Origin of the sequence: Phytomonospora sp. NPDC050363, from assembly GCF_040655735.1 — a bacterium.
Classification (GTDB): Bacteria; Actinomycetota; Actinomycetes; order Mycobacteriales; family Micromonosporaceae; genus Phytomonospora.
The window spans coordinates 1-57,545 of the sequence record NZ_JBFAKK010000021.1 but is presented as its reverse complement, the minus strand read 5'-3'; the positions used below and the strand labels follow the sequence as shown (position 1 = coordinate 57,545).

Sequence of the window (57,545 nt, the reverse complement as noted above, 5' to 3'; positions counted from 1 at the left end):
GGTCGAAGGCGAGCTGGAAGAGCTTCACCGGTTCGCCTTCGGAGTGGCGGGTGGTCAGGTAGTCGCCCGACGGCGGCGCGGCCGTGGCACCACCGGGGGAGTCCGTGCGTGCTTCGGTGACCATGGCGAGGAACTCCTCGACGATCAGCGCCCGGATGTGGGTGCGAAACTCCGGCGGTGTCCCGTCGCCGTTGGCGGCGACATAGATCGCCAGGTCCTTTCCGGGGACCAGCGCGAACTGCGTGTGCGCGCCGCCGTCACCGCCGTAGCCGGTGACGATGCCCGGCCCGACGCGGCCGAGCTGCCAGGTCCCGTAGCCTGCGCCGTCGAGCGCCGGATGGTTTCCGGCCTGCCTCGCCAGCATCGTGTCCACACTGGACGGTTGAAGCACCCGGACCCCGCCCGACTCGCCGCCGTCGAGCAGCATGCGCAGGAAGCGGCCCATGTCGGTGACCGTCGTGTGCCCGGTCGAGCCCTCGGGCCCGCCCTGCGGGTAGCGCTCGGGCATGATCACGCCGGGGCCGGTGCCGTAGTAGACCGAGACGGAGAAGCGCTCGGCGGCCTTCGAGTGCTGCACGAAACCGCTGTTCGTCATGCCGAGGGGAGCGAACAGCCGCTGCTCCATGTAGGACTCGAATGGCACGCCGGAGACGACCTCGACCAGATAGCCCGCCAGCTGGAGGCCGTAGTTGGAGTAGTTGACGAACTCGCCCGGCGCGTGGATGCGGTCCGGCTGGTGTGCGGGCAGGAAGTCCTTCAACGGCGTTACCTCGGTGGGGCTGACGGCCAGATCGCCGCGCCAGAGGTCGGCGAACCCGGCGGTGTGGCTCAGCAGATGATGAAGGGTCACCGGCCGCCCGGGGTAGGTGTCGTCGATGCGGAACCCGTCGGGCAGGTAGGCGTTGACGTCGGTGTGCAGGTCCAGCGCACCGGCCTCCACCTGCTGGAGCACCGCCGCCGCGGTGAATGTCTTGCCGACCGACGCGGTCCGAAACGCCGTCTCATCGGCGACGACCGGCCGGCCCGCGGCCACGTCGGCGAAGCCGTAGCCGCCGGTGAAGACCTCGCCGTCGCCGTCGACCACCGAGACCGCGACGCCCGGAACATTCTGCTCGGCCATCAGCTGCGGGACGCGCGTGTCGAAGAAGTCCCGCAGCACCGCGGGATCCGGTCTGGTCGCGGCAGTGTCCGGCGGATCGGCCGCGGCCGGAGTGCTCGCCCCCAGCACCGCCGCCACCACCATCGTCGCCGTGCCCGCGAAGCGTGCCGCTCCAGCCCACCGTGTCATGTCCATCCTCATCATCGGCGAAACAGTCCACTGCCGACGTTATGGATCTACGGCGCCGGAGTCGGTGGGGCGGACCCACGAAAGCGGGGTATGGAAATCCATACCCGCCGCCCGGAAAGCGCGACGCGCGCGTGGATCTAGGATGTGCCGGTGACCGGTCCCGGTGTGTGGTGGTCGCTCGCCCGCCCTCACCGATGGCTGTCGTCGAGCTGGCCGTGGCGATCGTCGGCCTACCTTCTCGGCGGCATGCTCCTCAACATCGCGGCCCTGCCCGGTCTCCTGTTCGGCCTGCTGCTCGGGGTGGCCACCGCTCCACTGGGTCTCGGTCTGGTCATCCTGACCTGCGTGGCCCTCGTCGGCGTCCCCGCGGCCTCGCTCGAACGCCGTCGGCTGCGGCTCATGACCGCCGAAGCGGTCCCCAGCCCGCACGCTCGGCCGCCCGCCCCGGGACTGCGTCCCTGGCTGCACACACGTCTGCGCGAAGCGGCGACCTGGCGCGAGCTCGGGCACGTCGTGCTCGGCGCGATCCCTTTCCTGCTCATCGATCTGCTCGTCGTCGGCAACCTGCTCTCGGCGGTCATCGTCCTGCTGCTCGCACCGCTGCTCACCCGCGACGACGGCCGCCTGCCCTTCTTCGACGTCACGCTGAGCGGCACCACCCAGGCGTGGCTGGCGTTCGCCGCCGGTGTCGGCCTCACCGTGGTGACCGCCTACCTCCTCACCTTCTACGCGGCCGCCAGGGCCGCGCTCTCACGACTCCTGCTCGCGCCGCGCCCCCGCGAGACGACCGAGGCGATGGCGCGCTTGATCGGTTCGCGGGCGCGACTGGCGCACGCCTTCGACGCCGAGCGCCGCCGCATCGAACGCGACCTGCACGACGGCGCCCAGCAGCAGCTCGCCGGACTCGCCTCGACGATCGGCCTCGCCCGCCTCCAGGCCTCGGCGATCCCCGGCGCCGAAGCGCTCACCGAACGCCTCGACAACGCCGCCGACCAGATCACCGACACCCTCGGTGCGCTGCGCGAGACCGTGCGGGGCATCCATCCCCGCCTCCTCACCGACCGGGGACTGCCCGCTGCGGTCCGCGCCGTCGCCGACCGCAGTCGCCTGCCCGTGACCGTCGACGCCGACCTCCCCGGCCGGCTCGATCCGGCCGTCGAGGCCGCGGCCTACTTCGCGGTGTGCGAACTGCTCGGCAACGCCACCGAACACGCCGGTGCCACCCGCGCCTCGGTCCGGATCGGCTTCGACGGGGAACGGCTCGTCGCGGTCGTGCACGACGACGGGCGCGGCGGCGCCGAGGTCGGCGAACCCGGCCCCGACGCCGAACGCGGCACGGGACTCATCGGCATCACCGACCGGCTCGCCGTCCACGACGGCACGCTCACCGTGTCCAGCCCCATCGGCGGACCGACCGACATCACCCTGGAGATACCGTGCCGGCCGACGAGCCGCTGAAACCGCTGCGGGTCCTGCTCGCCGAGGACGCCGCCCTGACGCGCGGCGGGCTGACCGAGATCCTCCGCGTCGCCGGACACCACGTGGAGGCCGTCGGCGACGGCGACGCGCTGACGGCCCGCATCCGTGCCGGGACCGCCGACCTCGACATCGTCATCACCGACGTGCGCATGCCGCCGACGTCCACCGACGAAGGGCTGCGCGCCGCCCTCTCACTGCGGGCTCTGCGGCCGCCCGTGCCGGTGCTCGTCCTTTCGTCCTATGTGGAGACCGAGTACGCCGCCGAGCTGCTCGCCGATCCCAGTGGCGGGGTCGGCTACCTCCTGAAGGACCGGGTGGCGCGAGTGGAGGACTTCCTCGGCGCCGTGCGCCTGGTCGCCGGCGGGGGCACGGCCGTCGACACGGAGCTGATGAACCGGTTGCTGCGCCGCAACGCTGACGACGACCGGCTGCGGCGGCTGTCCCCGCGGGAGTCGGAGGTGCTGGGACTGCTCGCCGAGGGCCGCAACAACGCCGCCATCGCGCGCTCCCTGGTCATCGGTCTGCCGGCGGTCGAGAAGCACATCGGGAACGTCTTCATGAAGCTCGACCTGCCCGCCGACCTCGACGCCAACCGGCGCGTGCTGGCGGTCCTCGCCTACCTCCAGAGGCGGTAGGCGGCCCGCTAGGCGCCGGCGCCCGTGGTCGCCGAACTGCACGCGACGCCGAGGTACTCGGTGATCGCGCCGCGGTTGCGGGTCAGGAACTCGACCCGCTCGGTCATGCGGTCGCGCTCATGCTCCAGGGCCTTGAGAACCTCCGGCGGGGCGTCCGGGATGTGGATGTCGCGGGGCTTGTTGAGACACGGCAGGACCTGCCGGATGATCCTGGTGGGCAGGCCGGCGGCGAGCAGCCCGCGGATCTGTGCGACCCGGTCCACGTTGCCCGGGTGGTACTCCCGGTAGCCGTTGGGGGAACGCTGGGGCGTGAGGAGCCCCTGCTCCTCGTAATAGCGCAGCAGTCGACGGGGTGTGCCCGTGGCCTCCGAAAGCTCGCCGATGCGCATCATGTGTCCGACCTAACGCTTCGTCCGGTTGACCTTCACATCAATGTGAGCGCCCGACGATACCCGCATGCGAAACATGATCACACTTTCGGTGCCGTCGGCTCGCGTCGCCACCGACTCCTCGCCCGCGAATTCCGAAGCGCCCGCGTCGGGCCTGTCCGCGCTGGCCGCGGCCGTCTTCCTCACCGGTCTCACCCTGACACTGCCCGCCGGGATCCTGCCGGAGATGGGCGACGGGCTCGGCACCGGCGAGTCCGCTGCCGGCCAGACCGTCACCGCCTACGCGATCGGCGCCGCCCTGACCGCGATTCCGCTCGCACCCATGACCGCCCGGTGGCGCCGCAAGCCCCTCCTCATGCTCGCGGTGGCCGGGTTCGCCGTTGCCGGTGCGATCACGGCGGTCTCGCCGAATCACCCCATGGCCCTGGGCGCCCGCCTGGCCGCCGGCGCCGCCGCCGGGCTCGTCTGGGCACTCCTCGCCGGATACACCGCCCGCCCCGGCGGCAGATCCGTCACGATCGCCATGGCGGGCGCCCCCGTGGCGCTGGCCTTGGGACTGCCCGCGGGCGCCCTCCTCGGCGAGGCCGTCGGATGGCGGATCACCTTCGCGACCACGGCCGCCCTCGGTCTCGCGCTCCTGGCCTGGATCACCCTCACGGTCCCCGATTTCCCCGAGCGAGCCGGAACAGCACGCCCGCCGACGCTGACCGCCGTGCGCGTGGCCGGTGTCGCGGCCACGCTGTTCACCGCGCTCGTCCTCGTCTGGACCCACGCGACACTCGACGCCCACGTCGCCTCCGCCCTCGACCGGGTCGGTGCCGGTGGTGCCTCTGACGTCGCCCTCCTCGCCCTCGGTGCCGCCGTCCTGTTCGGTCTCTGGGCCGCCGTCCGCTGGATCAACCGCCGGCTCCGGGCACTTCCCGTCGCGGCGGTACTCGCGGTCACCGCCGTCGCGGCCGCCCTGGCACTGCTCGCCGACGACCCGGCCTCGGTCTACCTGGCGGTCGTCCTGGCGGCACTGGGCTGGGGCGGGCGGCCCCTTCTGCGGCAGGCGGCGGACGGCACGGCGCTCGCCACCTTGTGGGGGACGGTGCTGGCGACCACGGGTGTCTTCGCCGGTGTCCTGCTCGGCCTGTCCACCGTCGGGCCGCTCGCGTGGGCGTTCCTGGTGCTGCTCGTTGCGGCGCTCGCGGTGCCGCTGACCGCCCGCGCGCACGGCTTCGCGGGCGGGCCGCGTGTCGGCGGGGGGTCGTGAACACGCTCAGGCCAGGGGCCGGAACTCCGCGATGTCGATCCCGGGGAACACCTGCGGCATCACCCGCCGGAACGCTTCGGCCTCGTGGGAGCCGGCGGTCTCGGCGCACAGGGTCTGGATCCAGTACCAGTAGCCGCGCGAGACCAGCAGCAGCTCGAACCATTCGGCGAAGGTCCGGCCGGTGTCCTCCACTTCCTCGCCGTAGTAGTGGTAGACGACGGTGTCGCCGTCGGTGAAGGCCGCGCAGGCTTCGGGGACGAAGGCGTCGAAGGGCTTCACGTCGCGGAAGGTCTCGTCGTCGCCGGGGAACCACACGTTCCCCGCCCAGTCGCCGTACACCTCGGTGATCGGGATGATGTTCACGAAGCCCTGGTCGGCGAGGTCGCCTTGCGAAAGCTCGGCCACGGTGTGCCGCCATTCGAGGCTGAAGGAGCCCACCTGGCGGTAGAAGTCCAGGACGCCGGCCGGCGCGAGCCTCTCCACCGACGCGAGGTCGGCCGCGGACGTGGGATCGCCGACCGCTGCCGAGACCACCTCGACGCGGGGATTGTCGCGCAGGCCGGCCACCATCGCCTCCAGCCGCGTCCGGGCGTCGCTCACTTGAACGCACTGGTCTCGTTGGTGATCTCCCACCGGTCTCCGCCCTTGTCCTTGCCGTTCACGTAGATGGTGTACTCGGCCGCGATGCCCTTGGCCATGGTCGGCGTGACCGCTTTGGCGACACCCGGCGGCGCGCCGATCTGCGCGGCGCTCGGATGTCCGGTGTAGTCGGCCTTCACGTTGTATTCCACCACGTGGCCGTGTTCCAGCAGCGCCTTCTTGACGGTCTTCTCCACCTTGCCGTGGTGCTGGCCGTTGGCGCTCCTGGTGAGCGGAGTCAGGTTGCTCATCGTGTTGCCGGGCCCGCCGATGTTGTGGTTGAGCAGGTGGCCCTGCACGAGATGACCCGCGGTCCACGCGCGCGCCGGCGTGCCGGGCGCCGGCCACCAGGGTGGCACGGTGCTGGGCACGGTGCCTTCGGTGACCTTCTTCGGGTGCAGCTCGGCGTGCATCTCGGTGCCGCTGCCGTTCCAGAGCGGGCCGTACTGGACGGAGTGCGTGCCGGTGTAGACGCGCTGCACCGCCAGTGCCTCGTTCACCGCCCGGTTGCCGGCGGTGCGCTGGAGGTCGAGGACCGACCGGGGTGCGGTGGCGGCCATGCGCGGCGCGCGGCGCGGGGCGGGGCCGTCGGGAAGATGCTCGTGTTCGCGCATGGGGTTTCCTGCCTGTCGGCGACAGCTCCATGCCTACCCGATCGAAGTCCACAGTAGACAGATCCGGAGGGCAGCCGCGCGGGCAGGCCCGGTCACGCAACGAGTGCTTATCGGACGGCACCGAAAGAGACATTCCCGGATGGATATCACCGCAAAAGCCACGTGAATAGTAGATATTGGTGACTATGCTCACCAATCGGATGTCGTTGTTCCGTGTTCGGGAGTTCGTGCGCACACAGTGGACGAATGCCCGCGCCAGCCTGCGACGGGCGCTGGGGATCACCCTCGCGGCGCTCACCGCCGCCGCACTCGTGATCGTGCCGGCGTCTCCGGCATGGGCGGCGGTGATCGGGATCGACAAGTCGACGGTGGGCGTTCCCGCCGACGGTCTGGAGCCGGGCGGCTCGTTCAACTACGTCATCCGCGTCGACTGCACCTCGCTGGCCGAGGAGTGCCAGAACGTCACCGTCACCGACACCTTCCCCGAAGAGTTCGACATCGACCTCGTCCCGGGCACCTATACCTGGAGCGGCGGGCCCGACACCGACCCGCCGGGCGGGACGGTCTTCCCCGGCGTCGCGGCGTACACCTACACCTATGACGCCGACACCCGCGAGCTCACCGTGACGGTCCCGAGCGTCCCGGCGGGCAGTTCGACCTCGGTTCAGGTCAGCGCGTCCCTGCCCGCCGACACCGACGTGCCCGACGGGACGATCGTCCCCAACACCGCGTCGGTCGACGCCGACAACGCCGATCCGGACAGCGACGACGCCGCCGTCGAGGTGAACGTCCCGGTCGAGGTCGACACCGGCGCCACGAAGGACTGGGCCGACGGATCGGCCCTGGCGGCCTCCGACGAGGCCACCACCGTCACGCTCGGCATCGCCAACGCCTCAAGCGGCGCCGCCGAGGTCACGAGCATGACGCTCACCGACCAGACCACGGGCACGCCCGACGGGGACCCGTGGAACTACTTCGACCTCACCGACCTCGGCGAGGTCACCTACCCCGAAGGCGCCGACCAGGTGCAGGTCCTCTACTGCACCCTCCCGTACGCCCAGGAGTGCGGTGCCTGGACCGAGGGCGCGGTCCAGACCGGTTCGCCGTTGACTCCCGACGCGGGCATCGACCTGGCACAGGTCACCGGTCTCCAGTTCGTGTTCTCCGGTTCCACCGGCGACCCGATCCCCAACGACGCCAGCGGAAGCGTGGCCTTCGAGCTGACCCTGCGCGACAACGAGCGCGTCGACGGCACGACGCCGATCGAGCCGACCACGACCCAGACGGTCACGAACACCGCGACGCCGTCGGCGACCAACGACGAGGGCACCACCGAGGGCACCCCGGCCAGTGACGACTTCCAGATCGTGCCCAACATCGCCTCGGTCGACGTGAACAAACAGTGGGCCGCGGACGCCGACGGCGACTACGTGCCCGACGCACCGCCCACGCCGCCCGCCCAGCGGCGCTGGCCGGTCTCGGCGATGATCGACGTGGCCAACACCTCGGCGTTCCCGGTCGAGACGCTGACGGTCCGGGAGCCCTCGGTGTCCAACCCGCAGAGCGGGCTGGACTACATGGACGTCACCGAGGTGCGGCTGCGCTTCCCCGACGGAGCCGCGACCGCCCACACGACGATCACCTGCGAGGACGGCTCCACGGTCGAGCTCGACGACACCGCACCGCCGACGACCGTGGTCCACGACCGGCCCGGCGACTTCACCTGCCCCGCCGGCGGGCCCGACGACCCCTCGATGCAGGTCACCTCCATCGAGGTCGTCTACGCCAGCCCTCCCGGCGAGGCGACGATCGCGGTCGACACCAAGGCCGGCCTCGACGTCCACGGAACCCTCACCGGTAACGCCGTGCCCGGCGATTACAGCAACTGCGCCGACGGCTCCGCGGTCAACACCGGCAACGGCTCCACCACGGCCGTCGGCACCGGTTGCGCCATCCTGACCGTCGTCGACAAGCTTCAGCCGTCCGGTCCGGGCACCAAGACCGCCAGCCAGCGCGAGCTGCCCGAGGACACGCCGGTCGAGTACACGCTGACCTTCAACAACGACTCCGGGCAGGACCTGGCCGACTTCCACCTGATCGACCCGGCCTCGACGACCGGTGGCCTCTCCGACGACTCGCAGCCGTTCGCCTCGGTGCGCATCACCGAACTGACCGCCGACTGCGGGCCCAACGCCACGATCAACCTGCTGATCCCCAACGGCTCCGGCGGGTTCACCAGGGTGCCGCTGGACTCGGCGACCGACGCCGACTACGACGCCGCACGCGGGTTCGAGGTCGTCTCCGATCCGCTCCCGGCCGGCACGGTGTGCACGGTCGACGTCGAGGTCGTGCGCCGTGACGGCGTTCCCGACGGCGTGACCATTCCGAACTGCTACATCGTCCTGGCCGGTGGGCAGCCGGTGATCGACGGCGATGTCGACGCCTCGACCTCCTGCGGCCCGGACCTGATCACCAGCCCGCCCAACAGCGCGGCGAGCCTGCAGAAGTTCATCGAGCCGGGCACGGTCGACAAGCCCACCCCGGGCCTCGACCCGGAGCTCGCGGAGGTGAAGCTGCGCGTCGCCAACACCGGCAACACCCACCTGAAGTCGCTCATGGTCACCGACTTCGACGAGGACGGCGCGGGTTCGGACTTCTTCCGGTCCTTCGACTTCGTCGAGTTGGTGGGGGTGTCGTTCCCGCCGGGCTCGGACCTGGTCCAGGTCGACGTGTGCACCGACGGCTGCGCCGACGGTGACTGGATCAACGGGACGCCGACCTCGTCGAACACACCGCCGCTGCCGGGCGGGGTGAGCCCGGGCGACATTCAGGGCATCCGGGTGACCTTCACGTCGTCGGATCCCGCCCACGACGGATACAACCTCACGCCGGGGGAGAACTTCCCGGCCGGCGGGCCGTGCGTCCAGGCCTCGGTCTGCTTCACCGTCACCGCTCGCGAGACCGACCGGGAGACCGGTGAGCCCGTCCTGGGCACCTACACCGACACGGCCGACGCCCACGGGGAGGCACTCGGCAACCTCGGCGGCGGCTTCGACATCCCGCCGGTGGACGCCGACCTGACGGTCGTCGAGGGCACACCGGCCCTCGACGTCGAGAAGACCGTCGTCGGGCCCGCGGCCATCGCGCCGGGCCAGACCGCCTACTTCGACCTGACGATCCGCAACTCCGGCACGGCCGCGCTGCCCGACCTGGAGGTCTCCGACCCGGTCCCGCCGGAGCTGGAGTTCGACGAGACGGGCGTCAACGGCGAGCCCTACGCCATCGAGAGTTTCGACGTCCCCGACGGGACCACCCCGCCCGGGCCGGTGGTCTTCACCCCGGAGACCGACTCCAGCGGGCGAGTGACCCGGCTCGTCTGGGACTTCCCCGGCCGCTTCGAGGTCGGCAGCGTCCTGGTCATCCGCATCGGGATGAAGATGGCACCGGGCGTGGCGGCGGGGACGACCGCGGTCAACCCGATGGGCGCGGGGTCGTCGACGACCGACGACTTCGTCTGCAGTGACGTGCCGCCGGACGGCATCGTCGAGGGCGACCCGTTCCTGCCGGGCCTCAACTGCACCTCCGAGGCCGCGGTGACCACCCTGGCCGGTGCCTCGTTCAACGCCCGCAAGTGGGTCTCGGGCAACCCCGGCCTGGGGCTCTACGACACCGTCCGCGAGGAGTACGTGCCTCTGGACGATCCGATGTGTCCGCACCTCGACCGCGACGGGGTCTCCTACACCCGTTACCCGTGCGTCGCGCTGGTCTATCCGGGCGAGAACTTCAGCTTCCTCGCCCGCCTGACCAACAGCGGCACCTACCGCGCCGAGGACGCCAGACTCATCGACGAGCTTCCCTCTCCCGGCGACACCGGGGTCATCGACCCCGCCGACCGGGGCACGATGTGGGACATCGCGCCAACGCTGGTCGCCCCGCCGGTGGTCGCCGAACCCACCGACGGAAGCACCGCCACGACCACGCTCACCTACACCGAGGACGACGAACCCTGCTCGGATGACCTGCGTCCGCCCGACTCCTGCCCGGCGGGTGCCTGGACGGAACCGTTCGACCCGAACGCCACCGGCTTCCAGATGTACGCCGAGTTCACCGCTCCCGGTCTGGCGCCGGGTGGCACGATCGACGTCACCTGGGAGATGACCTCCCCGGCCGACCCCGGCGAGGCCGCCGACCCGTCGATCGCCTGGAACTCCTTCGGGCACAGCGAACTGATCGACACACCCGGCACCGAGACCCAGCTCGGCGCCGTCGAACCGCAGAAGACCGGCGTCGGACTCGTCTTCGGCAACGTGCGCATCGACAAGAAGGTGACGATCGAGCCGGGAGCCGAGGCGCCCGACGGTGACTACGAGCTCACCTACGAGTGCACGGTCACGCCGGACACCGGCGACCCGGTCGTCGTCCGCTCCGGGACGGCGGACTTCGGTCCCGACGACCCGTGGACGCTCACCGGCATTCCCGCGAACGCCACCTGCGTCATCTACGAGTCCGAGGCCAATGGCGCCGACAGCGACCACCCGGAGGGCGATCCGATCACCGTCGTGGTGCCGTGGAACGCCACGGCCGAACCCGCCGTCGACACCATCACCAACACCTTCCCGGCACCGCCGCCGACCCCGCAGCCGTCGGGCGACCCCACAGCGCCGGGGCCTGATGGGGGCGACGCACTTTCGACGACCGGTGGAAGTCACCCGGTCTCGATCCTGCTGGGCGCGATCGCGCTGCTGACCGGGCTGGCGCTGATCCTCCTCGCCCGGCGCAGGAGCGGCCGCACGGTGACACCGGGAGCATGACGACAGGCCCGGCCCGCCGGCAGATTCGGCGGGCCGGGCCAGTCTCTTTCGCGTGGGGCGGCCGCCGAGCCGGATATCGGGGCGAAAAGCTATGGATGAGCACTGTTCGCCGGGTAGATCCGCATATTCTGCGGGCTTGGGCACCGGCCTTCCGGATCGGTGCGGCGAGAGGAGCGGGACCGATGGGCGAGGCGAACTTCCCCTTCGAGGATGAGCAGGACTTCGCCGACGCGCGCCGCGGCCTCGTGGCGGCGGGCCCCGGCGTGGTCCGCGACGAGTCCGGCGAGGTCGTGTGGGACAACGACTCCTATGCCGCCTTTCTGGAAGGCGAGCGGCCCGATTCGGTGCACCCGAGCCTGTGGCGGCAGTCGAGGCTGGCATCGATCCAGGGCCTGTTCGAGGTCATCGAGGGGATCTATCAGGTCCGCGGCCTCGACCTGTCCAACATCTCCTTCATCGAAGGCGACACCGGCGTCATCGTGGTCGACCCGCTGCTGTCGGTGGAGACGGCCCGCACAGCCCTCCAGCTGTACCGCGAACACCGCGGGGACCGCCCGGTCACCGGGCTGATCTACACGCACAGCCACGTCGACCACTTCGGCGGCGCCAAGGGCGTGGTGTCCCGCGAGGACGTCGACTCCGGGCGCGTGCCCGTCATCGCTCCGGAGGGCTTCCTGGAGCACGCCATCTCCGAGAACGTGTTCGCGGGGACGGCCATGGCGCGCCGTGCCGGGTACATGTACGGAGCCGCCCTGACGCGCGGGATCGAGGGCGGCGTCGGCGCCGGGCTCGGGCAGACGACCTCGACCGGTTCGGTCAGCCTCATCCCGCCGACGGTGGAGATCACCACCACAGGCCAGGAACTGACCGTCGACGGCGTCCGCATGGTGTTCCAGATGGCACCGGGCACCGAGGCACCCGCCGAGATGCACTTCCTGTTCCCCGACCGGCGCGCGGTGTGCATGGCCGAGAACGCCACCCACACCCTCCACAATCTCCTCACCCTGCGCGGGGCACTGGTCCGCGACCCGCACATCTGGGCGCGCTACCTCACCGAGGCCATCGAGCTGTTCGCCGGCGAGGTCGACGTCGTCTTCGCCTCGCACCACTGGCCCACCTGGGGAAGCGAGAACATCCGCGAGTTCCTCGGCCTCCAGCGCGACCTCTACGCCTACCAGCACGACCAGACCCTCCGCCTGCTCAACAAGGGCTACACCGGCGGCGAGATCGCCGAGATGATCGAGCTGCCCCCGGCCCTGCGGAAGGCCTGGCACACCCACGGCTACTACGGGTCCATCAGTCACAACGTCAAAGCCGTCTACCAGCGCTACATGGGCTGGTACGACGGCAACCCGGCCCGGCTCTGGCAGCACCCGCCGCAGGAGGCCGCCGAACGCTACGTCGAGTTCATGGGCGGCGCCGACACCGTCGTTGAAAAGGCGGGGAGGTGCGCCGACGACGGCGACCTGCGCTGGGCCGCGCAGGTACTCGACCACGTCGTCTTCGCCGAACCCGGCCACACCAGGGCGCGGGCGCTGCTCGCCGACGTGCTCGAACGCCTGGGCTTCGGGTCCGAGAACGGCACCTGGCGCAACGTGTACCTGTCCGGGGCCACCGAACTGCGCGAGGGCAACTTCGGCACCCCGACCGTGCCCGCCTCCGGCGACGTGCTCGCCGAGTTGCCGCCGGAGATGTTCTTCGACGCCCTCGCCGTCCAGGTCGACGGACCGGGGTGCTGGGACGTCGATCTCGCCCTGGGCTGGCGTTTCCCCGACCACGACGCCGAGTACCGCACCACGCTTCGCAACGGCGTCTTCACCTATGTCCGCGACGGCGGCGGGGACGTGGCGGTGACCGTCACCGTTCCGCGAGCGGCCCTGGCGCTCCTCGCCACCGGCGACGTCGACGGTGCCGGGAAAGCGGGCCTCGTCCTCGACGGCGATGCCGCCGCGCTCGGGCGGCTGCTGTCGGTCCTCGACCCCGGTGACCCGGCCTTCAACATCATCGAGCCCTGAACCCGCCGGCGGGTCCGGTGGCAGGGCCGCGGCCCACCGTCGCGAACACGTTGAATGATCTTGCGGACACGCTCCGTCGAAAGCGCGCCGACTCCGTCCGGCGGCCGGCGGACTGCAGTAGATTCGACTCGGGCCGCGGACGTACGTCCTCATCGTGGACGCGGCCGCGACACGAAGGTCTCGACGGCTCGACGAAGTACGTCGGCGGGGTCGCCCGGCGTACCGGTAGGCGCCGCATATACTGCCGGACCCCACAGCGAGGTCTATGAGTGCTTCTGACAATCACCCCAGCGGTTCATGCCGACCGGGTGGAGATACGTCTCGAAGGCGAGCTCGATGTCGCCACTTCGAACTGCCTGCACACCCGGCTCGTCGAGCTGACCGAGACGGTGAGTCCGCCCCGGATCGTCCTCGACCTGACGGCACTGGCGTTCTGCGACAGCACCGGTCTGGGCGTGCTGGTCACCGCCGCCCACCGCTGCGCGGCCGCCGACGGTTGGCTCCGGCTCGACCATCCCAACCACGACGTGGCGCACCTGCTCACCATCACCGGGCTCACCGGGCTCACCGGCCTGACCGCCGAAGAGCACGAGCCCAGGTCAACGCAACTGATCCAGCACATCTGACCACCCGGTCAGATCCCCGCCCCCTCAGGGACGATCGACCGGATCACGTCACGCCGGTGCGGTGAACGCATCCGGCCGCATTCCTCATCCCTCTTGAGAGCTCCGTCCGGTACCTGGCGGCTACCGGCGGAGCTCGCGGCCTTTCATCGCGGGGGTGAGGTCGCGGCGACCCCTTCAGTACTGTCTTGCCGCACCGGGCGCAGCGAGTTTCCCGGCGGCGGCTCGGTAGCTTGCGCCCGTGGGTTATATGCCGAACGAACTGCTGAAGAGACTGGTCGGGGCGCGCTTGTACTCCGTGCAGTTCGTCATGGACTACGTGCAGCTCCGCTTCGACCGCGAGCGGTCCGACGAGATGCCGGTGCTCAACTGCTACGTCTTCCCAGCGGTCGTTCGCGGAGGGCGCGCACAACTGCCCGGGGAACTCGGCTGGGCCGACGCACTGGTCGGACTCATTCCGCAGATCGTGACCAGCACGAATGAGGGAACCGGAACGGGGATCGAGCTTTGGCTGGGCGACGATGCCGTTCGGCTTGGACCGCCGCGCGAACAGGCCGACACACCGGAGATGGCGGTCCTGTCCGGCTTCGATGACGGCCAATGGATGGTCTGGCGGGTCGGCGAGGACTCCTTTGAGGACCCCGCCTAGAACTGGCTGCTCTTGCCGTCTCCGCGTAACGGAACTGGACGGCGTAGTGGCGGCCTGCATGAACGTGCAGCTCTGGCATGCCCGCAGGCTGCCACAGCTGGCATGCCGGAGTCTGGCGAGCATCCGCTCAGTACCTAGGGTCTGTCCTGGTGATCATCTCCCGGTGTCCACAATGGTGTTGTGGTGCGTCGTGGTGAGTTGACTGATGCTGCGTGGCAGGGGACGCGAGCCGTTGCTTCCCAGACCGGGGACGTCTCGGGCCAGGTGGCGTTACGACGACGGGCAACCGGTGGAGTGGGTCATCAGCGTCGACTCGACGGTGGTGCGGGCGCATCAGCATGCGGCTGGTGCCCGCAAAAAGGGGGATCTACGGGGTCGTCGCCGCCCGCGCTGAACGGTGAGGCGATCGGCCGGTCGCGTGGCGGGTTGTCCACGAAGATCCACCTCGCGGCCGACGGCTGAGGCAGGCCGTTGTCGATCCTGCTGACACCTGGTCAGGCCGGGGACAACCCGATGCTGTTCCCGCTACTGGAAGCGATCGCCGTCGCCACGGGCAAGCCGGGGTGGCCCCGGCGGCGACCCGATCTGCTCCTGGCTGACAAGGGCTACGCCCACGACTCCACCCGTCGCCGCCTCCGGCGGCGCGGCATCCGCCATGTGATCCCCGAACGAGCCGACACGATCAACCGCCGCGCCGCGAAAGGCTCGCGCGGCGGGCGGCCACCGGTCTTCGACAAGACCGCCTACAAGCAGCGCAACGTCGTCGAACGAGCCTTCAACCGCCTGAAACAGTGGCGCGACCTGGCTACCCGATACGCCAAACGCGCATCCATCTACCAAGCCGGCCTCACCATCGCCGCCATCATGACCTGGCTCCCATGATCACCAGGCCAGACCCTAGTGCCGCCACCCCGCCGACCATTTGCGGGACAGCTCTCAGGCGGCCAGGGGCCCGAATACGAGGGTCCCCGGGGAATCGGCGTTGTCGCCGGCCCAGAACTCGAACCACAGGACGGCGAACTCCGAACGGGAGAGGCGGCCGTCGCCGTCGCCGTCGAGCATCGGGAAGATGGTGTCGGTGTCCGTGCTGACGCCGTTCCAGGCCTCGATCATCTGGCGGTACTCCTCCGCCGAGATCAGGCCGTCGCGGTTCTCGTCGATCGCCTCGAACATGGCGTCGGCGGTCGCGGTCACCGCTTGCGGCATCGCGGGCAGTTCGTCCACGACCATGAGGACCTCGTCGACCGTGACTTTGTTGTCGCGGTCGCGGTCGGAGGTGGTGAGCAGGGTCGTCCACCAGCCGAGCATGATCTCGGTCAGCCGCTCACTGTCGCCCGGACCCCGGATCCGCGACCAGCGCGCGGCCAGCGCGGCGAAGTCGCCCTCTTCGAGGAAACCGTCGCCGTTGGCGTCCATGGAGTTGAACACGCCGATGATTTTGCGTCGCTGCAGATCGCTCGCCATAAGGCAATGCTAGGGCGAATGCCGCAATGCTCCTATCACCCATTCGGGTGCCCAAAAGAGGGTGTGTCGCTACGAACCCGGGGAATGTATAAACAGTTTCACATTCGGCCGGGCGGCCTTTCCCTTTAGGGAACGCGGAGTCGCTTGAAAGGGATTCCCTTTCCTGCCTCCGTCCTAGGGGGTGTTTGCAAAGGGGTGGGATGATGGGTGGGTGATTCGTCGGTATGAGTTGTCGGATGCTGAGTGGGATGTGCTGGTGGGGTTGCTGCCGCCGGTGATGCAGGGTGGCCGGCCGCGGATGGACGACCGGCGGGTGTTGAACGGGATCGTGTGGAAGATCCGGTCGGGTGCGCCGTGGCGGGATGTCCCTGAGCGTTATGGCCCCTGGCGCAGTGTGTATGCGCGTTTCCGCAGGTGGGCGCTGGATGGGACGTTTCAGCGGCTGCTTGCGGGGTTGCAGGCCCGGGCTGATGCGCGTGGTGACCTCGACTGGCTGGTGAGCATCGATTCGACGATCACGCGTGCTCATCAGCACGCGGCTGGCGCTAAAGGGGGCGGAGTGATTCGGGCGAATCGGTTCACGCCATCGGACGATCCCGAGGCGGATTAACCACCAAGATCCACCTCGCCGCCGATGGGAACGGCCGCCTTCTGGCCTTCGTGCTCTCGGCGGGCAACGTCAATGACTGCACCCGCTTCGAGCAGGTCATGGGCGCTATTCGCGTCGCCCGCATCGGACCGGGGCGGCCCCGCACCCGACCCGATCACGTCATCGCCGACAAGGGCTACTCCACCCGCGCCATCCGGCGATACCTGCGCAGGCGCGGCATCGCCCACACCATTCCCGAAAGGCGTGACCAGCAGGCAGGACGCGCCCGCCGCGGCAGCCGCGGAGGCAGACCACCCGCCTTCAACCAGCACACCTACAAACATCGCAACGTCGTCGAACGCTGTTTCAACCGGCTGAAGCAATGGCGTGGCATCGCCACCAGGTACGACAAAACCCACCAGTCCTACCAGGCCGCCATCACCATCGCCGCCATCCACCAATGGCTACCACTCTTTGCAAACACGCCCTAAGGGGACGTGCCGGAGATGTCGGCCGGCGCGCTTGTCCGGGCGGCCGGCCCGAGCGGACGCGGCCGGCGAAAGGGCCGCGGGACGGCGGTCGGGGTGGTGGCGTCGACGGGTTCGCCAGGGCTGCTGGAACGTCATCGAAGTCCACTTCGGAAGAGCCCGCCGACCCGCAACGGCGTGGCGCGGGATGGCCCTGGGTGGCGATACTGCCCGGATGACAGCTGAACCCCACGACGGTACCCATCCCACGGCGCAGCCGGCCGCGCCGCAGAGCCAGACCGGGCCCCAAAGCCCCGCCGCGCCGCAAGCCCCGTTCACCCCTCCTGCCGCGCCGCTCCCGGCGCAGTCCGCTGCGACGGGCGAGTACTCCGCCGCGCCGGGCGCGCCGGCCCCCTATGTCGCCTCGCCTCCGCCGTTGGGGCTGTCGTCGTTGTGGCCGCACACCCTGGCGGTCACCGGCGTCTTCGCGATCCTGGTCGCAGTGTTCGCGCCGTTGGCCTCCAACGGTGACCCCGCCACGAACCTGCGCACGGTCGACCTGCCGTTCCTCACCCCGATCTTCGGGCTGGTGGTGCTGGTGTTCGCCACCGCCGCGATGTGCCACAACCCGCGCTTCCTCGGCTTCGGCCGCGCGACCGCGCCACTGCTGGGGCTGCTGCTGTCAGCGGCCGTCGGCGCGGAGATCTTCCAGTGGGGAGCCCAGGTTCCCAACCCCCAGACCGGGCTGGCCTACATGGTCGACGCGGGCATGTACTTCCTCATCGGCGGGATCCTGCTGCTGTCGTGGTCGGTCCTGCCCATGCGCCCCGCCACCCTCAACCGCTCTGACCAGCCCGCCGGGTAACGCGGCGGCCCCGGTCCGCGTTCGGCGCGTCACGCCCGGGCCGGGGCTCACGGTCCTCGCGATGGTTCCGGCTCGCCTCGAACGGCCTTGAACACGCCGACGGCCGTCCACACGGGAACGGCCGCCGCCACGGCGGTCGCGGCCAGGGCGATCAGCGTGGCGGTCCCGTAGGAGGCCGGATACGCGAGGCTCCAGCCGATGTAGGGCACGGCGAAGGCGGCGGCCGGGACGAGGGCCGCGGCGAGGAGCAGCAGGCCCCCGCGACGCGGCAGCGCGCGTCCTCGAAGGGTGAAGACCCCGTGGACGATGAGGACCGCGACCGTGAAGAACGCCGTCCACACCGGACCCATCGCGAGGGTGAGCCCGGCGACCGGGACCGTCAGGCCGAGCAGCGCCGCGGAAACGACGTTCCAGGCGTGCGCCGACGGCCGCCGGGAACGCGCCGTGACGACCGTGGTCGCGATCAGCACCGCCAGCGTGCCGAGGAGGGCGGCGAAGCCCAGTTCGGTCGACACCGCGCGGCCGAACGCCGCCAAGGGCAGAGGCCCGGCGTGGAAGGTCGACGGTCCGTACTCGCCGCCGAGGGCGTCGACGGCGACGCGGTGCCACGTCCCGTCGGGGGAGCGCACGGCCAGTCCTTCGACGCCGGTGGCGACGATGACCTCGTGGCCCCCGGGGGCCGTGTGCACCAGGATGTCCAACGCGGCCAGCAGATCGGGCCGGCCGTCGCGCGTGTCGAGATGGTGGCGTCGCAGCAGCCACTGCCGGCGTTCCGGCGGGATCTCCCAGGCGGTGCGCCAGGTCGCTCCGCCGTCGAGCGTCTCGTCGACGCCGAGCGCGTCCCCCTCGTGCAGGCGATAGCAGCGATCCGGGCGCCCGGGGACGCAGGCCGTCTCGTTTTGCAGGGCCTCGGCGGCTCCGGACCTCTCGTCCGCCAGCTGCGTCCAGTCCTGCACCCCCGGAAAGCCGCGCGTGACGCCGTAGGTGGTGTGCAGGCTGAGTTCTCCGGATGCCTCTTCGACGGCGAGCACGGCGTCGGGTGGGGGAGGCGCGGAGGTACCGGCGGTGGCCAGGACGGCCAGCGGTAGTGCGACGAACAGCCGCGCCCGCAGTGCCGCCGTTATGGAGACGGGAGGCGCCGAGCGGGCCAGCCGCCAAGCCCACCACGCCAGGCCGAGCGCGGGAAGGGCGAGCAGATCGGTGGGGTCCGCGAGGATCACCGACGGTCCCGACAGCGCACTCCACGACGCCGACGCGGCCGCCGCCCCCGACTCGCTCGCCTTGACCCAGGTGAAGCCGACGCCGGTGGTCACAACGGCGAGGACCGCGAGGAGGCCTGCGGGCAGGCGCGGCGCCAGGAGCCCGAGGGCGAGCGCGAGCAGAGCAGGGGCCGTCGCGAGGCCCGCGAGGTCGCTGAGCTTGCCGGTGACCACGCCCGGGAAGGCGGCCTTGAGGACGTGGTCGTTGACGAGCAGGACGAGGGCCGCGGTGATCGTCAGCGGGTGGGCGACCCAGCGGATGGCGATGCGCGTGGCGGGCATGGTTCGAGGATCGGGGACCGACGTCATCGGCACGTCACGATCGGGTTGCGAACCCGCACGGCCGGGAGGGGTCGCGCTCCTCACGGGCGTGGGAGGCGCGGTGGTCCGAGGCGGAGGGGCATCATCGACGCCATGGGTTTCGACGCGTTGCTGTGGTTGTCGTTCGGTGGACCGGAGGGTCCCGATGAGGTGATGCCGTTCCTGGAGAACGTCACCAGGGGGCGCGGGGTGCCGCGCGAGCGGCTGCTCGAAGTCGCCGAGCACTACCGGCACTTCGGCGGCGTGTCGCCGATCAACGCGCTGAACCGGGACGCGATCGCGGCCGTCGAGAAGCGGCTGGCCGCCGAGGGCGTGGCGCTGCCGGTCGTCTTCGGCAACCGCAACTGGCACCCCTTGGTCGAAGACGCCGTCGCCGGGCTGACCGCCGCCGGCGCGCGGCGGGTGCTGGTCTTCGCGACGAGCGCCTTCGGCGGGTACTCGGCATGCCGGCAGTACGACGAGGACATCGCGCGGGCGCGTGAGTCGATCGGCGGCGGGCCGGAGTTGGTCAAGCTGCGGCAGTTCTTCGACCACCCGCTGTTCGTCGGGGCCGTCGCCGACGCCGTGCGCGCGGCGCACGAGTCACTGGGCGTCGAGGGCGCGCGGACGGTGTTCACCGCGCACTCGGTCCCCGACGCCGCCGATCTCGCCTCCGGTCCGCCCGAGGAGGGCGGGCGCCGCTACTCGCGGCAGATCGCCGAGGCCGCCCGGCTGGTCGCCGCCGAGGCGGGCATCGGCGACTACGACGTGGTGTGGCAGTCGCGGTCGGGGCCGCCGCGCATCCCCTGGCTGGAGCCCGACATCGTCGACCACATCGACGCGCTGCACGAGGACGGCGTGCCGGGCGTTGTCGTCTCGCCGATCGGGTTCGTCTCCGACCACCTCGAAGTCGTGTGGGACCTCGACAACGAGGCCGCCGAGCGTGCCGCCGGGAACGGGATGCCCTTCGCCCGGGCCGCGAGCCCGGACACCGATCCCCGTTTCGCCGAGATGGTCGTGGAACTGGTGCGCGAGCACACCGACGGGGTGCCGGCGCGCAAGCTGTCGGACTTCCCGGCGGCGGGATGCACGGTGAACGGGGCGCCGTGCGCGGTCGGCTGCTGCGAACGGGTGGGGCGGCCGGGCGGGAAGTAGGGCGGGTTCGGACGGAGGCCGGAGGGGGTGTAGCTGTAGAGCACGCGCCCCAGCCCCTCGACAGCCGCCGCTCCGCCCCGCCCGTGCCGCCGGGCATAAGGTCGTCGGTGATCATCGCGGCACCGGCGCTCTCGTCCGGCCGCCGTGAGGTCGCATAGGATCGGCGCACGAGGCGAAGGGGGCGGGCATGGCGACATCGCGAGGAGCACGCCAGCCGACGATCAAGGAGGTCGCGAGCCGCGCGGGCGTGAGCCCGATGACCGCCTCGCGCACGCTGGCCGGCGGCCGTAACGTGCGCCCGGACCTCCAGGAACGCGTGATGGCGGCCGTGCGCGAGCTCGGCTACTACCGCAACGAGAACGCGCGCAGCCTCCGCCCGGGGCAGCCCAGCGGCCTGATCGGCATCGCGATCACCAACCTCGCCAACCCGTACTACGGCAGCTTCGCGCTCGGTGTCGAGGAGGTCGCCGCCGAGCACGGCCGGCGCATCATCCTCGGCAACACCGGTGAGGACGACGCGCGTGAGCGCCAGCTCGTCAGCGACTTCATCGGCCGCCAGGTCGACGGGCTCATCCTCGTCCCGACGGGCGGCGACGCGGCGCACCTGCGGCCGGAGCGGCTGGGCGACGTCCCGCTCGTGCTGGCTTCGCGCCGGGTCGCGGGCCTTGAGGTCGACACGGTGCTCCTCGACGACGTGGGCGGCGCCTACCGGGGCACGATCTCCCTGCTCGACGCCGGCCACACGCGCATCGGCTTCATCGGCAACCGCAGCTCGGTCTTCACCGGCGAGCGCCGCTACCGGGGGTACGAGCGGGCGATGACCGAGCGCGGCGCGCCGATCGACCCGGCGATCGTGGCCCGCGACCAGCAGGACGTGCCCGCGGCGAGTCTGGCCGCGCGGGCGATGCTCGACCTCGCCGACGCCCCGACGGCGATCTTCAGCGCGAACAACCGGAACACCATCGGTGCCCTTCGCGAGATCGGCCGGCGTATACGCGACGGTCTTCCCGGGCCGCACCCCTCGATCGTGAGCTTCGACGACTTCGAGCTCTCCGAGCTCATGCCGGTGCCCGTGACGATCATCAACCACGACGCGCGTCTGCTCGGCCGGGAGGCCGCGACGCTGCTGTTCTCAAGGCTCGACGACGACTCCGCCCGCGAGGCCAGGACCGTCGAGCTGCCCGTCACCATCGAATATCCCTGACGTCCGGACACCCGCCGATCAAGGGGGTTGCCAGCCCCTCCGTCAATTGGTAACGTTACCAATCGGCAAGATCGCCTACATGGAGACGACGCCGCGCGCGACACGGACGAGGAGGGAGACGGCGATGGAACTCTGCATCGACTTCGGTGGATCCGAGATCAAGCTCGGCGTCCTCGACAAGGGCGAGGCACTGCGCACCTCCACGGTTCCCACCGGCCCCGGCGACGTCGAGGAGACCGCCGCCGCCGCGCGCGCCCTGATCGCCGACGTCTCGCCGGCCGTGCCGCTCTCGGCGGGCATCGCGGTGCCCGGCGTCGTGGACCGTGCCGCCGGGCGCCTCGTGAAGGCGCACGACAAGCACCCCCGCCTCGGCGGCCTCGACCTGATCGCCTGGGCGCGGGAGTCGTTCGGCCTGGCCGCCGTCGTCGAGAACGACGCCCGGGCGGCCCTCGTCGGCGAGATCACCACCGGCTCGGCGGCGGGCGAGCGCAACGCCGTCCTGATGACCCTCGGCACCGGCATCGGCACCGCCGCCGTCATAGACGGCACCGTGCTGCGCGGCGCCCACGACCACGCGGGCATCCTCGGCGGCCACCTGACCGTCGACCTCGACGGCGAGCTGTGCAACTGCGGCAACGTCGGCTGCGCCGAGTCGATCGCAGGTGCCTGGGCCATCCGTCGCGACCTCGCGACCAGGGGAGACGCCGTCACCGACGTCAAGGAACTGGTCGCGGCGGCCGAAGCCGGCGACGCCCCCGCCGCCGCCCTCCTCGACCGTGCGGTCCGCGCCTGGGGCGCCACCGCCGTCTCGCTCTGCCACGCCTACGACCCCGACGTCGTCATCCTCTCCGGCGGAATCCTGCGCGCGGGCACAGCGGTCGCCGCGCCGATCGAGGCCTACGTCACCGAGCACCTCTGGACCAGCTCGCACCGCCCGGCCTTCGTCATCCCCGATCGACCCGATCTCTCGGTGCTGCGCGGACTGTCCGTCCTCGCGGCCGCAGACCATCCCAAAAGGAGCGCTCGTGTCCCCCGCTAGTCCATCCTCCAAGGTCCCGGCCGGCCGCTACGTCAAGCAGCCCACGGTGCCCCTTCCGGCCGACGCCCGTGTGCTCCCCGGCATCGAGGCGTGGGTCCGGGCCGCCGAGGTGGCGACCGACCGGGCGGAGGGCGGCACGCCGCTGCTCGCCGTCGACGCGTACCCGGGCGCGGACCTCCCGCTGATCGCCAAGGCGATCGCCGACGCGCTCCCGCGGTGGCGGATCGTCGACGTGGAAGAGGCCGCCGCGCTCCCCATCGCCGATATCGACGCGCTCATCGCCGACAACCTCACCGACGACCGCGTGTTCGGTGTCCTCTCGCACGCCACGGTCGACGCCTTCTACGACGCCGACCGTCTCGCCGCGACCGCCGCCGACGTCGCGTCGGACGACCGGCCGACCGTCCTGCTCGGCTGGGGCGCCGACCTCGTCGCCCGCCGCCTCGCGGCGCCGTACGCGCTCGTCCTGGCCGACATGGCCCGCTGGGAGCTCCAGCTGCGGCAGCGCGCCGGCGCGCCGAACTGGCGCGCGGGGAACCCCGAGGAGGACCGGCTGCGCAAGTACAAGCGCGGCTTCTTCGTGGAGTGGCGCGTCGCCGACCGGCACAAGCGGACCCTCTTCAGCCGGCTCGACTTCGTGCTCGACGCCAACGCCGTCGGGCCCGCCGAGCCGAGCACCCGCGTCGCGGGCATGATCACCGGTGATGCCTTCCGCGCCGCCATCACCGCCGCCGCGCACGCGCCGTTTCGCGTCGTGCCCTTCTTCGACCCCGGTGTGTGGGGCGGGCAGTGGATGAAGAGCAAGCTCGACCTCGACCCGGGGCAGCCGAACTACGCCTGGTGCTTCGACTGCGTGCCGGAGGAGAACTCGCTGCTCCTGGAGGACGCCGAGGGCGCGATCGTCGAGATCCCGTCGCTCGACCTCGTCTTCTCCGAGCCCAAGGCGCTCCTGGGGGAGCGGACCTACGCGCGCTTCGGCGCCGAGTTCCCCATCCGCTTCGACTTCCTCGACACGATGGAGGGCGGCAACCTCTCCCTCCAGGTGCACCCCCTCACCGACTACATCCAGCAGACCTTCGGCATGCACTACACGCAGGACGAGTCGTACTACATGCTCGACGCCGGCGAGGACGCCAAGGTCTACCTCGGATTCAAGGACGGCGTCGACAAGGACGCGATGATGGACGACCTGCGGGTCGCCGCCACCGGTGAGCGCCCCTTCGAGGCCGAGAAGTACGTCAACACCTTCCCCGCCAAGAAGCACGACCACTTCCTGATCCCGGCCGGGACGGTGCACAGCTCGGGCGCGAACTCGATGGTCCTGGAGATCTCGGCGACGCCCTTCATCTTCACCTTCAAGCTGTGGGACTGGGGCCGTCTCGGCCTCGACGGCGTGCCCCGCCCCGTGCACCTCGACCACGGCGAGAAGAACCTCGAGTGGTACCGCGACCGGGCCTGGACCGAGGCGAACCTCGTCGGGCAGGTCGAGGAGATCGCCACCGACGGCGACGTCGTCGAGGAGCGCACCGGGCTGCACGAGCTGGAGTTCATCGAGGTGCGCCGCCACTGGTTCTCCGAGCAGGCCGCGCACGACACCGAGGGCACCGTGAACGTGCTCAACCTCGTCGAGGGAGACGAGGTCGAGATCGTCAGCCCCACCGGTGCCTTCGAGCCCTACGAGATCCACTACGCCGAGACCTTCATCATCCCGGCGGCCGTCGGCCCGTACGTCATCCGGCGGACGGCGCGCTCGCGAAGCGAGCGGTTCGCGACGGTCAAGGCCTCGATCCGCGGCACGCGCGTCGGCGAGGCCTGACGCCGACGGCGGTGAGCGCCGGTCCCCCTGAGCAGACGTAGAACAAAGGAGTTCGAAATGAGATCAAGGAAGACCCTCCTCGGCATCAGCGCCGCCGTTGCCGCCTCCCTGGTGCTCGCAGCGTGCGGTGGCGGGGGCGACGACGACGGCGCGAAGACGGGCACGCTCGACTTCTACACGAACAAGGCAGCCTGGGAGCCCGACTTCGACGAGCTGAACGCGCAGAGCAAGACCGACGTCAGCATCGACCTGAACACCACCGGGTACTCCGACGCCGCCCAGTACGACGCCTTCATCCGGCAGTCCTTCCGCACCGACAAGAGCCCGGGCCTGTTCACCTGGCAGACCGGGACCTCGCTCGGTGAGCTCGTCGACGAGGGCCTGATCGCCGAGACGACCGACATCTGGACGAAGGCGGTCGACGAGGGCTGGATCGCCGAGGACATGAAGGACGCGTACACCTATGACGGCAAGCAGTACTGCGTCCCGATGAACATCGCCTACTGGGTGATGTACTACAACAAGAACATCTTCAAGGAGGAGGGCATCGAGGTGCCCACCACCTGGGCGGACCTCGACGCCGCCGCGGCGAAGCTGAAGGGTGCCGGCGTCACGCCGTACTACCAGACCAGCACGCTGTTCACGTTCCCTTGGTTCCAGCAGCTGGTGGCCGGTACCGACCCCGCGCTGTACAACGGGCTGGCGACCGGTGAGGTGAAGTACACCGACCCGCGGATCGTCGAGATCATGGAGACCTGGCGCGACCAGCAGGAAGCCGGCTGGTTCAGCGACGCGGGCAGCACCGTCGACCCGGCCGTCGGCCTCAAGCAGGGCGACTACGCGATGATCAACTTCGGGTCCTTCTTCAACGGCTCGCTGAACGGCGCCGGCATGGTCTCCGGGGAGGACTACGGGATGTTCGTGATCCCCGCGGTCAACCCGGCGCTCCCCACGACCCCCATCGCCGTCGAGTCCGGTCCGCTTTGCGTTGCCGAGAACTCCTCGCAGAAGACGCTCGGCATGTCCTACTCGGAGTGGTGGATGTCGCCCGAGGCGCAGACGGCGTGGAGCGCCGCGCGCGGTGACGTCGCCTTCAACCCGAAGGCCACCGTCGCCGACCCGATGCTCGAAGAGCTCGGCACCACCGTCTCCGGTGCGGGCTACGAGCGCTACGACCGGTTCTACGAGGCCACCCCGACGCCGATCCTGACCGTCGCGCTCGAACAGTTCGGCGCCTTCATCGCCAACCCGGGCGACCCGCTGCCGTTCCTTGAGGCGATCCAGGCCGAGGCGGACAAATACTGGGCAGACCAGGAGTAGCTCCCGATGACGTCCGACAAGACCCCGACGGTGAAGGCCGCAAGGCGGCGGGACACCTACCGCTGGTCGGCCCGGGGGTTCATCGCGCCCAGCGTGCTGCTGGTGGCGGTGCTCCTCTACCTGCCGCTGCTGTGGACGACGTTCCTCAGCTTCACCGACTACAACGGACTGGGCGATCCCGAGTGGATCGGCCTCGAGAACTACGCGGAGATGTTCGACGACCCGCAGTTCATGGGCTCCGTGCTCAACACGCTGCTGTGGGTCGGCGGCACCCTCCTCATCCCGGTGGGCATCGGGCTCGGGGTCGCCCTGCTCACCTGGAACCTCAAGGGCGGCATCTGGCTGCGGCTCCCGTTCCTCATCCCCTACGCCCTCTCGGGAATCGGGGTGGCGGTCATCTGGTCGTTCATCCTGGGCAGCGACGGCGCCCTCGACCAGGCGCTCGGCGCCTTCGGGATCGCCGACACCCCGCGCTGGCTCGTCGACTCCCCGCTCAACACGGTCGTGATGATCATCGCGATCGCCTGGCAGGGCGTCGGCGTGAACGCCCTGCTGTTCACCATCGGGCTCCAGTCGATCCCGAAGGAACCGCTGGAGGCGGCGAAGCTGGACGGCGCCACCGGACTGCGCCTGTTCCGCAGCATCCTGTGGCCGATGCTGCGGCCACTGACCGCGGTCGTCGTCGGCCTGTCGATCGTCGCGAGCCTGAAGACCTTCGACATCGTGCAGGGCATGACCAAGGGCGGGCCGGGACGCTCGTCCGAGACGCTCGCACTGACGATGTACAAGGAGACCTTCGTGAACAGCGAATACGGTCTCGGTTCGGCGATCGCGGTGTTCCTCACGGTCGTGACGCTCGCGGCCGCGATCCTCTACCTGCGCCAGCAGCTGTCCAGTAAGCACGAGGGCTGACCCATGTCACGAGTCATCCGCACCACCGTCCTCATCGTCCTCGGCCTCGTCTGGCTGCTCCCGGTCTACCTGCTGCTGATCAACGCGTCGAAGGCGCCGGAGGGCTTCACCTCCAAGGAGTCGTGGATCCCCACCGACTTCTCGCTGTTCTCGAACATCGGCGACGCCATGCGCCTGTCCGGGCTCGGCGAGAGCGTGCTGAGCACGCTCGTCTACGCCGTCGTCTCACCGACGATCGCGGTGCTGGTCGGCGCCGCCGCCGGCTTCGCGATCGTCGCGCTGCGGCTGCGCCACGGGTTCGCCTGGTTCGTGCTGATCTTCGGCGGGACGGTCTTCCCGATCCAGATGATCATCCTGCCGCTGTTCGACGCCTACTCCCGGGTCAGCCTCTTCGACACCCGGCTGGGCATGATCATCGTGTACACGGCGATCTCGATCCCCTTCTCGGCCTTCGTGATGCGCAACTTCTTCACCGGCATCGGGCACAACGTGTTCGAGGCGGCAGTACTCGACGGCGCCTCCACCTGGCGCATCTTCACCCGCGTGTACCTGCCCATGGCGTCGAGCGCCCTCGTCGCGATCTTCATCCTGCAGGCCACCTTCATCTGGAACGACCTGCTGCTCGGCCTGACCCTGAGCCAGTCCGACGACGTCCGGCCGATCGTGACCAGCCTCGCCGGCATGCAGAGCACCTACGGCGGCGCCCAGATGGCGACCGTGCTCGCCGGCGGCCTGCTCGTCTCGCTGCCGACGGTCGTCCTCTTCCTCTTCACGCAGAAGTTCTTCGCCCGCGGCCTCGCCCTCGGACAGTGACAGGAGCCCTCATGCAGCTCGTCCCCACCGTCGACGACCTGGCCGCCGACGCGGTCACGCACCACTACGACGACATGATCGCGCCGAGCGGACTCACGAACTTCCTCGGCACCGCCAGGGTCGACCACGACCTCACCGCGATCAGCGTCGTGGAGTTCCCGCCGGTGTCGCAAGGGCTCACCCGCACGGCGGCGTGCTTCGTCGACGGGCGGCTGGTCGAGTCCTACGGCGCCCCGATCACGCACGAATGGCGCCCCGACCGGGTGCGCCGCAGCGTTTCCCTGCCCGGCCTCGAACTGTCCACCCTCACGGTGTGCGCCCCCGGTGAGACTGCCGTGGCGATCGACGTCAGCGTCACCAATACCGGCCAGGAGCCCCGAACGGTGGCGGTGGCGCTGACGCTCGCCGCCGGGGTCACCCGCTCGTCGGAGGCGTGGCTCGACGCGGTGGCACCCGAAGAGCGCAACCGCGCCGCCCTCGGGCCTTCGCGCCTGGCCTTCGCCAACGAGACCCGCACCGCCTGGAGCGTGCAGGGCGTCGACACCGACGCCGACGTGCGCCTCTCCGGCGTCGCACCCGCCGCCGGCGAGCACGAGGTCGGCATCGGCGGCATCGAGCGGGGCGGAGAGGTGACCGTCCACCTCGACGTCGCGCCCGGCGCCACCGCGCGCTTCGGCTACGTCCACGCCATCGGCGCCTCCGAGGTCGAGGCGTCCGGCGTCTTCGACCGCGTCGCCGCCGACGTCCCCCGGACGGTCGCGGCGGCCGAGACACTGTGGAACGCGCAGCTGGAAGCGGCGTTCCGCCCCGGCAACGACGAGTTCTCCGGACACCTGCCCAAACTGGAGACCTCCTCGGCGGCACTGCGCCGCCTGTACTGGTGGGGCGTGCTCGGCGTCATCTGGTTCCGCCGCGACTTCGCCGGCAACGTCCTCGGACGCAGCTACGACACCCTGATGCCCAGCTACTGGGGCACCACGACCTTCATCTGGGACTACAGCCTCAGCTCCATCACCCACGCGCTGCTCGACCCCGAACCCATGAAGCGCCAGCTGAGGCACTGGATCGCCTCCGACATCCACACGCACTTCGGCACCTCCTCGCTCACCGGAGGGCCCGTCGGCCGCTGGTACTCGGTCAACGACTACGCGATGACGCGCCTGGTCAACGACTACGTCCGCTTCACCGGCGACACCGGCCTGCTCGACGAGACGCCGGGCGACCGCCCGGTCACCGAGCACCTGCGCGACTGGGCGCTGGCCTGGCGCTCGCTGCGCGGCTCCTCGCCGCTGGCCGACTACGGCGAGATCGACAACCTCCTGGAGTGCGTCAGCTCCTACACCCACGAGGTCGCCAGCCTCAACGCCGCCAACGTGTGGAACATGCGCACGGTCGCCGGGATCCTCGCCGGCCGCGGCGACGCCGAGGGGGCCGCCGAGCTCAAGGCCGAGGGCGACTCGCTCGTCAAGGCCGTCACCGACCTCTACCTGCCCGGCAAGGGCTACTTCGCCGCCCGGCAGCCCGACGGCACCCGCGTGCCCGTGCGCCACATCTACGACTTCAGCGTCGTCGGCACCACGATCGCCGAGGACCTGAGCGAACAGACGCGCGCCGAAATGGTGGACTTCTACGTCCGCGAGCTGCGGACCGAGACCTGGGTGCGCTCGCTGTCGCCGTGGGACCCCGACGCGAGCTTCAGCGTGCGCCCCGACCACCAGTGGAACGGCGCCTATCCCGCGTGGCCCGCCGACGCGGTGCGCTCGCTGGTCGCGCTCGGCGCGTCCTCCGTGGCCGCCGACTGGCTTCCGGGCCTCGCCCGCTCGGCCAACCAGGGCCCTCCCGGGCAGGGACACTTCACGGAGGAGGCCATGCCCACCGTCGCCGGCGGCGCGCGGAAGGCTCCTCCGCAGCTGCCGTACATCATCGACTGGGCCTGCTCCTCGGCCGGCGCCTACGTCGCCCTGGTGATCGAGTCGTTCTTCGGCGTCGACCCCGAGGTCGGCTCGGATCGGCTGGACACGTCGGGCGCCTGCGTCGCCGAACTCGACCCGAACGCGGTGCTGCGCGGCCTGCGGGTCGGGGATCGCCTGGTCGACGTGCACGCGGACGGCACCGTCACCGACGTGTCATGACGCGACCCTTGCGAAGCGTCCGGATCGAGCGCTCGATGATCCGCGGCGCCGTCGAGGTCGAGGAGACCGAGCGCGGTCTCGTCCCGCACCGGCTTGCGGAGTGGGCCAGGCGGCAGGTGCCGGACCGCTTCATGGTGCAGACGAGCGCGGAGAGCGCCGGCGTCCGGCTGGCGTTGCGCACGGCGGCCGACGTCGTCGAACTCGACGTGCGGGCACGGCGGCTCGCGGCGGACGCCGTCACCCCTCTGCCGCCGAGCGCGTACGAGATCACCGAGGGAGCGCAAGTCGTGGCGTCGGCGGCCGTCCCGGTCGGTTCGCGCTACCTGTTCACCTTCGAGCGGCCGAGCGGCGAGATCGCGCCCGGCCCGGACGGGACGGCGAGGTTCACCGGCCTCGGCACGGGCGCCGAGCGCGACCTGGAGCTGTGGCTGCCGTACCACGACCAGGTGGAGCTGCTGGACCTGCGCGCCGACGCCCCGATCACGCCCGCGCCCGAGCCGGCAGGGCTTCGCTGGCTGCACCACGGCAGCTCGATCAGCCACGGTTACCGGGCCGAGACGACCACCGGCACCTGGCCTGTGGTCGCGGCGCTTCGCGCCGGGGTGAGTCTGACGAACCTCTCGTTCAGCGGCAACGCCATGCTCGATCCGTTCACCGCGCGGACGATCCGCGACAGCCCCGCCGACCTCATCAGCCTCAAGATCGGCATCAACCTCGTCTCCGGTGACGTAATGCGGCTGCGCGTGTTTCGTCCGGCCCTCGAAGGATTCCTCGACACCATCCGCGACGGCCACCCGGACACGCCGGTCGTGCTGGTCTCACCGATCTGGTGCGCGCCCGTCGAGACCTCGGCGGGACCGACCGTCCAGGACCCCGACCGCGTCGAGGAGTGGTCCATCGCGGCGGGCAGCGAGGACGACGTCGAGGCGGGCAAGCTCTCGCTGCGCGTCGTCCGGGCCGCGACCGCCGCGATCGTGGACCGGCGCCGCGACCTCGGCGACCACCGACTGCACTACCAGGACGGACTGTCGCTGTACGGCGAGCGGGACGCCGCGGCCATGCCGCTGCCGGACAACCTGCATCCCGGCCCGGACGTACAGCGCCTGATCGGCGAGCGCTTCGCCGAGCAAGTCCTCGCCGCGTTCACCCCGCGCGGCGAGACACCAGGAGCGGCCCTCGCGGGCGCGCCCCGGATCCTGCAAAGGAGCAGACCATGACCCTCCGATCGATACCGCTGGGCCTCGCCGTCCTCACCGGACTCGCCGCAGCCGCGGTGCCGCTCGCCCCCGCGGTCGCGTCGTCCGGCTCCCGGGTCTCGGCCTCGGTGAACGAGGAACTCACCGAGCGCTTCGGCACCTACGGCGACACGGCGGGCCGCTGGACGGGCGCCGACTCGGCCTACAGCGTTCCGCTGCCCGACGGCACGACGGCGTGGCTGTACTCGGACACGTTCCTCGGCGAGGTCGACGCCGACCACGGCAGGCCGCTCGACTCCCCGTTCGTGCACAACTCGATCATCGTCGACGACGGCGGCGCGCTCACCACGTACACCGGTGGCACCGAGGCGGCGCCCGAGTCGCTGGCGAAGGTCGCCGGCGCCGACGAGACGCAGCGCTGGTACTGGTTCGGCGACGGGACGGTCGAGGGCGACTCCCTGCGCGTGATGCTGCTCGAGTTCGAGAAGACCGGCAGCGGGGTGTTCGACTTCAAGTTCACCGGCAACGCCGTGGCGACCTTCGACACCGACGACATGAGCCTCACCGGGATCACGACGCTGCCCGAGTCGGCGGTGAACTGGGGTTCGGCTGTCTACGAGGACCCCCGCGACGGGTACACCTACGTTTTCGGCGTCGAGGACCTGCAGAGCCAGAAGTTCGCGCACATCGCCCGCGTGCCCAGCGGCTCGCTGACCACGGGCGCCTGGGAGTACCTGGCCGAGGGGCAGTGGCAGGGCGACCCGAGCGCGTCGAGCCGGGTCCTCGAAGGCGTTTCCAACGAGTTCAGCGTCTCCCGCTACCAGGGGAAGTTCACGCTCGTCACCGGCGACGCCACCGAGGCGCTCAGCGCCGAGATCGTGATGTACCGCAGCCCGAACATCGAAGGGCCCTACACGGGCAAGACCGTGCTGTACCAGACGCCCGAGACCAGCGGGAACGTGTTCGCGTACAACGCCAAGGCGCACCCGCAGCTGGGCGACCGCGACCACCTGCTGGTGACCTACAACGTGAACAGCTTCAACACGGATGACCTGTACCAGGAGGTCGACAACTACCGTCCTCGCTACGTCGACGTGCGCGTGAAGATCCGCGACTGCTGATCGCGCGCGTTCGAAGAGCGGTGAGGTGACGCGCCTTCGGCCCGAATCGGGGCCGGGGGCGCGTTTCGGTCTCGTCACATCGGCGGAAGGTGGTGGGCCTCCCACCGCCGCCGATCCGGCCCTCAGGCCCCGACAGCGACTGTGTCGCCATCGGCTTGGACGGCCGACCGCCGGTCGCCGCGCGGGCGCAGGCCGAACCAGACCAGCGCGGCGCCCGTGAGGGTCGCGGCCACGTCGACGCTCAAGGCGAGGTGGATGCCGCCGAGTTCGTCGGTTCGGGTCGCGGCGATCGCCGCGAGGATCGGGATGCCGACGGTGATGGCGACGTTCTGGGTCATCGAGGTGAGGCCGGTGGCGAGACCCTGTTCGCCGTCGGCGAGTCCCGAGGTGCCGGTGACGGTGTAGGCGACGATGGCGGTCACGTGCCCGAAGAACGCGATGAACAGCGCCGGAACCGCCACGGCGAGTCCGACGCGGTCGGTGCCGAGGAAGACCAGGGGCAGTGTGGCCAGACCCTGCACGGCGATTCCGGCGGCGAGAACCCGGCGACTTCCGTGGCGGCCGATGAGACGTCCGGCCATGGGTCCGGCGGCCACGGCCGCCAGCCCCGGTACACCGAAGACGAGGCCGGTGACCAACGGCGAGAAGCCCAGGATCTTCTGCAGGTAGAGCGTCATCAGGAAGATCATGGCGGTGCCCATGCTGAACACCACGAGACCGCCGAGGTTGCCCCACTTCACGGTGGGCCGCCGGAGAATGCGCAGCGGGGCCAGCGGCGCCGGCGAGCGCAGCTCGATCACCCAGAACGCGGCCAGCAGGAGCAGCCCGGCGACGGCGGCGGGAGCGCTCTTCTCGATGATCGCGTACACGACCGCGAGCAGCCCGCCGGTGACGGCGACCGCCCCGGGCAGGTCCAGCCGCACCCGTCCGGTCCGCCGGCTCTCACCGATCAGGATGGGCGTGAGCACCAGGATCGCCACGGTGACCGGGATGTTGATGAGGAAGGCGGCCCGCCAGCTCAGCAGCCCGACGAGTGTGCCGCCGGCGAGGGCCCCGACGGTGAAGCCGCCGGCGAGCAGTGCGCCGTTGAGTCCGAGGACGCGGTCGCGCGTGGCCCCCTCGGTGAAGGTCGTGGTGAGCAGTGACAGGGCGGCGGGGATCGTCATCGCGGTCGCCAGCCCCTGGAGTGCCCGGGCGGTCAGGAGCATTTCGGGGGTGGAGGCGAGGCCGCCGAGCAGTGAGGCCGCGGTGAGCACGGCCATGGCCGTAAGGAAGAGCCGGCGGCGCCCGAACAGGTCCCCGAGGCGTCCGAACAGGAGCGTGAAGCCCGCGGCCGGCAGCGCGAAGGCGGAGGTGATCCACGGAAGTGCGGTGAGCTCCATGCCGACGCCCGCGCCGGCCTCGGGCAGTGCGACGTTGAGGATCGAGAAGTCGACGGAGAGCATGAATCCGGCGCCGAGCAGGACGAGCAGGATCAGCCGCTGCCGGGTGTCGAACCGTGGGGGAGTGGTGGTCATGGGAGGGTTCCTCCGCTTCGGGTGGGCATGGGGCGGCACCGGCCGACGGCGAGGCTGTCGGCCGGGATCGCTTGGGGTCGAGGGTTTCTGTCGCCGGATGGCCGGCGCTCGCACAGCGCGCCGGCCCTCCGGCCCGTGCTCAGGGCACGGTGGGGAGGCCCCGGGCTCTGGACCGCCTGCGCGGGGTCGCGGTGAGAAGTGGTCAGTGCGGTGAGGGACCGCGGACGGTCACGGCCCGGATTCCGGCTCCGGTTCCTCCGCGGAGAGCTTGATCCGGGTCAGGCGCCGGTCCCAGTCGGCCGCGACGGCGGTCATCCACCGGGCCGTCGCGTTCAGCGCGGTCGGCTGCACCGAGTAGCGGATCTCGCGACCGACCCGGCCGCCGGTGACCAGCCCGGCCGAGGCCAGCACGTTGAGATGCTTCACCACGGCCTGGCGCGAGACGGGAAGCCGCTCGGCGAGGATCGTCGCGGTCGCCTCGCCGTGCTCGGCGAGCAGGTCGAGCAGGCGGCGCCGGGTCGGGTCGGCCAGGGCGGTGAGGACGCCGTCGACCGGCTCAACGGAGTCGGGCTGTTCGGTGGTCATGGGCGTCTATTGTTCGGCGCGGTTCTTGAGGGCCCCGAGCTCCAGGGGCCAGCCGCCGCCGTTGTCGCTCAGCGCCCGCCCGCGCAGCTCCGGCGATCCGCTGAGGGAGGCGAAGCCGCTCTCGACCACGTGGAGCCGCGTCCCGGTCCCCTCGGTGCTCAGCGTGAACTCGACGAGGGTGCTGTTGTCGTCGCGGAGTTCCTCGCCGGGGAAGGCGCTCGCCCAGCGGTAGGCGAGATAGGTCGGTGGATCCATCTTCTCGACGCGGACCGGGAACTCGCCGTACTCGGTGTTCTTGGCCAGCATCGTCTCGCCTTCCTTGGCCGCGGTGCCGGGGAGACCGGCCTTGTCGGCGACCCAGAAGCCGGGTTCGGCGACCAGTGTCCAGACCCGTTCGATGGGTGCCTCGATCAGGATGTCGCGCTTGATCTCGTTGTCGTTCACGGGGTGCTCCTTCGTCGTCGGTTCCCAGGTGCAACCCCATAGTTGCACATAGGGAGGCGACGTGCAACTCTTGAGTTGCACCTGGATTCCAGTTGCCGGGCCTCAAGGCGGGTCGGGCCATCGGCCTTGAAACCCAAGGCGATCGGGCGTCCCGGCCTTCATTCGCCCATTCAACTTCCGGTCCGCGCCGGGAAGGATCTCCCCATGGAGTACACCCGCCTCGGCCGCAGCGGCCTGAACGTCTCACGGATCTGCCTGGGAATGATGAGCTTCGGCGCCGCCGTCGCGCGCGACTGGATCCTCGACGAGGAGGCCGCGCGTCCGCTCGTCCGCCGCGCCGTCGAGGGCGGCGTGACGTTCTTCGACACCGCCGACATGTACTCCGGCGGCGTGAGCGAGCGCGTGACCGGCAGGTTGTTGCGCGAGTTCTTCCCGCGCCGCGACGACTATGTGCTGGCCACCAAGGTGTACTACCCGACCGGCGAGGGCCCCAACGACAAGGGCCTGTCGCGCAAGCACGTCCTGGCGGCGATCGACGCGTCCCTCGACCGTCTCGGCGTCGACCACGTCGACCTCTACCAGATCCACCGCTGGGATCCCGAGACTCCGATCGAGGAGACGATGACGGCGCTGCACGAGGTGGTGCGCTCGGGCCGCGCGCGCTACATCGGGGCGTCGAGCATGTTCGCCTGGCAGTTCGCCAAGGCGCAGCACGTCGCCGAGCGGCTCGGGCTGACCGCGTTCACCTCGATGCAGAACCACTACAACCTCGTCTACCGCGAGGAGGAGCGCGAGATGATCCCGCTGTGCGTCGACCAGGGCGTCGGGCTCGTCCCCTGGAGCCCGCTGGCTCGCGGGTTGCTGGCAGGCAGTCGTGAGCGCGGCGGTGTTCGCCGCACGGTCCGCGCCGGCGGCGACCCGATCGCCGACGCGATGTACGACGACGGCGACTTCGACGTGGTCGACGCCGTCAGGGCGGTGGCGGAGCGCCGCGAGCTGCCGATGGCGAGGATCGCCCTGGCGTGGCTGCTCTCCCGTCGCGGTCTGACCGCGCCGATCGTCGGCGCGACACGGATCGGCCACGTCGAGGACGCGCTGGCGGCCGTGGACGTACGGCTCTCGGCCGAGGAAGCGGCCGCGCTGGAGGCGCCGTACCGTCCGCACGCGGTGGCCGGCCACATGTGAGGACCGGCGGTCAGTGCACGGCGCGAACCGGCAGCTCCCGGGCGGGAACCGGTTCGGAGACGACGATCGAGGTCGTCGTCTGCCCGAACAGCAGGAAGCGGTCGAGCACCTCCTCCAGCAGCTCGATCGAGGCGGCGTGCACCTTCGCCAGGAAGCAGTCCTCGCCGGTGATCCGGTAGCACTCCGAGACCTGCGGATTGTCCCGCGCCTCCTGCGCGATCTTCGGCAGCTGCCCGGGGCCGGGCTTGATGCGCACGAAGGCGGTCACCGGCATACCGAGCGCTGCGGGGTCGACGAGCATGCGGAAGCCCTCGATGATCCCGGCGCGCTCCAGGCGCTGGACGCGCTCGGTCACCGCCGGGGCCGACATCGAAACGCGGCGGGCGAGTTCGGACATGGTCAGCCGCGGATCCCGGTGCAGCTCGGTCAGCAGCCGCTCGTTGACCTCGTCGAGGAGTTCGTGCCGGCCGTTGAAGGCGTTTCGGCTGTTCTGCCTTGAATTCACAGGCAACTGGACTCGCCTTCCTTCAGGTGGCCATTGGGTCGACGGGCTGGAGCTTGAAAGATACTGCTCATGACGCGAGCCGTGCCGATCGGCCACCGATCCGCTCTCGACAAGGTGCCCGTCGCCGCGTTCGTCGCGACGAGCGCCGTCTTCCACTACCTCGGGCCGGCGCTGGCCGTGCTCCTGTTCGCCGAACTGCCCGAGCACGGGGTGGCCTGGCTGCGGATCGCCGGCGCCGCCCTGGTCTTCGCGGTCTGGCGCAGGCCGTGGCGGATGCGCCCGACGGCCGGGGAACGGTGGACTCTCATCGGCCTGGGCGCGGTGCTGGCCGCCATGAACGTGGCGTTCTACCTCGCCGTCGCGCGCCTGCCGCTGTCCACTGTGGGCGCCGTCGAGTTCCTCGGCATCCTCGCGCTCGCGGCCGTCGGGCTGCGCACTCGGCGCAACGCGCTGGCCTTCGCCTGCGCGGCGGTCGGAGTACTGGTCCTCGCCGACATCCGCGTCGTCGGTGAACCTCTCGGCTTCGTCTTCGCCGTGGCCAACTGCGGTCTGTTCGTGCTCTACGTGATGCTCGGCCACCGCGCGGCGCGCCTGTCGGGGGCCGGCGGGATCGACACACTCGCCGCGTCCATGGCCGTCGCCGCGCTGATCGTCACGCCCTTCGGGATCGGGGCCGCGTCGGCGGCCTTCACCGATCCCGTCCTGCTGCTCACCGGTTTCGCCGTCGCCGTGTGCTCCTCGGTGATTCCCTACGTGGCCGACCAGCTCGTCATGGCGCGCGTTCGCCGCTCCACCTTCGCGCTGCTGCTGTGCCTGCTGCCGGCGAGCGCCACGGTCGTCGGCGCGCTGGTGCTGGCGCAGCTGCCGACGGTCCAGGATCTCGCGGGTGTGGCGCTGGTCGTCGCCGGTGTCGCGGTCCACCGTCAGAGTGACGCCTGAACACGGCCCGGGCGCCGGCGAGCTCCGCACCCGCCGTTTCGCGCTCGCCGCGTCCGGTGAAATCCGCACCGTCCGTTCACGGCCCGGTCCCTTGACAGGAACTAGAAAGATGCTCTAGAAAATTGGGTGGGGACAGGTATCAGTCATGCCTTTCGCGGCAAAAGACGCGAGAGCGGATCACGTGGACAGGGGCTCGCATGGCCGCGACAGGGCCGCTCGGGGGATGGCACGAACAGCTCTTCTTCGTCCTGATGGTGCTGGAGGACATGGAACTGCGGGATACCGGCTTCCCCTTCGATTACTCCCGTGAGTCCCTCGCCGAGCTGGAGAAGCACCTCGTCGGCGCCCTCGGCGACGCCGGGCAGCTCTCCCTGACCCGGCACCGAGCCCTCGTCGAGGGAACGGTCGCCTACCTGGGCGAGGCCCTGATGCGTGTCGCCGGTGGCGCCTGGGCGTGGTCGGAGACCCCTGTCGAAGGCTTCCCCGGTGGTGCCCCGATCGTCACGGCGGACCCGGCCCTCGGCCTCGAACCGGTCACGCCGGTGCTGTTGCTGCGTCGGGCATTCGAGGTCCGCGACGCCGCTCGCTTCACCGAGGCCCACGACCGCCTGCTTGGCGCCGTCGAGGAGAAGAAGCGCGCCGACCCGTCATGGCGTCCGGCCAAGGAGCCCACCGACGCCGACCAGCCCGACCCGGATTCCGCGCCGCTCGCCCGCTGGCTCGCCGACCGCGCCGCCGCCTTCGGCGACTGGACGGCCGCCTACTCCCCGGACGGGAACTGGGACTTCTCACCCGACTCGCTGACGCGCCTGCAGGAGCTGGTGCGCCGCGAGACCCCCACGAAGGAAGAACTCAAGGACCCGGCCAACCGCGTGTTCCGGGACGGGGCCGCCTGGTACCTCGGCGAGGTCCTGCGCCGCAACGTCGGCGGGCGCTGGAACCTCAACCCCGACCTGGGCGGCGACGACCAGCCATACCTGGAGGCCCTCGGGCCGGCGCGTCACAAGTCGCTGCCCGTGGTCGCTCTCCGCATCTCGCTTCGGCGCGACGGATACCTCAGGCAGCACCTCGACGACCTCACGCGTTGACGCACGACCCATCTGGAAGGCAGACATGAACAGGCATCTGCAACGGCTTTCCGCGACCGCCCTGACGCTTCTCCTGCTGCTGGCCTCGATCGCCTACGTCGTCGTCCCGACGCCGGCGCAGGCCGAACCGGCGCCGACCGGTCCCTACCGGATCGGCACGGGCTTCACACCTCCCGCGAACCAGGTTCCGGACGAGTTCGAGGTGCTCTCCGCCGGATTCTGGCCCAACGAGCTCACCTGGAACAAGGACACCGAGGAGATCAGCTGGGGCACCTTGGTCTACGACTGGGACGAGATCGAGTTCATCTTTCAGCTCATGTCGGCTCAGCCGGCCAACGACTACCTGGTGGGGACCATCGAGCACGTGCTCACCCGCTGGTACAAGTGGCAGGTGATACCCAAGAACGCGGCCGCCTGGGCGGGCATGTCCGCCGGCGCCAGGGCGAAGAAGTGGCGCGGCTGGCTGAACAACTACGCGAGCAACACGTCCAACGCGTATCAGGGCACCGGTTTCGAGATCCTCGTCGGTGAGAAGCAGGGCTACAAAGCGCAGGGCTTCGAGCACGATACGAAAGTGAGCGGCGACAACAAGGTGCGCCCCGACTGGGGGCTGCGCACCGGTGCCGAGAACTACTCCCATCTGGTCGAGGCCAAGTCCGGCAATTGGGACATCGACGAGATCAGGTCCCGCTACGAGCTCGCCGTCGAAACCGGCGCGACGAAACTCGACGTGTACTTCCTGAAACCCCCGACCCAGAAGGGGATCACCGGCCTGGAAGAACTCGCCGCCGAGTACCCGGGCATCGAGTCCAGGTTCTTCGTCTACCCTGCCACCCCCAAGAGGGTCGTCAACCCCAACACTTACAAGGACCCGCCGGACGAATCCGGGAGCGGAGCCGCGCCTCCGAGCGGCCCCGGCCCCACCTCGCCCCCGGGCTCGCTCGTGGCAGGTGGTCAAAACGGCGCGGACAGCCCTTCGACGGACGCCTTCTCGAACTCTCCCGACTCTCCCGAAGAGGCCGCCGAGGCCCAGGAGATGACCGAGCAACTCGCCCGCGACAACGGCTACGCCAGCCCCGAGGACGCCGAGATGACGACCGACCAGCTCGGCGGCGTCGACTTCTCCACCCTGGAACTGCGCTATGTCTCCGACACCTACGACGGCGGCGTGGGCGCCGGCGTCGACTACGCCTACTCGGTGGACGCCGCCGAGGGCGTCGAGACCGCCTACGGAGGCCGCGAGAGCGCCCAGCTGGCCGCCGACGCCTTCTTCACCTGGCTGGCCCTGCCCACCGACACCTTCTGGGTGAATCTCAACCCCGACGAGCCCGACCGCATCATCGACAAGGAGTTCGGCACCACCGACGCCGGCCGGGTGCTCCTCGAAGCCGACCTCGGCATGAAGAAGATCGTCGCCGACTTCATCCATCCCGACACCGAGACCGGCGCGGAGTACTGGGAGAGGCTGCGCGGAGAGACCAAGTGCATCTCGATGCGGCAGTGGATCGTTCCCAAGACCGCTGTCGTCAAGGACGGCGGCGACGAGCTGTTCATCCTCGACGCTCCGCTGGAGGTCAAGATGGAGGGCGAGTACCTCGAATCCAAGGGCGTCGGAGGCACCGCGGGCTGCTCGGGCCAGGCCACCGCCGACACCGAGTTCAACGAGGACGTCTACGCCGACATGATCCTGCCCAAGGTCGAGAAGGCGGTCAACACCGCGCCCGAGTTCGCCGACCTGCGGCGGGTGTACGCCAGCCGCGTCGCCGCCGAGTGGTACCGGCTGCGCAGTGAGACGAAGACGACCGCCTACAGCGACATCATCGGCTCCGGCGACGTCAGCGCCTGGCCCGCCAGGAAGGACTGGGACCCGAAGGACGTGTTCGACGCCTACGTCGAGTCCTACGAGAACGGCGAGTTCAACGTCGAGCGCCGGACCCGGCAGGGCGACTACATCGTGACCACCACCTACATCTACGGCGGGGTCACGTTCTTCGACGTGCCGAGCCGCTCGGTCGACGAGGGACGGTTCGCCGCCGAGCACCCGAACCTGGGCACCGCCGTCGGTGAGTCCATGCTCTCGCCCACCGTCGAGGACGGTGCCGCCGAGGTGTGGCTCGGCGGGCGGTCGACCGAGCGTCCTTTGTGGGACCCACTGCCGATGCCGGCCTCCCCGCTGGGCAACCCGTTCTTCTGGGCACTGTCGACCCTGCCGGTGGCCGCGTGGCTCGCCGTCGGAGTGTTCCTGTGGCGCCGGCCGGCACGCCCGGTGCAGGCTCCGTACGCGGGTGTGACCGGACCGGTGACGCGATGAGCGCCGCCGTCCCGTTCGGGCCACCGCCGCCGCAGCGGCCGCGCGGTGTGTTCGCCGCCGCCTACCTGCTGGCGGGTTCGGGGGCGTTCTGGCTCGCCGCCGCCATCGCGACGCTGTTCGCCATACCCCAGTACGAGCGCCACCACAGCGACCTCGCCCAAGACCCGAGCGCGGGCGTCGGGGTCACCCTGCTTCTCATCCTGTTCGCCACCGGTGCGTTCGCCGCCGCCGGGACGGCCGTCCTGCTGGCCGTGTTCGACGCCAAGGGACGCCCGGCGGCCCGCGTGATGACGTGGATCCTCGGCGGGCTCGCGGTGGGCGTCGCGCTCGCCTTGCTGCTGCTCGACCCGTTCACCGCGACGGCCTGGCATCGCGGCCTCATGATCGGCGCATCGGTGCTCACCCTGGTGTCGACGAGCGTGGTGATCGTCCTACTGGGGTCGCGCTCGTCGGGCGGGTACTTCCGGGGGGTCCGCTGGGCCAGGATGGCGGCGGCGCGGGCCGCCTACGCGGCCCGGTACCGGCCGGTGCCCCAGTACCCACAGGCACCGCCGGGATGGACGGTCCACAACCCGCCACCGGCACCGCCCGTGAACCTGCCGCAGCCGTTCGCCCCCCGTCCGCCCGGGCCCCCGCACCGTCCGCCGAGCGGTCCTCCGCCGACGGAATCCGGATGGGGGCGGCCGGGGTAGGCGCACGGCGGAGCGGTTTCGTCAATGTGCGGCCGGAGAAGGGGCCGGCTCAGTCGAGGTGACCGCTGAAGTAGGTCGTCGCGCGGGACGGGCCGTCGAGACGGATCCGCACACGGAGTGCCGAGCCGGGCGGCGGGGCGACGCAGGTGAAGGACCCGGTCTTCGACGCGCCCGGTGTGAGCGAGCCGGTCATGGTCGGCCGCAGGCCCTCCTGCTCGACCACCTGGTCGGCCGTGCCGTCGTCGAGCAGGCAGTCGAGGTGCGTCGCCGCGAGATCCTCGATGGCGACGGTGGAGCCGTTGTGGACGGTGGCCTCGAAGCGGACGTACCCGCGAATGCGAATGCCCGGTCGTCAGCTTAGGCGCGGGACGGCCCTCCCCGCTGTCCCGCCGACGTCCACTTCGGCCACCGAACGCGGCGACCCGCCCGTCGCCGAAACAAACTGAAGAAAATCGTTGTGCAGGAGCCGTGTTTCGTAGAAAATCTTCATGCATGAGAGCGTTGCGGTTCCTTGCCATTCTCACCGCCCTGGTACTGGCCGCCTCCGGCACCTTCGTCCTGTCGCCGGGGCACGACAGCGCCGCCGCGGCCGACTGCGTCCCCAACCCGGCCACGCCCAAGCGGCAGCTGCGCGCCATGTGGATCTCCAGCGTCGCCAACATCGACTGGCCCAGCGAGCAGGGCCTGACCGTCGCCGAACAGCAGGCGGAGTACCGCGCTCGCCTCGACCAGGCCGTCTCGCGCCGCCTGAACGCGGTGGTCGTCCAGATCAGGCCGACCGCCGACGCGCTGTGGCCCTCACCCCACGAGCCCTGGTCACAGTGGCTGACCGGCACCCAGGGCAAGAATCCCGGCTACGACCCGCTGGCGTTCCTCGTCGCCGAGGCCCACGCCCGCGACCTTGAGTTCCACGCCTGGTTCAACCCCTACCGGGTGGCCATGCACGACGATCCGTCCAAACTGGTCGCCGCCCATCCCGCCCGGCAGCACCCGGACTGGACCTTCGCCTACGGCGGCAAGCTCTACTACAACCCGGGCATTCCCGAGGTCCGCGCGTTCGTACAGACGGCGATGATGGACGCGGTCACCCGCTACGACATCGACGGCGTTCACTGGGACGACTACTTCTACCCCTACCCGGTCAGCGGCGTGCAGATCCCCGACCAGCAGACCTTCCAGCGCTACGGCGCCGGCTTCGGCAACATCCAGGACTGGCGGCGCAACAACGTCAACCTCCTGGTCCAGGAGATGCGGCAGAAGGTCCAGGCCGTCAAGCCGCACGTCAAGTTCGGCGTCAGCCCCTTCGGTATCTGGCGCAACCAGTCGACCGACGCCCTGGGCTCCAAGACCACCGGTCTCCAGTCCTACGACGCCATCTACGCCGACTCGCGGCGATGGGTCAAGCAGAACTGGATCGACTACATCACCCCGCAGATCTACTGGCACATCGGCTACAGCGCCGCCGACTACGGCGTGCTCGTGGCCTGGTGGTCCAGTGTGGTCCAGGGAACCCAGGTGCAGCTCTTCGTCGGGCAGGGCGTCTACAAGCTCGGCGCATCCGGTCAGCCCGCCGAGTGGCAGGACCCCAACGAGCTGAGCGACCATCTGCGGCTCAACCGCACCCATCCGCAGGTGCTCGGCGACATCCACTTCAGCGCCAAGGATCTCAAGGCCGACCGCCTCGGCGGGGTCGGCGTCATGGCGGCCGAGCACTACAGCCGGCCGGCGATCGTGCCGGTCGCCGCGCACCTCGGCGGCGCCGCGCCTCCCACGCCGTCGCTCACGTCGGCGGTGCGAGGCACTTCGGGCGTGACGCTGAGCTGGCGGGCCGCCTCCGGGGCGAGCCCGACCTCCTACGCCGTCTACCGGGTCGCCGGCTCGGGCCCGGCCGGCGCCTGCGACTTCGCCGACGCCGGCAACCTCCTCGCCACCGTGCGCGCGGCGGGGACAACGGGTTCCTATGTGGACAAGACCGCCGCGGCGACCGCGACGTACACCTACTACGTGACGGCGCTCGACCGGCTGCACCACGAGAGCGCCGTCGGTGCCGGCGCGACGGTCCCCGGGAGCGGCACCCCGGCGAGCGTCATCGTCGACAACGCCACCTCGGGCGCGTTCAGCGCCGGCGCCAACTGGGGAGCGTCGTCGTGGAGCGCCCAGAAGTACGGCGCCGACTACCGCTACGCCTCGCCCTACACCGGCGGCAGCGACGTCGCCTGGTTCCGGGCCGGCCTGTCCGCGACGGGCTCCTACCGCGTCGAGGTCTGGTACCCGGCCGACGCGGGCTACAACAGCGCCACCCCCTTCATCGTCGCCACCAGCACCGGCAACCAGTCGGTCACCGTCGACCAGCGCGTCAACGGCGGCCGGTGGCTGACCCTGGGCACCTTCACCCTCAACGCCGGTGACCGCAACATCGTCGGCGTCAGCCGGTGGACGTCCACCACCGGTTACGTCGTCGCCGACGCAGTCCGCCTCACCCGCGTCTGAGACGGCCCTCGCAGTTCCCACCCCCCCTCAAGGAGACCGGATGTCCCCCCAGCCCATCTCTCGCCGCAACCTTTTACGCGGTGCCGTCGTGCTCGGCGCCGCCGGCGCCGGGCTCCTCCCGGCCGCGTCCGCCTTCGCGGCCGTACCCAAGATCTACATCGACCCCGGCCACGGCGGTTCCGACCCCGGCGCGATCGGCAACGGCCTGCAGGAGAAGGCGCTCACCCTCGCCATCTCGCTGCAGACGCGCGACATCCTGAAGGCGAACTGGAGCGTCGACGTGCGGATGTCGCGCACCACCGACGCCACCGTCAGCCTCAGCGGCCGCACCAGCGACGCCAACGCCTGGGGCGCCGACATCTTCGTCAGCATCCACATCAACTCCGGCGGCGGCACCGGTTTCGAGAGCTACCGGTACACCTCGGCCAGCGCCGGCAGCGTCCGCCTCCAGGACAACCTGCACACGAAGATCCTGGCGGCCACACGCGCCGTCGCCGGCGTCACCGACCGCGGCAAGAAGGCCGCGAACTTCCACGTCCTGCGCGAGACCACGATGCCGGCCGTGCTGACCGAGAACCTGTTCATCGACACCGCCTACGACGCCGGCCTGCTCAAGCGCGCCGACTTCATCACCGCCACCGCCAACGGACACGCACAGGGGATCGCCGCCTACTTCGGGCTCGGCGGAGGCGGCGGCGGGAGCTTCTCCACCATCGTCGACAACGCGAGCAGCCGCTTCACCGGCAGCACCGGCTGGGCGGCGTCGACGTGGAGCGCGCAGAAGTACGACGGCGACTACCGCTACGCCACGCCGAACACGACCACCAGCGACGCAGCCTGGTACAAGGTCGCCGTGCCGAGCGCCGGGAACTACTTCGTCGACGTCTGGCACCCCTCCGACGCCGGCTACAACAACGCCACCCCGTACATCGTCGCCACCTCGGGCGGAAACCAGTCCGTCGTCGTCGATCAGCGCACCGGCGGCGGCGCCTGGCGCAACCTCGGTTCGTTCCACCTCAACGCCGGCGACTACAACGCCGTCGGGATCAGCCGCTGGACCACCGGCACCGGCTACGTCGTCGCCGACGCGGTGCGCATCCGCAAGTAGGAGTGTGAGTGAGGCCGCCGCCGTGCGAGATCGGCGGAGGCACAGGGGATCCGGCCGCGGGGCCGGATCCCCGGTGTCCCGACGGGGCCGCCGCGCGGTGTCGCCGAAGACATCATGGTCAGATCTGGTCTCTTCGTCTTCGAGGTCGCCGTGACGAACGCTCGCCTAGCCCCGGCGATAGCCGTGATCGGCTGCGGCCCGGGCGGAACGTCCCTTGTGGAGCGCCTGTGCGCGAACGCGGCCGTTCTCCTGGCCGGCCGCCGACTGCGCGTCCACGTCGTCGATCCCTACCCCGCGGGCGCCGGGCGAGTGTGGCGTACCGGCCAGTCGCCACTGCTGTGGACGAACTCCTTCGCCGCCGACATCACCGTCTTCCCCGACGCGTCGAGCACCTGCGCGGGCCCGGTGCGGCCGGGTCCGAGCCTGTGGGAATGGGCGGCCGAGGCGCGTGAGAGGCCGCTTCCGGACGAGCTCGTCGCCTGCGCGGAGGAGCTGGAACGACTGGAACCGCTGGGTTTCGCCGGCCGGCGGCTGCTCGGCGCGTACCTGACGTGGGCCTTTCGCGCGATCGCCGAGGCCGCCTCGCCCGGCGTCGAGGTGATCGTGCACAAGACTTCGGCCGTCGACCTCACCGACGTTCCCGGCGGCCAGTCGGTCCGGCTCGCGAACGGGCGCAGGCTCCGCGTCGACGCCGTCGTGCTCACCCAGGGCCACCTCGATGTCCGCCCCGGCGAGGAAGAGCGGCGCCTGGCCGCGCATGCGGTAGCCAGCGGGCTCACCTATGTTCCCCGCGCGAACGAGCACGACGTCGAGGGCCTGAAACCGGGGGAGGAGGTCATCGCGCGCGGCATGGGCCTGGCGTTCATCGACCTCGTCACCCGCCTGACCCTCGGTCGCGGCGGAGGCTACGTGCGCGACGGGCACCTGCGCTATGTCGCGTCGGGCCGCGAACCCTTGCTGCTGGCCGGTTCCCGGCGAGGAGTGCCCTACCGGGCGAAGATCGACTACCGGGTGCCGTTGGAGCCGCCGAGGATCGGACGCTTCCTGCGCCCCGAGAAGCTGCCCGAGCGGGAGCTGGAAGTCGACCGCGACCTGCGTCCGCTGATCGCCGCGGAGATGGCGTGGGCCCATTACCGCAGGTTGTTCACCGCGCATCCGGAGCGGGTCGCCGGCGGATGGGACGCCTTCGCGACGGAGTTCGACGCCCTCGCCGAACAGTTCACCGAGGTGGGCCTGCTGGCGCCGGTCCTCGCCCCGCTGGTCGGCGCGTGCGTCCCGGATCCCGTCGACCGCTTCGATCCGGTGCCGCTCGACCGCCCCCTGGACGGCCGGCGGTTCAGCGACGCCGAAGCGTTGCAGGAAGCCGTGCGGGAGCACATCGCGGGTGATGTCGCGCGCCGGGGAGACCCGGGGTTCAGTCCCGACGCGGCGGCGCAGGCCGCGCTGTCGGCGGCGTACGCGGTCGTCGGCGGGATGATCGGCCGGCTGTCGCATCGGTCGAGGTGCGTGGAGCTGCCGGAACTGCACGGCCACTTCAGCTACCTGTCCAGCGGACCGCCTCGCGAGAGGCTCCAACAGCTGGTGGCGCTGTCGAGGGCGGGGATCGTGCGGTTCCTGGGCCCCGAGCTGTCCGTCGACAGCGACGCCGAGGGCTTCCGTGCGTGGAGCCCGGCGGTTCGGGAAAGGGCGCGGTCGAGGGGCTTGGTGGAGACGCGCATGCCGACATCCTCGCCTTCGCGAGCGCTGGACGCCCTGGTGCGCAGCCTTTACGAGCGGGGCGAACTCGCCGAGGCGCTGCCGGGTGGGAGGCCGTCGGGGCTGGTGCGGACCGTCCCCGGAGAGCAGCGGCTCGTCTCGGCGGACGGGACGCCGCACCCCGCGAGGTATGCGGTGGGACCCGGCGTGGACGGGGGAGTCGCCGTGCACGGGTTCGCCAGGCCGGGCGTCGACGCGCACCTGTTCCGGGTGGGGGACGCGGTGGCGCGGACGGTGCTGGCGGCGTTGTGAGGGAGGCTATTCGCGGCCGATCCAGGTGGCGACGCACGCCTCGTTGCCCTCGGGGTCGGCGAGGACCCACCACTTCGGCGCGTGCTCGTCGGTGACCAGCCGGCCGCCGGCCGCGAGGGCCGCGGCGATCCGGTCGGCGGCCCGGTCGTGCGGGACGGCGAGATCCAGGTGGACGCGGTTGCGCTGCGGGCGCGGGGCGTCCATGCGCTGGAAGGAGAAGCCCGGGGCACGGCCCGCGGGGTCGGCGAGGTAGTCGTCGCCGATGCGCCGATAGCCCAGCACCGCTTCCCAGAACGGGAGCACGTCGGCGATGACGAGCGCGTCGATGGCGACGTTGAGGAGTTGCACCTCAGCGGGTTCGGCGGGCAGGCCCAGTCGCGCCGCCACCGCCGAGATCCGGCGGGCGAGCGCGACATCGCGGACCAGGAGGGAAACGGTGACGCCGGTGGGCCGCAGGTCGAGCCTGAGGTGTTCCTCGGCGGAGCCGGCGAGCCGGGCGACCTCGTCGGCGAACGCGGCGCCCGCCGCGAGTGAAGAGGTGCGAAAGCGCGCCGAGACGAGGTGGTAGAGACAGCGCCAGTCGTCGACGCCGTCGGCCTCGTGGAACCGCCCGGCGGAGATGCGTTCGGTCATGGGGCAAGTTAGCACCGGGGAGTCGGCCTCGCTCGCTCGATCATCGGTTCGGAGCGCCCCAAGGAACGCCACCCCTCACCCCACCGTCACCGATCGCAGCGTGCCGTCGTAGACGATGGCCTCCCCGTCGCGGTGGCCGAGGACGCGGCCGCCGCTCCAGCTTCGGGAGGCGCCGGTCTCCAGGTCCACCACGAGCGTCCACGGTGGAGCGTCGGCGAGGACGCCGACGCGGCCGTCGAGGATGAGAACGCCGCCGCCGGCGAAGGTGCCGTGGTGGGTGAAGTCGTCCCATCCGGTGCTCCGCAGGGCCATCCGCCAGCGCTCGGTGCCGGAGGCCAGATCGTGGGCGCGCAGTTCGTTTCCGTGGCGGGCCACGGCGACGCCGGAGGGCAGGTACAGGACATCGTCGCCGGCCAGTGGATCGGAGGTGGTGCCGTCGGCGAGGTCGAGAAGGGCGGTGGCGTCGCGGTCGCAGGCGAGGACGAGCCCGTCGTGGGCGAGCACACCGTCGCCGAAGGCGTTCGTGCAGAGGGAGTACCCCTCGCTGACCCACCGTTCGGCGCCGGTCGCCGGGTTGAGCGCGGTGACGGCCGCGCCGTCCGAGTGCAGCACCTCGTCACCGACGACGTGGTGGCCCCAGAGGTGCTCGGCGTCGGTCCGCCAGGAGCCGACGGTCCGGCCGTCGCGCAGGCCGACAGTGCGCAGCGTGCCCTCTGACGGTCCGGCGTCGGTGGAGAAGTCGGCGAGGAGGAACACGCCGGCGGTGGGGTCGGGCCGTGTGCCGCTCCAGTCGAAGCCGACGGATGTGCGGTGCTGCCACTCCAGGAGCCCTGACGGCGTGATGACGGTCGCGGTGGGCGCCTCGGCACGCCGCCACAGTTCCCGGCCGTCGGCGAGGTCGAATCCGGTCACCTCGCACGCCGAGGTGCCGCAGTCGACCTCCACGAGCGCCGCGCCCGTCACGAAGCCGTAGAAGAAGCCCTCGCCGACGCGTGGGTTCTTCTCCCCGCCGGCGAGCAGCTCGCCGTCGGCGAGGCCGCGCAGTTCCCAGCGCGGTGGGTCGCCGGGAGCGTCGGCGGAGGGACGCAGGACGAACGTGGACCCGGCGATGACGGCGGTGTTCGCGTCGGGAAGGTGGGCGCCGGTGCGTTCGGTGAATGGGTGCCGCCACAGGAGCGCACCGGTGGCGCGGTCGTGTCCCGACAGGCCCCTCCGCGCGGTCACCAGCACCACCTCCTCGCCGACCGCGGCGTGCAGCGCTTCGCCGAGATCCGCGGCGGGCACCGGCCAGGTCGGCGGTGGTTCGACGAGGGTCGCCGTCGGCGGTTCCAAGGATGGTGTGGCCACGACGAGCACGACGGTGGCGACGGCGAGTGTGAGAACGATTGCGGAGACGAGCCGCCGGGGGGCACGGCGTGCGGGTTCGGGCGTGGGCGGTTCGGGCTGATCGAGATCGATGTGAATCTCGCGCATGCCCAATGGTAGGAAAATCCCGGCCCGCCGTGGGGGCACGTGAGGCGGGGCCGACGCGTGCCGGCAGTTCGATCGAGTGCGGGTCGTGCGCTCCGGCGCAGGTCGGGCCTCCGGACAGGCCGGCCGTCCCGATCCGCTTCTGCCACTGTGGACGATCGCCGCGCCTTCGGCCCGCGGGCGCACGGCGAATCCGCCGGGCCGCGACGTCCGCTGTGGACACCGATGTCAGTGGACTTTTCTTCGCGCAGTGCTGGACCCTGGGCAGCTCTGCCCCTACGATTAGGAAACCTTCAAGCAAGTTCCGGCACAGAAGGAGAATCCATGTCGATCCAACGAGGAGTGCGCACCGCATTAGCCGCGGTCGCCGGCCTGACCATGGCCGTCGCGCTCACCTTCGCCAACGCGAGCCCCGCCTCGGCGCACGGCTACACCAACGGCCCGGTCAGCCGGCAGATGCAGTGCTCGACCGGCGCGGTCACCAACTGCGGCCCGATCCAGTACGAGCCGCAGAGCGTCGAGGGCCTCAAGGGCTTCCCGGCGGCAGGCCCGGCCGACGGCCAGATCTGCGCCGGCGGCAACAGCGGTTTCGCGCCGCTGGACAACCCGCGAGGCGGCGCGTGGCCCGCGCAGACCGTGCAGGCCGGCCAGCAGTACACCTTCAGCTGGAAGATCACCGCCGCGCACCGCACCACGAAGTTCGAATACTTCATCACCAACAGCAGCTACAACCCGCTGAACCCGGTGACCAGGGCGACGCTCGAGCCGACGCCCTTCGTCACCGTCAACTACGGCGGCGCGCAGCCGCCGTTCAGCTACAGCCACACCGGCACGCTGCCCACCGGCAAGACCGGCAGGCACCTCATCGTCGCCGTGTGGACCGTCCACGACACCGCCAACGCCTTCTACGCCTGCTCCGACGTGGTCTTCGGCAGCAGCCCCGGTGACCCCGGTCCCGGCGACCCGGACCCCGGCACCTGTGCCGGGCTCCCCGCGTGGAACTCGGGCTCCGCCTACAACGGCGGAGCCGAGGTCGGCCACGGCGGCAGCAAGTGGAGCGCCAGGTGGTGGACGCAGGGCGAGGAGCCCGGCACCACCGGCCAGTGGGGCGTCTGGCAGCAACTGGGCGCCTGTTGACCCTGAGTCGACGATGAGGGCGGTGTCCGGGCTTCCGGGCACCGCCCTCAGTCCGTTGCGGACTGTCGGCTCACTCCGCCCGCAGCGTGGTCGCCTCGACGCCCCAGCCGAGCGGACGCACCGCCTCGACGCGCCAGCCCGCCGCCGTGGCGAGCCGCGCCACGGCCCGCCCGTCGCGCGGGGGCCGGGAGGTGGCGGCCAGTCCGAGCAGGGCGGTCTCCGCGGCGCCGGGGCCGAGGGCGTCGGGCCGCGACGAGTCCACCAGGACCGCCAGCGGCGCCGCACTCCTCAACTCGGTGAGCAGGTCGGCGATCTCGCCGTCGGTGCGGTGGCCGAGTGCCAGCACCGCCACGGCGACGTCGGCCGGCGGCGGGGAAGCCGCCCAGACGACGGCGCCGGGATCGGCGCAGGCAGCGCGCAGGACCGTCGAGGGCACGTCCGCCTCCACGACCGTGATCGCCGGCGTGTGCCCGGCTTCGGTCAGGGCCTCGACAACGGCCACCGAACCGGGGCCGGTCACGATCGCGCGCCTCACCTGTCCCCACAGCGGATCGGCGCACAGTCCGCCGAGGTTGAAGGCGAGGGACTCCGCCGACTCCATCAGCTCGGCGTAGGTCTCGGCGTCCTCCTCGGCGCGGGCCCGCAAGGTCCCGCCCGTGCGGACCTGCCACGCCGGGATGTCGGCGGTGAGCGCGGGCGCGAGTTCGGTGAGCGCGAGCAGCAGGTCGGCGTGGTGCCCCTCGAACTCCTCGCGCAGGTGCTCGTCGTCGATGAGCCTTTCTCCGAACGGGCCCAGGCCCAGGCCGTCCTCGCCGCCGGCGAGGACCCCGTGTCCCAGCAGGGGGTCCAGCATGAGCCGCAGCCGGTCGGCGGGCACGCCGGTCTTCGCGGCGAGGGCCGCCAGGCCGATCGTCCCGGCGTCGGCGACGGTGTCGACCACGCCCATCGTCAGCGCGGCGCGCGTCACCAGCCACGGCAGGGGAGAGGCGACGGCCGATGGTGCGGCCGGGGCGTCTGCCGGCGCGGGACTCGCCTGTCCACGGGCTTCGGCGTGCCAGTACCCGGTCACGTTGACATGCGACTTCGGCAGTCCTCGTTCGCGCTTGAGGAAGCGGCGCACCGGGATCAGTGAGCGGCTCTCCCCGGCGCACCAGACGTACCCGTTCCCGGTGTCGGGCACGACGTCGCGGATGAGGGCTTCCACCGCCGAGGGGTCGGCCGGATCGGCGTGGACCCAGCGGATCGTGTCGCCCTCGCGCAGGACGAGCTCGTCCTGCACGGCGCCCGGGTCGGCGATCAGCGCGATCCGCGCCGGCACGTCGATCGGGCGCTCGTCGAGGAAGCGGCCGATCGCGGGGAGCGCGGTCTCGTCACCGGCGAGCACGATCCAGTCGAGGTCACCGGGCAGGACGGTCGAGGACTTCGGGCCGACGATGTGCAGCACGTCGCCGGGGACCGCGTTCTGCGCCCAGGTGACCGCCGGACCGTGCCCGTGGACGACGAAGTCGAGGTCGAGTTCGCCGCTGTCGGGGTCGAAACGCCGCGGGGTGTAGTCGCGGGCGATCCGGTCGGGGCACGGCGGCCACTCGATCCCGTGCGGGAGCTGGACCGGCAGGGCCGCCGCGAGGTCGCCGCCCTCGGTGAACACGAGCTTGACGTGGTCGTCGAAGGCGCTGCTCGCGAAGCCGGGCTGCCGCGCACCGGACCGGTCGAAGGGCCGCAGGTCGTCACCGGTGAGGGTGATCCGCCGCATCCGCGAGGTCACCTCCCGGGTCCGCAGCACCGTGAGGCGCCGCACGACCAGGGGGTGCGTGGTGAATCCGCGCTGCGCCATCTCAGGCGAACCGCTCGGCGACGATGTCCAGCAGGGCCATCGCCTCGTCGTAGTCGCCGCGCAGGACCCAGTACGGCAGGTCGTAGGCGTGGCCCTCGGCGAAGGCGGGCAGGGCCGCGTAGACGGGGTTCTTCTTGAGCGTGGCGACGTCGGTGAAGTCCCCGTTGAAGCCCATGACGAAGACCGTCGGCTGCGTCACGGTCTTGCCGACCTGCTCGGTGGACAACTCGAACATGTCCCCGCCCTTCCCGTACACCTCGAAGCCGCCGTCGGCGAAGATCGGCGCGGGTTCGATGCCCAGGTCGGCGAACTCGACGGGCAGACCGACGCTCTCGACCAGGCCGTAGGCCGTCCCGTCGGCGGTGAACGCGAGGAACACCACCGGTCCCGGGGGAGGCTTGATCGAGTCGCGGACCTCGGCGGCGCGGGTGTCGTAGGCGGTGACGTACTCGGCGTACTCGGCGCCCTTGTCGAACACGTCCTCGGCGAGGAACGAGAACTGGTCGCGCCAGGTCGTCAGGGTCCCGCTGACCAGGACGGTCGGGGCGATGCCGGTGAGCTTGTCGTAGACCTGCTCCGCCTGGGCGAGGGGGAAGCCGATGCCGCCGCCGACGATCAGGTCGGGGTCCTGCGCGAGGACGGCCTCCAGGTCGAACCCGTCGACGCTCCACGGGAGGAACACCGTGCCCTCGGCCTCGGCCTCGGCGGCCCAGAAGTCGGAGAACCTCCCTTCGGTGGCGTTGGCGTCCTCGGGGATCGTCGCCACGACCGGAACATCCAGTTTGTACAGATATCCGGCGAGCGCGTAGTTGAGGACGACGACGCGCTTCGGCGCCGCTGGAATGGTGACCGGACCGCGATCGGTGGTCACCTCGCGGGTCGCGGCGGCCTCGGTGCCGGAGGACTCGTCGGGTGCGCAGCCGGTGAGCAGAAGGGCGGCGCTCGCCAGCGTGACGGCCGCTAGGTGGCGAAGGGATGGCATCTGACCTCGCAAGTTACTGGTGGGACGGCCGCGATGATCACCGGGGGAGTGACCGACCGAGGGTGTGAGTGAGGTTAGGCTAGTCTTACTTTTCGCCGCCGGGCCGTACGGATACGACGTCCCCGGTGACCGAACTGACACCCCCGATCGAGAAGGGCCCGCCGTGAGGGTCGCAGCACTCCGGACGGTGGTGCCCGAACACGCCATCCGGTTCTTCGGGCACGACACCCACGCCCACGACGAACCGCATCTCGTCTACGTCGTGACCGGCACCGCCCACATGGTCGTCGACGACGAACCCGTCGTACTCCGCGCCGAGGAGGCCGTCTGGCTGGCCCCGCGAGTTCCGCACGCGCTGCGCTTCGCCGACCAGGACGGCATGGCCCTCGGGCCGATGCTCGCCGACGACATCGTCCCCACCGGCCGGCGCCGACTCCTCGGACGCCTGCCCGCCCTGGTCACGGTCATGACCACCGTCCTCGTCGCGGCCCCCAGTACCGAGGACCAGATCGCGCCCTTCCGGACCGCCGTCGGCGACATCCTCCGCCGTGTCGGCCGCGAGTACTTTCCCGTCACCCTGCCGATCCACGACGTCGCCCGCGCGATCGCCGAAGAGTCGGTCCTGGGCACCTCGACGCTCGGCGAACTCGCCGGCCGCCACTTCATGAGCGAACGGCAGGTCCAGCGCCTCTTCGTCGAGGAGACCGGCATGCCCTTCGCGCGCTGGCGCAGCCGCGCCCGCCTCAACGCCGCCGCCGCGCACATCCTCGGCGGCGGACGCATCGCCACCGCGACCCGCCTGTCGGGATACGCGACCCGCGCCGGGCTCCTGCGCGCGCTCAGCCGCGAGACGGGCGCCCCCGTCGCCGAACTCGCCGCCGACCCGGCGGCCGCCCTCGCCGAACGGCGGGACGCGTGAGCGCCACCGACCTTCGGCGACCGCCCGCCCGCACCCCGCCCGGCACTCCCCGCAGACTGTGGACCCTCCTGCTCGCGCTGGCCCTGCTCGGCGCGGTCACGGTCCTCAGCGTCGCCGTCGGCTCCGGCATGCTCCCGCCGGCCACCGTCTGGCAGGCGGTCACCGCCTCCGACGGATCGGCCGTCCACGCCACCGTCGTCGACCTGCGCGTCCCGCGCACGCTTCTCGGCATCGCCGTCGGCGCCGCCCTCGGCGTGGCGGGCGCGCTCATCCAGGCGCTGACCCGCAACCCGCTCGCCGACCCCGGTGTCCTGGGCGTCAACGCCGGCGCGGGTTTCGCCGTCGCGCTCGCAGTGGCGGTCCTCGGCGTGACCCGCATCGAGCAGTACCTGTGGTTCGCCTTCGCGGGCGCGGTCGCCGCGACGGTCGTCGTCTACGCGATCGCGGCACAAGGGCACCGCGCGCCGAGTCCGCTGCGCCTGACCCTCGTGGGCGTGGCCTTCGGCGCCGTCCTCACCGGCGTCGCGCAGACCCTGGCCCTCACCGACCCGCGGACCTTCGACCGGATGCGCTTCTGGGGCGCCGGAACGATCACCGACCGCCCGCAGGGGACACTGAGCACGATCCTGCCGTGGCTGCTCCTCGGGCTCCTCGTCGCCGCGCTGTGCGCCCACCCCCTCAACGCCATCGCCCTCGGCGAGGACCACGCCCGCGCCGTCGGCGCGCTGGTCGCCCCCACCAGGATCGCCGTCGTCCTGGCCGTCACGCTGCTGTGCGGCGCGGCGACCGCGGCGGCCGGGCCGATCGCCTTCGTCGGGCTGATGGTCCCGCACGCCGTGCGCTGGCTGACCGGCCCCGACCAGCGGTGGATCATCGGCGTCTCGGCCGTCGCCGGGTCCGTGCTCCTGCTGTCGTCGGACGTCATCGGCCGGCTCGTGGTCGTGCCCGCCGAACTGCAGGTCGGCATCGTCACCGCGTTCGTCGGGGCGCCGATGCTGATCGTGCTGGCCCGCCGCACCCGGGCGCGTGCCCTGTGAGGGCCGCGCTCGTCCTGCGCGCGGGACCGGTGAGCCTGCGCCTGTCCTTCCGGTCGCTGGTGGTGTCCGTCCTGCTCGCCGCCGCCGTCGTCGCGTTGACCCTGTGGGCGTTCACGCTCGGCAGCTACCAGGTTTCGATGTCCGAGGTCGTGGCCGCCCTGACCGGGCAGACCGGGGGGTCGGTGCGAAGGGTCGTCGTGGAGTGGCGCGGCCCGCGCGTCATCGGCGCGGTGGTCTTCGGCGCCGCGCTCGGCGTCTCGGGCGCGATCTTCCAGTCGCTGACCCGAAATCCGCTCGGCAGCCCGGACGTGATCGGCTTCAACACCGGGTCCTTCGCCGGTGTCGTGGCGGTGATGCTGATCGGTGGCACCGGGTACCTCGCGACCGCCGCGGGCGCCGTCGTCGGCGGGCTCGCCACCGCGATGGCGGTGTACCTGCTGGCGTTTCGCCGGGGCGTCCAGGGGTTTCGGCTGATCGTCGTCGGGATCGCCCTCAACGCCCTCCTCGGTTCGCTGACCACGTGGTTCTCCGTCAAGGTCGATCTCGACGTGGCCCTGCGCGCCGCAGTGTGGGGGGCGGGCACGCTCACGACGGTGACGTGGACGTCGGTGGCCATCTCGGCGGGCGTCTTCGCCGTCGTGGCGGTGTTCCTGCCGCTCGCGCAGCGCCGCATGCGCCACCTCGACCTCGGAGACGACACCGCCGCGGCCCTCGGCTTGTCCGTCGAGCCGACGAAGCTCGCGCTCATCGTGCTCGGCGTCGTCGCCACCGCCCTCGTGACCGCCGCCTGCGGGCCGATCGCGTTCCTCGCGCTCGTCGCGCCGCAGATCGCCCGGCGCCTGCTGGGGAAGGGAGCCTCGGTCGACCTCGCCGCCTCGGCGCTGGTCGGCGCGCTGCTGCTGCTCGTCGCCGACGTGGTCGCGCAGCACGCGTTCACCGGCCTCATCCTGCCGGTCGGCGCGGTGACGGTCTGCGTGGGCGGCGCCTACCTCGTGTGGCTGCTGGCGGTGGAGAGCCGGCGGGGGTGAAGGTTCGGCGCCGGGCCCTTCACCGAGCAGAGGGCCCAGGCCAGCACGTGATCCATGCCCCGCTGGTCGAGCACGTCCGGGTGAGCAGCGGAACCCGGTTCCGCGCGGCACGCCGCCGACCACGCGGCGAGAGCGTCCGTGGGATCACCGAATACCCCATGAGCGCTCCCTTCCACGGCCCCCGGCCGCGAGAACGCGCGAGCCGTGCGCGTCCCCGCGACCGTATCCATTCGGCCGCTCTCAGGCCACCGGTCCCGCCGCCGACAGGGGCGGCGCGATCGCCTGCGCGTCGACGCCGGCGCCGACCCACAGCCCGATCAGCAGCGCCGCCGTGGCCTCCAGCAGGCCGGCGCGGGCGAGGCCGCCGCCGTCCACGGGGTCGGCACCGAGGTCGGTGGTGAGGGCGCGGACGGCGGCGAGGGCCGCCGGGTCGTCACCGCACAGCGGCACCGCCAAGGGCCGCCCGTCATAGACCGGGGAAGTGGCCCACACGCTTTCGTGGCAGAGGTTGAACGCCTTCACGACGTTCGCTCGCGGCGCGGCGGCCGCGATGGCGGACGCCGTCGACACACCGGGTGGTGTGGTGAGCGTGAAGCCCGCGCCGACGGGGTTGGTGCAGTCGATCACCGTCCGCCCGGCCAGGCCGTCGGCCAGTCCCGCGGCTACCTCGGCCGCCACGGCGGCCGGAACCGCCAGCAGGACGGCGTCCGTGCCGTGCTCGGCGGCTTCGCGCGATGTGCCCGACCGCACGGTCCCGCCGTCGGCCGTGAGGCGGCCGGCGAGGGCCGCCGCGCGGGTCTCGTCGCGCCCGCCGACGAGCACGTCGTGCCCGGCCAGTGCCCAGCGTCCGCCCAGTACGGCGGCCATGCCGCCGTTTCCGATCACGCCGATCCTCATCGTCGTTTCCTTTCGTCGGTCCACGAGGTCGGGCCGACGGTAGGCGATCCGTGAGGCACCATTCGGTAAGTGACCTCCGACCTCGAACTCCTCGCCGACTGCCGGGCGCGGCTCGCCTTCGACCTGTTCGCCAACACCTGGAACGCCGTCGTGATCTGGGGACTGCGGCACGGACCGGAACGTCCCGGCCGGCTGCGCGAGCGCATCGGCGGGATCAGCCCGAAAGTGCTCAACGAGACCCTGCGCCGCCTGTACGCCAACGGCCTCGTCGAGCGCCGCCGGCTGCCGGGCGCGCCGCCGCACGTCGAGTACTCGCTCACCGAACTGGGCCGCACCCTTCTCGGCCCCATCGGCGCCTTCGGTGAGTGGGCCTTCGAGCACGGTGACGAGGTCATGGACGCCCAAGAGGCCGCGGAGGCCACCGGCCTCTAGGGCGTGTCCGGGCAACCCGTTTCGGGCTGCGCGCGGTCCCCGCGGCGCCCCGGGCTCAGGTCGACGCCGCCCGGGAGCGCATACCGATCTGCGTACACCGTTCAGGCGGGCCGCGCCACGGCGCACCCGTCCGTGGCTTCCACAGAATCCGGCCGATCCTGCCCCTATGGGGAGACGGGTGATCCGTGGGCGGCGGCGATCACCCAGCCGTGCGCGGAGGGGACCCAGGTGCGTGTGTAGGCCATGGTCGCCTCGA

The 57,545-nt window shown here is 71.1% G+C and carries 47 protein-coding genes and 2 pseudogenes (1 of these 49 running past the window's edge); 33 read left to right on the top strand and 16 right to left on the bottom strand.

The window, feature by feature from the left end:
• A protein-coding gene (locus AB0I28_RS36735) for a serine hydrolase domain-containing protein (protein WP_357500593.1) crosses the window boundary here: on the bottom strand, positions 1-1,288 show its 5' portion. The gene continues 626 nt to the left of window position 1, outside the view; the window shows 1,288 of its 1,914 coding nt (coding positions 1-1,288); its start codon is at positions 1,286-1,288; its stop codon lies beyond the left edge, outside the window.
• A 150-nt stretch (positions 1,289-1,438) separates the two neighbouring features.
• Here AB0I28_RS36735 and AB0I28_RS36730 point away from each other — a divergent pair, with 150 nt between their 5' ends.
• Together AB0I28_RS36730 and AB0I28_RS36725 are read left to right on the top strand one after the other, a co-directional pair.
• A complete protein-coding gene (locus tag AB0I28_RS36730; protein WP_357500590.1) occupies positions 1,439-2,746 on the top strand; it encodes a sensor domain-containing protein in 1,308 nt (435 codons plus the stop codon).
• A 5-nt stretch (positions 2,747-2,751) separates the two neighbouring features.
• Complete coding sequence (locus tag AB0I28_RS36725; RefSeq protein ID WP_357500636.1) at positions 2,752-3,402, top strand: response regulator transcription factor; 651 nt, start codon at positions 2,752-2,754, stop codon at positions 3,400-3,402.
• 8 nt (positions 3,403-3,410) lie between these two features.
• Here the strand turns inward: AB0I28_RS36725 and AB0I28_RS36720 are convergent, their stop codons facing one another.
• On the bottom strand, positions 3,411-3,794 hold the full coding sequence (locus tag AB0I28_RS36720; RefSeq protein WP_357500588.1) for a MerR family transcriptional regulator: 384 nt from the start codon (positions 3,792-3,794) through the stop codon (positions 3,411-3,413).
• A 64-nt stretch (positions 3,795-3,858) separates the two neighbouring features.
• Between AB0I28_RS36720 and AB0I28_RS36715 the strand changes: the two genes are divergently transcribed.
• Positions 3,859-5,046 (top strand): MFS transporter, encoded by a 1,188-nt coding sequence (locus AB0I28_RS36715; protein ID WP_357500585.1) that lies wholly within the window; start codon positions 3,859-3,861, stop codon positions 5,044-5,046.
• A gap of 6 nt (positions 5,047-5,052) precedes the next feature.
• On the opposite strand, the gene AB0I28_RS36710 is transcribed toward AB0I28_RS36715, so the two are convergent.
• Positions 5,053-5,646 (bottom strand): hypothetical protein, encoded by a 594-nt coding sequence (locus AB0I28_RS36710; RefSeq protein WP_357500583.1) that lies wholly within the window; start codon positions 5,644-5,646, stop codon positions 5,053-5,055.
• Complete coding sequence (locus AB0I28_RS36705) at positions 5,643-6,299, bottom strand: DNA/RNA non-specific endonuclease (RefSeq protein ID WP_357500581.1); 657 nt, start codon at positions 6,297-6,299, stop codon at positions 5,643-5,645. The genes AB0I28_RS36710 and AB0I28_RS36705 overlap by 4 nt, the downstream gene beginning before the upstream one ends.
• 185 nt (positions 6,300-6,484) lie before the next feature.
• Between AB0I28_RS36705 and AB0I28_RS36700 the strand changes: the two genes are divergently transcribed.
• The 5 genes and pseudogenes from AB0I28_RS36700 to AB0I28_RS36680 all read left to right on the top strand — a co-directional run bounded on the left by AB0I28_RS36700 (position 6,485) and on the right by AB0I28_RS36680 (position 15,279).
• Positions 6,485-11,110 (top strand): DUF5979 domain-containing protein, encoded by a 4,626-nt coding sequence (locus tag AB0I28_RS36700; RefSeq protein WP_357500578.1) that lies wholly within the window; start codon positions 6,485-6,487, stop codon positions 11,108-11,110.
• Between the two features lie 182 nt (positions 11,111-11,292).
• The gene (locus tag AB0I28_RS36695; RefSeq protein WP_357500575.1) at positions 11,293-13,125 is read left to right on the top strand and encodes an alkyl sulfatase dimerization domain-containing protein; all 1,833 of its coding nucleotides are present in this window, start codon (positions 11,293-11,295) and stop codon (positions 13,123-13,125) included.
• A 269-nt stretch (positions 13,126-13,394) separates the two neighbouring features.
• Complete coding sequence (locus AB0I28_RS36690; RefSeq protein WP_357500573.1) at positions 13,395-13,751, top strand: STAS domain-containing protein; 357 nt, start codon at positions 13,395-13,397, stop codon at positions 13,749-13,751.
• Between the two features lie 238 nt (positions 13,752-13,989).
• Entirely contained in the window at positions 13,990-14,397 is a 408-nt protein-coding gene (locus AB0I28_RS36685; protein ID WP_357500572.1) for a hypothetical protein, read from the top strand.
• A gap of 183 nt (positions 14,398-14,580) precedes the next feature.
• Positions 14,581-15,279 (top strand): annotated as a pseudogene (locus AB0I28_RS36680) (IS5 family transposase).
• A gap of 54 nt (positions 15,280-15,333) precedes the next feature.
• Here the strand turns inward: AB0I28_RS36680 and AB0I28_RS36675 are convergent.
• Complete coding sequence (locus AB0I28_RS36675) at positions 15,334-15,861, bottom strand: EF-hand domain-containing protein (protein ID WP_357500570.1); 528 nt, start codon at positions 15,859-15,861, stop codon at positions 15,334-15,336.
• A 214-nt stretch (positions 15,862-16,075) separates the two neighbouring features.
• Between AB0I28_RS36675 and AB0I28_RS36670 the strand changes: the two are divergent.
• Together AB0I28_RS36670 and AB0I28_RS36665 are read left to right on the top strand one after the other, a co-directional pair.
• Positions 16,076-16,941, top strand: a pseudogene (locus tag AB0I28_RS36670) (IS5 family transposase).
• A gap of 211 nt (positions 16,942-17,152) precedes the next feature.
• Positions 17,153-17,782 carry a hypothetical protein gene (locus AB0I28_RS36665; RefSeq protein WP_357500568.1) on the top strand — a complete coding sequence of 210 codons (630 nt, stop codon included), beginning with the start codon at positions 17,153-17,155 and terminating at the stop codon, positions 17,780-17,782.
• Between the two features lie 47 nt (positions 17,783-17,829).
• Here the strand turns inward: AB0I28_RS36665 and AB0I28_RS36660 are convergent, their stop codons facing one another.
• On the bottom strand, positions 17,830-19,323 hold the full coding sequence (locus AB0I28_RS36660) for a hypothetical protein (protein WP_357500566.1): 1,494 nt from the start codon (positions 19,321-19,323) through the stop codon (positions 17,830-17,832).
• A gap of 132 nt (positions 19,324-19,455) precedes the next feature.
• On the opposite strand from AB0I28_RS36660, the gene AB0I28_RS36655 reads away from it, so the two are divergent.
• From AB0I28_RS36655 to AB0I28_RS36610, 10 genes are all read left to right on the top strand, one after another.
• The gene (locus AB0I28_RS36655; protein ID WP_357500564.1) at positions 19,456-20,496 is read left to right on the top strand and encodes a ferrochelatase; all 1,041 of its coding nucleotides are present in this window, start codon (positions 19,456-19,458) and stop codon (positions 20,494-20,496) included.
• Positions 20,497-20,683: 187 nt separating this feature from the next.
• Positions 20,684-21,700 carry a LacI family DNA-binding transcriptional regulator gene (locus AB0I28_RS36650; protein ID WP_357500562.1) on the top strand — a complete coding sequence of 339 codons (1,017 nt, stop codon included), beginning with the start codon at positions 20,684-20,686 and terminating at the stop codon, positions 21,698-21,700.
• A gap of 124 nt (positions 21,701-21,824) precedes the next feature.
• On the top strand, positions 21,825-22,739 hold the full coding sequence (locus AB0I28_RS36645; RefSeq protein ID WP_357500560.1) for an ROK family protein: 915 nt from the start codon (positions 21,825-21,827) through the stop codon (positions 22,737-22,739).
• The gene (locus tag AB0I28_RS36640; RefSeq protein WP_357500558.1) at positions 22,726-24,555 is read left to right on the top strand and encodes a class I mannose-6-phosphate isomerase; all 1,830 of its coding nucleotides are present in this window, start codon (positions 22,726-22,728) and stop codon (positions 24,553-24,555) included. The genes AB0I28_RS36645 and AB0I28_RS36640 overlap by 14 nt, the downstream gene beginning before the upstream one ends.
• Positions 24,556-24,612: 57 nt before the next feature.
• Positions 24,613-25,875 carry an extracellular solute-binding protein gene (locus AB0I28_RS36635; RefSeq protein WP_357500556.1) on the top strand — a complete coding sequence of 421 codons (1,263 nt, stop codon included), beginning with the start codon at positions 24,613-24,615 and terminating at the stop codon, positions 25,873-25,875.
• 6 nt (positions 25,876-25,881) lie between these two features.
• Positions 25,882-26,787: a sugar ABC transporter permease gene (locus tag AB0I28_RS36630; RefSeq protein ID WP_357500554.1), complete on the top strand. Its 906-nt coding sequence runs from the start codon at positions 25,882-25,884 to the stop codon at positions 26,785-26,787.
• 3 nt (positions 26,788-26,790) lie between these two features.
• Complete coding sequence (locus AB0I28_RS36625; protein WP_357500552.1) at positions 26,791-27,600, top strand: carbohydrate ABC transporter permease; 810 nt, start codon at positions 26,791-26,793, stop codon at positions 27,598-27,600.
• A gap of 11 nt (positions 27,601-27,611) precedes the next feature.
• Positions 27,612-29,732 (top strand): hypothetical protein, encoded by a 2,121-nt coding sequence (locus tag AB0I28_RS36620; protein WP_357500550.1) that lies wholly within the window; start codon positions 27,612-27,614, stop codon positions 29,730-29,732.
• The gene (locus tag AB0I28_RS36615; RefSeq protein WP_357500548.1) at positions 29,729-30,949 is read left to right on the top strand and encodes a GDSL-type esterase/lipase family protein; all 1,221 of its coding nucleotides are present in this window, start codon (positions 29,729-29,731) and stop codon (positions 30,947-30,949) included. Before AB0I28_RS36620 ends, AB0I28_RS36615 begins: the two co-directional genes overlap by 4 nt.
• A complete protein-coding gene (locus AB0I28_RS36610) occupies positions 30,946-32,049 on the top strand; it encodes a DUF4185 domain-containing protein (protein ID WP_357500546.1) in 1,104 nt (367 codons plus the stop codon). The genes AB0I28_RS36615 and AB0I28_RS36610 overlap by 4 nt, the downstream gene beginning before the upstream one ends.
• Positions 32,050-32,171: 122 nt before the next feature.
• Here the strand turns inward: AB0I28_RS36610 and AB0I28_RS36605 are convergent, their stop codons facing one another.
• The 3 genes from AB0I28_RS36605 to AB0I28_RS36595 all read right to left on the bottom strand — a co-directional run bounded on the left by AB0I28_RS36605 (position 32,172) and on the right by AB0I28_RS36595 (position 34,595).
• Positions 32,172-33,566: an MFS transporter gene (locus AB0I28_RS36605; protein ID WP_357500544.1), complete on the bottom strand. Its 1,395-nt coding sequence runs from the start codon at positions 33,564-33,566 to the stop codon at positions 32,172-32,174.
• 228 nt (positions 33,567-33,794) lie between these two features.
• Positions 33,795-34,151, bottom strand: coding sequence for a metalloregulator ArsR/SmtB family transcription factor (locus tag AB0I28_RS36600; RefSeq protein WP_357500542.1), 357 nt, complete (start codon positions 34,149-34,151; stop codon positions 33,795-33,797).
• Positions 34,152-34,157: 6 nt separating this feature from the next.
• Positions 34,158-34,595 carry an SRPBCC domain-containing protein gene (locus tag AB0I28_RS36595; RefSeq protein WP_357500539.1) on the bottom strand — a complete coding sequence of 146 codons (438 nt, stop codon included), beginning with the start codon at positions 34,593-34,595 and terminating at the stop codon, positions 34,158-34,160.
• Positions 34,596-34,799: 204 nt separating this feature from the next.
• Between AB0I28_RS36595 and AB0I28_RS36590 the strand changes: the two genes are divergently transcribed.
• Positions 34,800-35,780 carry an aldo/keto reductase gene (locus tag AB0I28_RS36590; protein WP_357500537.1) on the top strand — a complete coding sequence of 327 codons (981 nt, stop codon included), beginning with the start codon at positions 34,800-34,802 and terminating at the stop codon, positions 35,778-35,780.
• A 10-nt stretch (positions 35,781-35,790) separates the two neighbouring features.
• Here AB0I28_RS36590 and AB0I28_RS36585 read toward each other — a convergent pair whose 3' ends face one another.
• Positions 35,791-36,285 (bottom strand): Lrp/AsnC family transcriptional regulator, encoded by a 495-nt coding sequence (locus AB0I28_RS36585; protein WP_357500634.1) that lies wholly within the window; start codon positions 36,283-36,285, stop codon positions 35,791-35,793.
• 69 nt (positions 36,286-36,354) lie between these two features.
• On the opposite strand from AB0I28_RS36585, the gene AB0I28_RS36580 reads away from it, so the two are divergent.
• The 4 genes from AB0I28_RS36580 (at position 36,355) to AB0I28_RS36565 (ending at position 41,315) form a co-directional block, all read left to right on the top strand.
• Positions 36,355-37,224: an EamA family transporter gene (locus AB0I28_RS36580; protein WP_357500535.1), complete on the top strand. Its 870-nt coding sequence runs from the start codon at positions 36,355-36,357 to the stop codon at positions 37,222-37,224.
• Positions 37,225-37,421: 197 nt separating this feature from the next.
• On the top strand, positions 37,422-38,312 hold the full coding sequence (locus tag AB0I28_RS36575; RefSeq protein ID WP_357500532.1) for a hypothetical protein: 891 nt from the start codon (positions 37,422-37,424) through the stop codon (positions 38,310-38,312).
• Between the two features lie 25 nt (positions 38,313-38,337).
• A complete protein-coding gene (locus AB0I28_RS36570; protein ID WP_357500530.1) occupies positions 38,338-40,623 on the top strand; it encodes a hypothetical protein in 2,286 nt (761 codons plus the stop codon).
• Entirely contained in the window at positions 40,620-41,315 is a 696-nt protein-coding gene (locus tag AB0I28_RS36565; RefSeq protein ID WP_357500527.1) for a hypothetical protein, read from the top strand. The genes AB0I28_RS36570 and AB0I28_RS36565 overlap by 4 nt, the downstream gene beginning before the upstream one ends.
• Positions 41,316-41,364: 49 nt before the next feature.
• Here the strand turns inward: AB0I28_RS36565 and AB0I28_RS36560 are convergent, their stop codons facing one another.
• Complete coding sequence (locus tag AB0I28_RS36560) at positions 41,365-41,538, bottom strand: hypothetical protein (protein WP_357500525.1); 174 nt, start codon at positions 41,536-41,538, stop codon at positions 41,365-41,367.
• 269 nt (positions 41,539-41,807) lie between these two features.
• On the opposite strand from AB0I28_RS36560, the gene AB0I28_RS36555 reads away from it, so the two are divergent.
• From AB0I28_RS36555 to AB0I28_RS36545, 3 genes are all read left to right on the top strand, one after another.
• A complete protein-coding gene (locus tag AB0I28_RS36555; protein ID WP_357500522.1) occupies positions 41,808-43,805 on the top strand; it encodes a family 10 glycosylhydrolase in 1,998 nt (665 codons plus the stop codon).
• 40 nt (positions 43,806-43,845) lie between these two features.
• A complete protein-coding gene (locus AB0I28_RS36550; protein ID WP_357500519.1) occupies positions 43,846-44,913 on the top strand; it encodes an N-acetylmuramoyl-L-alanine amidase in 1,068 nt (355 codons plus the stop codon).
• 114 nt (positions 44,914-45,027) lie between these two features.
• A complete protein-coding gene (locus tag AB0I28_RS36545) occupies positions 45,028-46,920 on the top strand; it encodes an FAD/NAD(P)-binding protein (protein WP_357500517.1) in 1,893 nt (630 codons plus the stop codon).
• 6 nt (positions 46,921-46,926) lie between these two features.
• Here AB0I28_RS36545 and AB0I28_RS36540 read toward each other — a convergent pair whose 3' ends face one another.
• Together AB0I28_RS36540 and AB0I28_RS36535 are read right to left on the bottom strand one after the other, a co-directional pair.
• Positions 46,927-47,553, bottom strand: a complete 627-nt coding sequence (locus AB0I28_RS36540; protein WP_357500514.1) for a VOC family protein — start codon at positions 47,551-47,553, stop codon at positions 46,927-46,929.
• Between the two features lie 75 nt (positions 47,554-47,628).
• On the bottom strand, positions 47,629-49,026 hold the full coding sequence (locus tag AB0I28_RS36535) for a PQQ-binding-like beta-propeller repeat protein (RefSeq protein WP_357500513.1): 1,398 nt from the start codon (positions 49,024-49,026) through the stop codon (positions 47,629-47,631).
• A 321-nt stretch (positions 49,027-49,347) separates the two neighbouring features.
• On the opposite strand from AB0I28_RS36535, the gene AB0I28_RS36530 reads away from it, so the two are divergent.
• Positions 49,348-50,160, top strand: coding sequence for a lytic polysaccharide monooxygenase (locus AB0I28_RS36530; protein WP_357500511.1), 813 nt, complete (start codon positions 49,348-49,350; stop codon positions 50,158-50,160).
• Positions 50,161-50,230: 70 nt separating this feature from the next.
• On the opposite strand, the gene AB0I28_RS36525 is transcribed toward AB0I28_RS36530, so the two are convergent.
• Both AB0I28_RS36525 and AB0I28_RS36520 read right to left on the bottom strand, forming a co-directional pair.
• Positions 50,231-51,994 (bottom strand): siderophore-interacting protein, encoded by a 1,764-nt coding sequence (locus AB0I28_RS36525; RefSeq protein ID WP_357500509.1) that lies wholly within the window; start codon positions 51,992-51,994, stop codon positions 50,231-50,233.
• Position 51,995: 1 nt separating this feature from the next.
• On the bottom strand, positions 51,996-52,976 hold the full coding sequence (locus tag AB0I28_RS36520; protein WP_357500507.1) for an ABC transporter substrate-binding protein: 981 nt from the start codon (positions 52,974-52,976) through the stop codon (positions 51,996-51,998).
• Between the two features lie 163 nt (positions 52,977-53,139).
• On the opposite strand from AB0I28_RS36520, the gene AB0I28_RS36515 reads away from it, so the two are divergent.
• The 3 genes from AB0I28_RS36515 to AB0I28_RS36505 are packed head-to-tail and all read left to right on the top strand — an operon-like array spanning position 53,140 to position 55,960.
• On the top strand, positions 53,140-53,895 hold the full coding sequence (locus AB0I28_RS36515; RefSeq protein ID WP_357500504.1) for an AraC family transcriptional regulator: 756 nt from the start codon (positions 53,140-53,142) through the stop codon (positions 53,893-53,895).
• A complete protein-coding gene (locus tag AB0I28_RS36510; protein WP_357500502.1) occupies positions 53,892-54,932 on the top strand; it encodes an iron chelate uptake ABC transporter family permease subunit in 1,041 nt (346 codons plus the stop codon). Before AB0I28_RS36515 ends, AB0I28_RS36510 begins: the two co-directional genes overlap by 4 nt.
• Positions 54,929-55,960, top strand: a complete 1,032-nt coding sequence (locus AB0I28_RS36505) for an iron chelate uptake ABC transporter family permease subunit (protein WP_357500499.1) — start codon at positions 54,929-54,931, stop codon at positions 55,958-55,960. Before AB0I28_RS36510 ends, AB0I28_RS36505 begins: the two co-directional genes overlap by 4 nt.
• A 240-nt stretch (positions 55,961-56,200) precedes the next feature.
• Here AB0I28_RS36505 and AB0I28_RS36500 read toward each other — a convergent pair whose 3' ends face one another.
• Positions 56,201-56,857 (bottom strand): NAD(P)-binding domain-containing protein, encoded by a 657-nt coding sequence (locus AB0I28_RS36500; RefSeq protein WP_357500497.1) that lies wholly within the window; start codon positions 56,855-56,857, stop codon positions 56,201-56,203.
• Positions 56,858-56,926: 69 nt separating this feature from the next.
• Here AB0I28_RS36500 and AB0I28_RS36495 point away from each other — a divergent pair, with 69 nt between their 5' ends.
• Entirely contained in the window at positions 56,927-57,289 is a 363-nt protein-coding gene (locus AB0I28_RS36495; protein WP_357500496.1) for a helix-turn-helix domain-containing protein, read from the top strand.
• The last annotated feature ends 256 nt before the right edge of the window (positions 57,290-57,545 follow it).

Coding starts and splice junctions, on each gene's coding strand:
- AB0I28_RS36720 (WP_357500588.1), bottom strand. CDS start 3,794: ATGATGCGCATCGGCGAGCTTTCGGAGGCCACGGGCACACCCCGTCGA.
- AB0I28_RS36715 (WP_357500585.1), top strand. CDS start 3,859: ATGCGAAACATGATCACACTTTCGGTGCCGTCGGCTCGCGTCGCCACC.
- AB0I28_RS36705 (WP_357500581.1), bottom strand. CDS start 6,299: ATGCGCGAACACGAGCATCTTCCCGACGGCCCCGCCCCGCGCCGCGCG.
- AB0I28_RS36700 (WP_357500578.1), top strand. CDS start 6,485: ATGCTCACCAATCGGATGTCGTTGTTCCGTGTTCGGGAGTTCGTGCGC.
- AB0I28_RS36695 (WP_357500575.1), top strand. CDS start 11,293: ATGGGCGAGGCGAACTTCCCCTTCGAGGATGAGCAGGACTTCGCCGAC.
- AB0I28_RS36675 (WP_357500570.1), bottom strand. CDS start 15,861: ATGGCGAGCGATCTGCAGCGACGCAAAATCATCGGCGTGTTCAACTCC.
- AB0I28_RS36665 (WP_357500568.1), top strand. CDS start 17,153: ATGACAGCTGAACCCCACGACGGTACCCATCCCACGGCGCAGCCGGCC.
- AB0I28_RS36660 (WP_357500566.1), bottom strand. CDS start 19,323: ATGCCCGCCACGCGCATCGCCATCCGCTGGGTCGCCCACCCGCTGACG.
- AB0I28_RS36655 (WP_357500564.1), top strand. CDS start 19,456: ATGGGTTTCGACGCGTTGCTGTGGTTGTCGTTCGGTGGACCGGAGGGT.
- AB0I28_RS36650 (WP_357500562.1), top strand. CDS start 20,684: ATGGCGACATCGCGAGGAGCACGCCAGCCGACGATCAAGGAGGTCGCG.
- AB0I28_RS36645 (WP_357500560.1), top strand. CDS start 21,825: ATGGAACTCTGCATCGACTTCGGTGGATCCGAGATCAAGCTCGGCGTC.
- AB0I28_RS36635 (WP_357500556.1), top strand. CDS start 24,613: ATGAGATCAAGGAAGACCCTCCTCGGCATCAGCGCCGCCGTTGCCGCC.
- AB0I28_RS36630 (WP_357500554.1), top strand. CDS start 25,882: ATGACGTCCGACAAGACCCCGACGGTGAAGGCCGCAAGGCGGCGGGAC.
- AB0I28_RS36625 (WP_357500552.1), top strand. CDS start 26,791: ATGTCACGAGTCATCCGCACCACCGTCCTCATCGTCCTCGGCCTCGTC.
- AB0I28_RS36620 (WP_357500550.1), top strand. CDS start 27,612: ATGCAGCTCGTCCCCACCGTCGACGACCTGGCCGCCGACGCGGTCACG.
- AB0I28_RS36615 (WP_357500548.1), top strand. CDS start 29,729: ATGACGCGACCCTTGCGAAGCGTCCGGATCGAGCGCTCGATGATCCGC.
- AB0I28_RS36610 (WP_357500546.1), top strand. CDS start 30,946: ATGACCCTCCGATCGATACCGCTGGGCCTCGCCGTCCTCACCGGACTC.
- AB0I28_RS36605 (WP_357500544.1), bottom strand. CDS start 33,566: ATGACCACCACTCCCCCACGGTTCGACACCCGGCAGCGGCTGATCCTG.
- AB0I28_RS36600 (WP_357500542.1), bottom strand. CDS start 34,151: ATGACCACCGAACAGCCCGACTCCGTTGAGCCGGTCGACGGCGTCCTC.
- AB0I28_RS36590 (WP_357500537.1), top strand. CDS start 34,800: ATGGAGTACACCCGCCTCGGCCGCAGCGGCCTGAACGTCTCACGGATC.
- AB0I28_RS36580 (WP_357500535.1), top strand. CDS start 36,355: ATGACGCGAGCCGTGCCGATCGGCCACCGATCCGCTCTCGACAAGGTG.
- AB0I28_RS36575 (WP_357500532.1), top strand. CDS start 37,422: ATGGCCGCGACAGGGCCGCTCGGGGGATGGCACGAACAGCTCTTCTTC.
- AB0I28_RS36570 (WP_357500530.1), top strand. CDS start 38,338: ATGAACAGGCATCTGCAACGGCTTTCCGCGACCGCCCTGACGCTTCTC.
- AB0I28_RS36565 (WP_357500527.1), top strand. CDS start 40,620: ATGAGCGCCGCCGTCCCGTTCGGGCCACCGCCGCCGCAGCGGCCGCGC.
- AB0I28_RS36555 (WP_357500522.1), top strand. CDS start 41,808: ATGAGAGCGTTGCGGTTCCTTGCCATTCTCACCGCCCTGGTACTGGCC.
- AB0I28_RS36550 (WP_357500519.1), top strand. CDS start 43,846: ATGTCCCCCCAGCCCATCTCTCGCCGCAACCTTTTACGCGGTGCCGTC.
- AB0I28_RS36545 (WP_357500517.1), top strand. CDS start 45,028: ATGGTCAGATCTGGTCTCTTCGTCTTCGAGGTCGCCGTGACGAACGCT.
- AB0I28_RS36540 (WP_357500514.1), bottom strand. CDS start 47,553: ATGACCGAACGCATCTCCGCCGGGCGGTTCCACGAGGCCGACGGCGTC.
- AB0I28_RS36535 (WP_357500513.1), bottom strand. CDS start 49,026: ATGCGCGAGATTCACATCGATCTCGATCAGCCCGAACCGCCCACGCCC.
- AB0I28_RS36530 (WP_357500511.1), top strand. CDS start 49,348: ATGTCGATCCAACGAGGAGTGCGCACCGCATTAGCCGCGGTCGCCGGC.
- AB0I28_RS36525 (WP_357500509.1), bottom strand. CDS start 51,994: ATGGCGCAGCGCGGATTCACCACGCACCCCCTGGTCGTGCGGCGCCTC.
- AB0I28_RS36520 (WP_357500507.1), bottom strand. CDS start 52,976: ATGCCATCCCTTCGCCACCTAGCGGCCGTCACGCTGGCGAGCGCCGCC.
- AB0I28_RS36500 (WP_357500497.1), bottom strand. CDS start 56,857: ATGAGGATCGGCGTGATCGGAAACGGCGGCATGGCCGCCGTACTGGGC.